Annotated in this window: 55 protein-coding genes and 4 pseudogenes; 30 read left to right on the forward strand and 29 right to left on the reverse strand. The window is 60.5% G+C overall.

The window, feature by feature from the left end:
* On the forward strand, positions 1–279 hold a 279-nt coding region (locus tag J6497_RS15350; protein ID WP_225705104.1), incomplete at its 5' end, for a transposase.
* 178 nt (positions 280–457) lie between these two features.
* The gene (locus J6497_RS15355) at positions 458–742 is read left to right on the forward strand and encodes an integrase core domain-containing protein (protein WP_225705105.1); all 285 of its coding nucleotides are present in this window, start codon (positions 458–460) and stop codon (positions 740–742) included.
* Between the two features lie 11 nt (positions 743–753).
* Here J6497_RS15355 and J6497_RS15360 read toward each other — a convergent pair whose 3' ends face one another.
* Both J6497_RS15360 and J6497_RS15365 read right to left on the reverse strand, forming a co-directional pair.
* Entirely contained in the window at positions 754–1,140 is a 387-nt protein-coding gene (locus J6497_RS15360) for an NAD(P)H-binding protein (protein ID WP_225705106.1), read from the reverse strand.
* A gap of 417 nt (positions 1,141–1,557) precedes the next feature.
* Complete coding sequence (locus J6497_RS15365) at positions 1,558–1,803, reverse strand: hypothetical protein (protein ID WP_225705107.1); 246 nt, start codon at positions 1,801–1,803, stop codon at positions 1,558–1,560.
* 312 nt (positions 1,804–2,115) lie between these two features.
* On the opposite strand from J6497_RS15365, the gene J6497_RS15370 reads away from it, so the two are divergent.
* Both J6497_RS15370 and J6497_RS41245 read left to right on the forward strand, forming a co-directional pair.
* The gene (locus tag J6497_RS15370; RefSeq protein WP_225705108.1) at positions 2,116–2,298 is read left to right on the forward strand and encodes a hypothetical protein; all 183 of its coding nucleotides are present in this window, start codon (positions 2,116–2,118) and stop codon (positions 2,296–2,298) included.
* Between the two features lie 117 nt (positions 2,299–2,415).
* A complete protein-coding gene (locus J6497_RS41245; protein ID WP_283844531.1) occupies positions 2,416–2,541 on the forward strand; it encodes a hypothetical protein in 126 nt (41 codons plus the stop codon).
* Positions 2,542–2,998: 457 nt separating this feature from the next.
* On the opposite strand, the gene J6497_RS15375 is transcribed toward J6497_RS41245, so the two are convergent.
* The 5 genes and pseudogenes from J6497_RS15375 to J6497_RS15400 all read right to left on the reverse strand — a co-directional run bounded on the left by J6497_RS15375 (position 2,999) and on the right by J6497_RS15400 (position 6,421).
* Complete coding sequence (locus J6497_RS15375) at positions 2,999–3,208, reverse strand: helix-turn-helix domain-containing protein (protein WP_225705237.1); 210 nt, start codon at positions 3,206–3,208, stop codon at positions 2,999–3,001.
* A 148-nt stretch (positions 3,209–3,356) separates the two neighbouring features.
* Positions 3,357–4,055 carry a DUF4336 domain-containing protein gene (locus J6497_RS15380; RefSeq protein WP_225705109.1) on the reverse strand — a complete coding sequence of 233 codons (699 nt, stop codon included), beginning with the start codon at positions 4,053–4,055 and terminating at the stop codon, positions 3,357–3,359.
* A gap of 360 nt (positions 4,056–4,415) precedes the next feature.
* Positions 4,416–5,675, reverse strand: a complete 1,260-nt coding sequence (locus J6497_RS15390) for a cation:proton antiporter (RefSeq protein WP_225705110.1) — start codon at positions 5,673–5,675, stop codon at positions 4,416–4,418.
* 144 nt (positions 5,676–5,819) lie between these two features.
* Positions 5,820–5,982, reverse strand: a pseudogene (locus tag J6497_RS15395) (transposase domain-containing protein); the annotation flags it as partial.
* A gap of 166 nt (positions 5,983–6,148) precedes the next feature.
* Positions 6,149–6,421, reverse strand: a complete 273-nt coding sequence (locus J6497_RS15400) for an MAPEG family protein (protein WP_225705111.1) — start codon at positions 6,419–6,421, stop codon at positions 6,149–6,151.
* 59 nt (positions 6,422–6,480) lie between these two features.
* On the opposite strand from J6497_RS15400, the gene J6497_RS15405 reads away from it, so the two are divergent.
* From J6497_RS15405 to J6497_RS15425, 5 genes are all read left to right on the forward strand, one after another.
* The gene (locus J6497_RS15405) at positions 6,481–6,885 is read left to right on the forward strand and encodes a methyltransferase family protein (protein WP_225705112.1); all 405 of its coding nucleotides are present in this window, start codon (positions 6,481–6,483) and stop codon (positions 6,883–6,885) included.
* Positions 6,886–6,960: 75 nt separating this feature from the next.
* Positions 6,961–7,239, forward strand: coding sequence for a hypothetical protein (locus tag J6497_RS15410; RefSeq protein ID WP_225705113.1), 279 nt, complete (start codon positions 6,961–6,963; stop codon positions 7,237–7,239).
* 77 nt (positions 7,240–7,316) lie between these two features.
* Positions 7,317–7,715, forward strand: coding sequence for a hypothetical protein (locus J6497_RS15415; protein ID WP_225705114.1), 399 nt, complete (start codon positions 7,317–7,319; stop codon positions 7,713–7,715).
* Between the two features lie 33 nt (positions 7,716–7,748).
* Positions 7,749–8,018 carry a methyltransferase family protein gene (locus tag J6497_RS15420; protein ID WP_225705115.1) on the forward strand — a complete coding sequence of 90 codons (270 nt, stop codon included), beginning with the start codon at positions 7,749–7,751 and terminating at the stop codon, positions 8,016–8,018.
* 208 nt (positions 8,019–8,226) lie between these two features.
* Positions 8,227–8,985 carry a MerR family transcriptional regulator gene (locus J6497_RS15425; RefSeq protein WP_225705116.1) on the forward strand — a complete coding sequence of 253 codons (759 nt, stop codon included), beginning with the start codon at positions 8,227–8,229 and terminating at the stop codon, positions 8,983–8,985.
* A 1,126-nt stretch (positions 8,986–10,111) separates the two neighbouring features.
* Here the strand turns inward: J6497_RS15425 and J6497_RS15430 are convergent.
* A complete protein-coding gene (locus J6497_RS15430; protein ID WP_225705117.1) occupies positions 10,112–11,206 on the reverse strand; it encodes an enolase C-terminal domain-like protein in 1,095 nt (364 codons plus the stop codon).
* Positions 11,207–11,300: 94 nt separating this feature from the next.
* Between J6497_RS15430 and J6497_RS15435 the strand changes: the two genes are divergently transcribed.
* Positions 11,301–11,912 carry a TetR/AcrR family transcriptional regulator gene (locus tag J6497_RS15435; protein ID WP_225705118.1) on the forward strand — a complete coding sequence of 204 codons (612 nt, stop codon included), beginning with the start codon at positions 11,301–11,303 and terminating at the stop codon, positions 11,910–11,912.
* 2,035 nt (positions 11,913–13,947) lie between these two features.
* Complete coding sequence (locus J6497_RS15440) at positions 13,948–14,481, forward strand: ParB N-terminal domain-containing protein (protein WP_225705119.1); 534 nt, start codon at positions 13,948–13,950, stop codon at positions 14,479–14,481.
* 636 nt (positions 14,482–15,117) lie between these two features.
* On the opposite strand, the gene J6497_RS15445 is transcribed toward J6497_RS15440, so the two are convergent.
* The 5 genes from J6497_RS15445 to J6497_RS15465 all read right to left on the reverse strand — a co-directional run bounded on the left by J6497_RS15445 (position 15,118) and on the right by J6497_RS15465 (position 20,321).
* Positions 15,118–16,698, reverse strand: coding sequence for an ABC transporter permease/substrate-binding protein (locus J6497_RS15445; RefSeq protein WP_225705120.1), 1,581 nt, complete (start codon positions 16,696–16,698; stop codon positions 15,118–15,120).
* 4 nt (positions 16,699–16,702) lie between these two features.
* Complete coding sequence (locus J6497_RS15450) at positions 16,703–17,524, reverse strand: ATP-binding cassette domain-containing protein (protein ID WP_225705121.1); 822 nt, start codon at positions 17,522–17,524, stop codon at positions 16,703–16,705.
* A gap of 123 nt (positions 17,525–17,647) precedes the next feature.
* Positions 17,648–18,586 carry a class I SAM-dependent methyltransferase gene (locus J6497_RS15455; protein WP_225705122.1) on the reverse strand — a complete coding sequence of 313 codons (939 nt, stop codon included), beginning with the start codon at positions 18,584–18,586 and terminating at the stop codon, positions 17,648–17,650.
* Positions 18,587–18,788: 202 nt separating this feature from the next.
* Positions 18,789–19,148 (reverse strand): hypothetical protein, encoded by a 360-nt coding sequence (locus tag J6497_RS15460; RefSeq protein ID WP_225705123.1) that lies wholly within the window; start codon positions 19,146–19,148, stop codon positions 18,789–18,791.
* Positions 19,149–19,454: 306 nt separating this feature from the next.
* On the reverse strand, positions 19,455–20,321 hold the full coding sequence (locus tag J6497_RS15465) for a phytanoyl-CoA dioxygenase family protein (protein ID WP_225705124.1): 867 nt from the start codon (positions 20,319–20,321) through the stop codon (positions 19,455–19,457).
* Between the two features lie 582 nt (positions 20,322–20,903).
* Here J6497_RS15465 and J6497_RS15470 point away from each other — a divergent pair.
* On the forward strand, positions 20,904–21,920 hold the full coding sequence (locus tag J6497_RS15470; protein ID WP_225705125.1) for an FkbM family methyltransferase: 1,017 nt from the start codon (positions 20,904–20,906) through the stop codon (positions 21,918–21,920).
* A 772-nt stretch (positions 21,921–22,692) separates the two neighbouring features.
* Here J6497_RS15470 and J6497_RS15475 read toward each other — a convergent pair.
* From J6497_RS15475 to J6497_RS15495, 6 genes and pseudogenes are all read right to left on the reverse strand, one after another.
* Positions 22,693–23,379: a glycosyltransferase family protein gene (locus J6497_RS15475; protein ID WP_225705126.1), complete on the reverse strand. Its 687-nt coding sequence runs from the start codon at positions 23,377–23,379 to the stop codon at positions 22,693–22,695.
* Between the two features lie 457 nt (positions 23,380–23,836).
* Positions 23,837–24,049 (reverse strand): DMT family transporter, encoded by a 213-nt coding sequence (locus J6497_RS15480; protein WP_225705238.1) that lies wholly within the window; start codon positions 24,047–24,049, stop codon positions 23,837–23,839.
* Between the two features lie 202 nt (positions 24,050–24,251).
* Positions 24,252–25,553 carry an amidase gene (locus J6497_RS15485; RefSeq protein ID WP_376708212.1) on the reverse strand — a complete coding sequence of 434 codons (1,302 nt, stop codon included), beginning with the start codon at positions 25,551–25,553 and terminating at the stop codon, positions 24,252–24,254.
* A pseudogene (locus J6497_RS41960) lies at positions 25,504–25,689 on the reverse strand (amidase); the annotation flags it as partial. The gene J6497_RS15485 and the pseudogene J6497_RS41960, both read right to left, overlap by 50 nt.
* Before the next feature lie 52 nt (positions 25,690–25,741).
* Positions 25,742–26,260, reverse strand: a complete 519-nt coding sequence (locus J6497_RS15490; RefSeq protein ID WP_225705127.1) for an aromatic-ring-hydroxylating dioxygenase subunit beta — start codon at positions 26,258–26,260, stop codon at positions 25,742–25,744.
* Positions 26,261–26,276: 16 nt separating this feature from the next.
* Positions 26,277–29,144, reverse strand: a complete 2,868-nt coding sequence (locus tag J6497_RS15495) for an FAD-dependent oxidoreductase (protein ID WP_225705128.1) — start codon at positions 29,142–29,144, stop codon at positions 26,277–26,279.
* 147 nt (positions 29,145–29,291) lie between these two features.
* On the opposite strand from J6497_RS15495, the gene J6497_RS15500 reads away from it, so the two are divergent.
* Both J6497_RS15500 and maiA read left to right on the forward strand, forming a co-directional pair.
* A complete protein-coding gene (locus tag J6497_RS15500) occupies positions 29,292–29,660 on the forward strand; it encodes an antibiotic biosynthesis monooxygenase family protein (RefSeq protein WP_225705129.1) in 369 nt (122 codons plus the stop codon).
* 6 nt (positions 29,661–29,666) lie between these two features.
* On the forward strand, positions 29,667–30,311 hold the full coding sequence (maiA, locus tag J6497_RS15505) for a maleylacetoacetate isomerase (RefSeq protein WP_225705130.1): 645 nt from the start codon (positions 29,667–29,669) through the stop codon (positions 30,309–30,311).
* Between the two features lie 3 nt (positions 30,312–30,314).
* Here the strand turns inward: maiA and J6497_RS15510 are convergent, their stop codons facing one another.
* On the reverse strand, positions 30,315–30,887 hold the full coding sequence (locus tag J6497_RS15510; protein ID WP_225705131.1) for a MarR family winged helix-turn-helix transcriptional regulator: 573 nt from the start codon (positions 30,885–30,887) through the stop codon (positions 30,315–30,317).
* 280 nt (positions 30,888–31,167) lie between these two features.
* Here J6497_RS15510 and J6497_RS15515 point away from each other — a divergent pair, with 280 nt between their 5' ends.
* The 7 genes and pseudogenes from J6497_RS15515 (at position 31,168) to J6497_RS15545 (ending at position 39,628) form a co-directional block, all read left to right on the forward strand.
* Positions 31,168–32,187: an ABC transporter substrate-binding protein gene (locus J6497_RS15515; protein ID WP_225705132.1), complete on the forward strand. Its 1,020-nt coding sequence runs from the start codon at positions 31,168–31,170 to the stop codon at positions 32,185–32,187.
* Between the two features lie 15 nt (positions 32,188–32,202).
* Positions 32,203–32,967, forward strand: coding sequence for an ABC transporter ATP-binding protein (locus J6497_RS15520; RefSeq protein ID WP_225705133.1), 765 nt, complete (start codon positions 32,203–32,205; stop codon positions 32,965–32,967).
* Positions 32,960–33,772, forward strand: a complete 813-nt coding sequence (locus tag J6497_RS15525) for an ABC transporter permease (protein ID WP_225705134.1) — start codon at positions 32,960–32,962, stop codon at positions 33,770–33,772. The genes J6497_RS15520 and J6497_RS15525 overlap by 8 nt, the downstream gene beginning before the upstream one ends.
* Before the next feature lie 394 nt (positions 33,773–34,166).
* A complete protein-coding gene (locus J6497_RS15530; RefSeq protein WP_225705135.1) occupies positions 34,167–35,252 on the forward strand; it encodes a TRAP transporter substrate-binding protein in 1,086 nt (361 codons plus the stop codon).
* A gap of 84 nt (positions 35,253–35,336) precedes the next feature.
* A pseudogene (locus J6497_RS15535) lies at positions 35,337–37,674 on the forward strand (xanthine dehydrogenase family protein molybdopterin-binding subunit).
* Positions 37,674–38,495 (forward strand): FAD binding domain-containing protein, encoded by an 822-nt coding sequence (locus J6497_RS15540; RefSeq protein WP_225705136.1) that lies wholly within the window; start codon positions 37,674–37,676, stop codon positions 38,493–38,495. Before J6497_RS15535 ends, J6497_RS15540 begins: the two are co-directional and overlap by 1 nt.
* Positions 38,492–39,628 (forward strand): xanthine dehydrogenase family Fe-S subunit, encoded by a 1,137-nt coding sequence (locus J6497_RS15545; protein WP_225705137.1) that lies wholly within the window; start codon positions 38,492–38,494, stop codon positions 39,626–39,628. The genes J6497_RS15540 and J6497_RS15545 overlap by 4 nt, the downstream gene beginning before the upstream one ends.
* A gap of 300 nt (positions 39,629–39,928) precedes the next feature.
* On the opposite strand, the gene J6497_RS15550 is transcribed toward J6497_RS15545, so the two are convergent.
* The 7 genes from J6497_RS15550 to J6497_RS15580 form a co-directional block, all read right to left on the reverse strand.
* Complete coding sequence (locus tag J6497_RS15550) at positions 39,929–40,111, reverse strand: hypothetical protein (protein ID WP_225705138.1); 183 nt, start codon at positions 40,109–40,111, stop codon at positions 39,929–39,931.
* A 21-nt stretch (positions 40,112–40,132) separates the two neighbouring features.
* Entirely contained in the window at positions 40,133–40,990 is an 858-nt protein-coding gene (locus tag J6497_RS15555) for an ABC transporter ATP-binding protein (protein ID WP_225705139.1), read from the reverse strand.
* Positions 40,990–41,736: an ABC transporter ATP-binding protein gene (locus J6497_RS15560; protein WP_225705140.1), complete on the reverse strand. Its 747-nt coding sequence runs from the start codon at positions 41,734–41,736 to the stop codon at positions 40,990–40,992. Before J6497_RS15560 ends, J6497_RS15555 begins: the two co-directional genes overlap by 1 nt.
* Entirely contained in the window at positions 41,733–42,815 is a 1,083-nt protein-coding gene (locus J6497_RS15565; protein WP_225705141.1) for a branched-chain amino acid ABC transporter permease, read from the reverse strand. The genes J6497_RS15560 and J6497_RS15565 overlap by 4 nt, the downstream gene beginning before the upstream one ends.
* The gene (locus tag J6497_RS15570; RefSeq protein ID WP_225705142.1) at positions 42,812–43,723 is read right to left on the reverse strand and encodes a branched-chain amino acid ABC transporter permease; all 912 of its coding nucleotides are present in this window, start codon (positions 43,721–43,723) and stop codon (positions 42,812–42,814) included. The genes J6497_RS15565 and J6497_RS15570 overlap by 4 nt, the downstream gene beginning before the upstream one ends.
* 175 nt (positions 43,724–43,898) lie before the next feature.
* Entirely contained in the window at positions 43,899–45,131 is a 1,233-nt protein-coding gene (locus tag J6497_RS15575; protein WP_225705143.1) for an amino acid ABC transporter substrate-binding protein, read from the reverse strand.
* A 696-nt stretch (positions 45,132–45,827) separates the two neighbouring features.
* On the reverse strand, positions 45,828–46,388 hold the full coding sequence (locus J6497_RS15580; RefSeq protein WP_225705144.1) for a MarR family winged helix-turn-helix transcriptional regulator: 561 nt from the start codon (positions 46,386–46,388) through the stop codon (positions 45,828–45,830).
* A 203-nt stretch (positions 46,389–46,591) separates the two neighbouring features.
* Between J6497_RS15580 and ectA the strand changes: the two genes are divergently transcribed.
* The 8 genes from ectA to J6497_RS15615 are packed head-to-tail and all read left to right on the forward strand — an operon-like array spanning position 46,592 to position 53,830.
* Entirely contained in the window at positions 46,592–47,167 is a 576-nt protein-coding gene (gene ectA / locus J6497_RS15585; protein ID WP_225705145.1) for a diaminobutyrate acetyltransferase, read from the forward strand.
* Positions 47,109–48,434, forward strand: a complete 1,326-nt coding sequence (ectB, locus tag J6497_RS15590) for a diaminobutyrate--2-oxoglutarate transaminase (protein ID WP_225705146.1) — start codon at positions 47,109–47,111, stop codon at positions 48,432–48,434. Before ectA ends, ectB begins: the two co-directional genes overlap by 59 nt.
* Positions 48,435–48,449: 15 nt before the next feature.
* Positions 48,450–48,863 carry an ectoine synthase gene (locus J6497_RS15595; RefSeq protein WP_225705147.1) on the forward strand — a complete coding sequence of 138 codons (414 nt, stop codon included), beginning with the start codon at positions 48,450–48,452 and terminating at the stop codon, positions 48,861–48,863.
* Positions 48,864–48,886: 23 nt separating this feature from the next.
* On the forward strand, positions 48,887–49,807 hold the full coding sequence (thpD, locus tag J6497_RS15600; RefSeq protein WP_225705148.1) for an ectoine hydroxylase: 921 nt from the start codon (positions 48,887–48,889) through the stop codon (positions 49,805–49,807).
* Positions 49,804–51,090 carry an aspartate kinase gene (locus J6497_RS15605; protein ID WP_225705149.1) on the forward strand — a complete coding sequence of 429 codons (1,287 nt, stop codon included), beginning with the start codon at positions 49,804–49,806 and terminating at the stop codon, positions 51,088–51,090. The genes thpD and J6497_RS15605 overlap by 4 nt, the downstream gene beginning before the upstream one ends.
* Before the next feature lie 22 nt (positions 51,091–51,112).
* A complete protein-coding gene (locus J6497_RS41250; protein WP_283844544.1) occupies positions 51,113–51,247 on the forward strand; it encodes a hypothetical protein in 135 nt (44 codons plus the stop codon).
* 20 nt (positions 51,248–51,267) lie between these two features.
* The gene (locus J6497_RS15610) at positions 51,268–52,497 is read left to right on the forward strand and encodes an MFS transporter (protein ID WP_225705150.1); all 1,230 of its coding nucleotides are present in this window, start codon (positions 51,268–51,270) and stop codon (positions 52,495–52,497) included.
* Positions 52,469–53,830 (forward strand): MFS transporter, encoded by a 1,362-nt coding sequence (locus J6497_RS15615; RefSeq protein WP_225705151.1) that lies wholly within the window; start codon positions 52,469–52,471, stop codon positions 53,828–53,830. The genes J6497_RS15610 and J6497_RS15615 overlap by 29 nt, the downstream gene beginning before the upstream one ends.
* An 882-nt stretch (positions 53,831–54,712) precedes the next feature.
* Here the strand turns inward: J6497_RS15615 and J6497_RS15620 are convergent.
* The gene (locus tag J6497_RS15620) at positions 54,713–54,919 is read right to left on the reverse strand and encodes a hypothetical protein (protein WP_225705152.1); all 207 of its coding nucleotides are present in this window, start codon (positions 54,917–54,919) and stop codon (positions 54,713–54,715) included.
* Between the two features lie 64 nt (positions 54,920–54,983).
* On the opposite strand from J6497_RS15620, the pseudogene J6497_RS41965 reads away from it, so the two are divergent.
* Positions 54,984–55,109: pseudogene (locus J6497_RS41965) on the forward strand (DUF1353 domain-containing protein); the annotation flags it as partial.
* 213 nt (positions 55,110–55,322) lie between these two features.
* On the opposite strand, the gene J6497_RS15630 reads toward J6497_RS41965, so the two are convergent.
* The gene (locus tag J6497_RS15630; protein WP_249793582.1) at positions 55,323–56,495 is read right to left on the reverse strand and encodes a tyrosine-type recombinase/integrase; all 1,173 of its coding nucleotides are present in this window, start codon (positions 56,493–56,495) and stop codon (positions 55,323–55,325) included.
* Positions 56,496–56,992 lie beyond the last annotated feature (497 nt).

Consider the following 56,992-nt stretch of genomic DNA (forward strand, 5'->3'; position numbering starts at 1 on the left):
GGATTGGCCTTCGACGCGCTGATCGCCGACAAGGCGTTCGACAGCAACGCCATCATCGCCGAACTCGATGCGCGCGGCGCCAAGGTCGTCATCTCCCAGCATCCGCGCCGCGCCAAGCCTCTCACCATCGACGAGGAGATGTACAAATGGCGGCATCTCATCGAGAACTTCTTCGGCAAGCTCAAGGAGTTCAAACGCATCGCCATGCGCGCCGAAAAGACCGATCAAAGCTTCGCCTCCATGATCCATCTGGTCGCGGCCGTGATAAACTCCCGATGAATCCCAACAGACCCTAGACCGCAGAAACCTGGCCTGGATCAACGTCACAAAGAATCCGACCGCCGAATGGGTGGCACATCAAATCACGCAAGCCTTTCCTTGGGATCAGGCCCCAAAATACCTCATTCGCGATCGTGACCGTATCTATGGCACCATCGTCACGCGGCGATTGCGCGCCATGGGCATCCGCGACAAGCCTACTGCACCAGCCTCGCCGTGGCAGAACAGCTTTGCCGAACGGTTGATCGGATCGATCCGCCGCAAGTGCTTGGATCATTTCGTCGTCTTGGGCGAGGCGCATCTGCGCCGAATCCTGCGAGATTATGCTCGCTACTACAACGATATCCGAACGCACCGCTCGTTGGACAAAGACGCGCCGGTTGCCCGCCGGGTTCAGCGGACCGGAAGCATCAAATCGGCCCCCATCCTCGGCGGACTCCACCACCACTACGTCCGGGTTTAGGTTTTCGGTACCTACAGGGAAGGTGAAGCGGCATCTGAGCCGATTCCCGAAACGTGGACGAGCCGTTTGACGCGAGTTCGATGTGCCTGAGTTGCCAATCGCTGGGCAGATTCCACATGCACGGAGTGAAAAGTCTCCTGTCCGTGTTCGACATACAGACTGACCGCATTCACCGCACCGTACGCGCCATCAAGTGCATCGGCTATCGAACCGTCGTCGCGAAGATTGACTTCCACCAATTGGAGGCGCGGATCGCTATCGTCAAGCAGCTGCCTGCCTCGTTCAGGATGCCTTGATGCAATCCGAACGGAAAACTCGCGCGCCCGGAGAAGGTGTCGAACAACGCGGCGGCCAAGAAACCCGGTTCCACCGAACACCGTGACAAGGCGACTAGTCACGGCCGCTGTTGTCGCCTCTGGAGCGTTTGGGATGGGTCATACGGGCTTCCCATTTGGGCGCTTCATAAGTTCAAATGAGGGAACATGGGTATTTTCCGACCACGACTCCAGCACGGCACCGCAGACCGCACAGGTCGCCTCACCGGTGTGCGGTACCAAGAACTTTTCTTCAGTGCGTTTATATTCCGCGCCGCAACTGCAACGGACATTTGTCTCCATGCCGCGAATATGCGCTCAGCACCGACCTTTTCCAGTACCCCGCCTGGGCGTCAGGCTCGTAATCGCCACCGAGGCGCCCGCCTTCTTGCGCATCTCGTCAATGAGCTTGGACGCCTCCGCCTTGTCGCACTCTGCGGCTGGCCTTGCACAGGAACCTAACACCGCCAGCCAGATTAGCTCTACATGACGGAGCGAGTTCTATACGAAAGCAGCAACGGCGATTCCTGGTCTCTGGTCCGCGACCCGGCTTCCAATATGCCTGTCGTGAAGCATCAGCCGAACCTTGGCTCTGGTGGACAGATATCCTACACGGCCGTAGGTAAATTCCTCCGGGATGGAGCCAATGGTCCAGAACACCAAGCGCTCCTGAACCTTGTCGGTACCCTGATCGACGGCTGATGACTGACAGGCGGAGACCTGGCTCGGCATCAACGAAACGATCAAGCTGCTTCTCCGCGTCGTGCTTCATCGTCGGCAAGGCGTTTGGCTACGTCGGCAGCGACAGCCGGACCCTTCGGCGTTTGCGATGGGCGCGCCATCCTGCATTAACAAATGGGGCCATTGGATCGATCAGGGGCGCCAAGACAGATTGGAACCGACGGGTTCGTCAGGCGTCGAATCCGTCCCTCTGGCACACACACCCAGAGCGCAAGCCGGAGGAAAAACCTGGTTGGCGGTCCTTGTGCGCTCTCTGCTGAGCGATGGGACCATTGAGCCCAGGAGAGTAAAATGAGCAATCACATATCCGAGCGGAGGATGCCCAGCGCGGCCGAACGTGAAGCACGAAAGGCCTTTAAGGAAGCGGTCGCCAAAGTCGCGATGTCCGAATATGAGCGCGCCCAACAGGCGTTCCATGCGAACCGCGAGCGACTGAAGGCAGAGCGATTGGCTCGCGAGGCAAAGTTGGATCACGAAGCGGGACGGAAGCCTAAAACCTGACAGATGATTGCGAGGGAAGGAATTCTACGGAGCGGTCGGTCCGATGAATGTTTACGCTCCGCGTCTACATTTCGTCCGATGCAGCATGACTACGATCCCAGAGCGAGGAAAGCGGCCATGAGACAGGCCGTCGTAGCCGAAGGCCTGGAGCCGCAGCGGTTGATCCGCGTCGCCCAAGCCTGGCACGAAACCGCCCGCGCGCGCTCCTCGTTCGATAGCAGCGACAGAACCGAACCGACCTAGCTCCATACTGCGGGCATTCGGATCACGAAAAGATAAGGTATTCTTGCGCGGCCGCGATCAGCCGTTGCACAGCGCCGCCATTGTATTTCGCGATGTCGCGGGTTCAGGTGCAGGTCATCGCGGTCGCGGGATCAGCAGTGACCAAACGTGCACGTGGGGTATCGAGTGGGATCTTTGTGGATCAAGCGGCGAGATGGAAAAAGTGTATTATATTTCAGCAACTTATATTTCTCGCCGAGCGAGGTGGTGCCGGTAACTGGTATCTGTAACTTACGACGTTCCATGCCAATCCCGACGTAACCTGCACGCTCCCGCGAGCGCTCACAATCACATGGTCATGCACGAATTCCGCTCCGGTCAAGCCTCATCGCAGTGAGCATAGATCGGAACAAGCGCTGACTTTGACCGATGATGTGCAAACCGCATCTGTCATGCAATCGAGGCCAGCCTTGTCGATTCAATCCGCTTGACCCTCGATGCCATCTGCGCAGAAGGGTGCAATTGATATGCGCCGACAAGAAATCAGATTTGAACGATCCCATCGGTCTAACTCCTCAATCGGATATAAGACGGCTTTGCCGATTTTGATGAATGGGGGGCCGATCCTCTTGGATCGCCAGTTGCGCAGCGTACCATAGAGTACTGCGGCGTAGTTCACTCCTTCGATTGATTCCGATTGATCTCAAACGCTGGACAATCATGTCGCTGCCCGCGAGCGGCTACGCTCGCGGACTCCGACGCTACCGTGCTGGCAACAGGCTGGCGTCTGCTCAAAACCAATCTATCATCGAAGTGCGGACGTAACGGCCATCCGATCAAGCGCCGAGCCAGCGAAATGACTTCTCAAGAAGTTTGTGCCCGCCGGCGCGCACCCACTCACCGTGAGCCACGATGACGCGCTGACAATCCCAGTTGAGCACCTTCGCTCGCGCCCGCCGCGCCGGCGCGCGGTTGATGAAAGATAGTCGCCATTCGAGTGGCGCGCAGGCCTGGTCCTGGGTGAGACCGTCGAGGCGCGCCAGGAAGCGCCACCAACCCCAATGCTCCCGCAGAAAACGATCGCTGAAGATCTGGATCAGATCGGCCACGATGGCCGTTCCGGATGGCCGGTGAAGGAATACGATCTCGTCCATCGCGAACGAGCCGTGGAACCACGCCTGGTCGATATCGGGAAGCCATTCGGGCGGTGGGCTGTCTTTCAGCGCTTCGCGGAAGACGAGGTCGCGGCGCTTCTTGATAGTTGATTGTGGCCCCCACAATGCCGCCTCGGGATAGGCTACCTTCCACTCCTGCAGGTAGAGGTGGTGGAGCTTGTTGGGGCTTACGAGATGGCGGACCGCGCCCAGATGGTCCACTCCCGCGCGCAGGTCGGGAGTCAGCTTGATTGGCGACCATATCCACAGATCACCATTTTCCAGTCGGGCGATGACCGAGCGCGTCGGATAGGGAGCGCCATAGAAGCTGACGTTCTCGCCATCGGCGATCCACAGCGCGTCATGCACTTGCTCAAGCATTCAACCGACTCGACTCGCTGTGAACTACCGTTGGACACCGATGGTAGCAAAAAGGATCTATTCGAAGCAGCGATTTCCGGGCGATGCCCGACGCCTAAAGCCCAAATGGATACGTGTCAGGCAGGCCGGGCTTTACGTGTGCTGGCGCAATCGGCGTGACGGCAGCCGTCTCGTCGAACCAAAGGAAGGCGTCGAACTGCTGGGTAGAGGGACGCTTTGGCGTAGTGGCTCTGCAATTCAGTGGCGGGCCGTGACGACGAGATGAAAGGAAATCTATCACTGTTGAGTTGCTCGCCGCGTGACCTGCTTCCCAACTTTCCTTCGTTGATAAAGGAGGGTCTGTTTCAGTCCTGCTTAGGGCTAGCCCTGGTGTTGTGACGGTACAACGGCGCGAACCAGCCAAGCCAAAGTGAGTCCTTGGATCACGACCGAAAAGACGACGACGGCGTAAGTGGCAGCCAAGATGATTGATCGCTGCTCAAAGTCTGGCATCGACAAGACGAGCGCGATGGAAATTCCGCCCCGCACGCCGCCCCAGGTGAGCACCGGGATAGTTCCCTTCATAAATGGCATCTTGAGCTGTAGCGCCGTGATTGGCACTGCGACCGATATCCATCGTGCGGTGAGCACGATCAGAACGGCCAACAATGCTACAGATGTCAATCCACGATCCGGTCGAAGAACCAGTACCTCGAGACCAATCAGGAGGAATAAAACAATATTCAGAATGGCATCAATGAGTGACCAAAAGCCGAAAAGGTAACGTTGTGTGGTTTCGCTCATCGCGTCAGTGGGGCCACGCTCTCCAACTAGGAGACCGGCGCACACGACCGCAATGGGACCGCTGAGATGGAATTTGCCAGCGAGTGAATACGTGCCCATCACTGCAGCTAACGAGATCAGAACCTCGATCCGATAATCGTCAATTAGGCGCATCAACCTATAGGCGATGTAGCCGGTGACTAGCCCGAAAATCGCCCCGCCCAGCGCCTCGACGAAAAAGAGTCGACCGACGTCGAGAGGATCGAACGCACCTGCCTGCTGTCCGACCGCCGTCGCCAGCAGGATCGTAAAGACAACGACACCGACGCCATCGTTCAGAAGCGCCTCGCCGCTCATCTCGACTTCCAGGTCCTCCGGTACATGAACTGACTTCAAGGTGCTGAGAACTGCGACGGGGTCGGTTGGACTGATGAGTGCGCCAAAGACCAACGCCCAGATCAATGGAATCGGCGTGCCCAGCCATCCGGCTGCCAGCCAGAATGCGACGCCCACGATCGCCGTCGAAATCAGCACGCCCACAGTAGCCAGGAGCGCAACGCTAGCAGCTCTGCGTTTAAGCTTATTCCAGTCGACATGAAGCGCTCCGGCAAATAGCATGAAGGCGAGCATTCCGTTCATCAGCGACGCCTGAAAATCGATCTGTCGCACCACCTCAGTAAGTTCTCGGGTTATCTGCGTCTGCGCTGTCACGAGTTCCAAGCCGATTAGGAACAAGGACGCGGCAAGTCCCATAACGAGGACGCCGATCTCCGTTGGCAGGCGCAGCAGCTTTGCATTCAGAAACGCAAACGCAGCACTGATTGTGAGTAGCAGTGCGGCGAGATCAAAGATTGTCATGAGTGCTCGGTCCCCTTAAGCTGAGCAGTAGAGGCGACTTAAAGATGATACGGCTCGCCTGGTCAGGAGCCAGCCGCGTTCCGTCGGGATATTTATCTTCAAGACGCCTGATCGTAAGCGTCCGCTCAACGCGTTGCGATGGGGCTATGCGGCGAGCCCCCTCTGGTCAAGCCTGAGGCAGATACTCCCCTCGAGGTTCCAAGGCAGAAGCTCTGCGATGCGGTTGTCCGGGATGATCGGCGATGCGGTGGATGACGTGCTGCAGATAGGCCTCGGGATCGAGGCCGTCCGCCTTGGCGGTTTCGATCGGTGACGATTTTGCGCGGCGCGCTCGACGCCGCGGGTTGATAAACCGAAGCCGATTGTTCCGCTCGGGAGAGGGCGGTGGGCGTAGCTGGCGTAGAAGTCGGCGGGTTCACGCTCTCATGTGCGGAGTTGAAGTCGCAGTCCATTGTGGTACGCGTCAACTCGCTTCAGTGAGGCACGAAAGGCGCCGCCAGAACGGCGAGCATGCCAAAGGCGGCGACATTCCAGAACAGCGAGCGGATGAGCGGTATTGCGGATATATAAAGCGCGGTGTAAGCGATGCGCCCTCCGACATAGGCGATCGATCCCCAATGTGTCAGCTCATTGTGAACGCCTGCGACCTGAGCAGTGAGGATCGCGGCGGCAAAGAACGGAAACGTCTCCATGTAATTGCGGAAATTGCGGTTGATGCGCCCGGGGATAGGCTTGAGCGGCGGCATCTCAAGGTCGCGCGGGCGACCGCTGGGTCCTCTTCGCGTTCCTGGTCATCGCGCTCTCGATGGCCTACCTCTCGGCGTGCACCGACCGCATTGGTTTCTGGACCATCGACGGAGACGCCGTACGTTGGTTCGGCGTCGCTGTCTGCGTCGCCGGCAGCGCGCTCAGGCTCATTCCGGTCTTCGTGCTGAAGAACCGTTTCAGCGGGTTGGTGGCTATCCAGGCCGAACACAAGCTTGAAACGCGGGGCATCTACGGGCTCGTTCGCAATCCAAGCTATTTGGGCATGCTCATCTCAGCTGTTGGCTGGGCGCTCGCCTTTCGCTCGGCCGTGGGTGTGCTGCTTTCTCTGCTCCTCTTGATTCCTCTCGTCCCGCGGATCCACTCGGAGGAACGATTGCTGCACGAGCATTTCGGGAAGGAATATGACGACTACTTCGTGCGCACCTGGCGCCTCGTGCCGTAGATTTGTTGATGCGGGCAGATCTGCCCCGGCAGAAATGCAAAGGGGCGGCGCCGGCACCAAGCCCGTAGGAGACCCATGCTTCCCTATCTCGTGGCCGCCATCATCGTCATAGGGTTGCCGACGCTCTACGTTGCGGTGCGATATCGCGAGTACCGCAAATTCCTCGCCGGTGCGTTCTTCGTCAGCAGCGGGATGCAATTCTATTTTTACTTGGCGAAGATTCCGATCCCGCTGATGTGGACCAGTGTCGTCCAGCCGCCAGAGCTCAGCGCCGTGCGCGGCACGATCCACTTCGTGCTCTTCCTTGTCTGTCTGTATTTCGGGTGGTTCTTCCGCAAGCGACCGGCGCCTTAAACGGTTGCCGGCATCTGCGAAGCTGCCAACGGTTCCATGTTCTGCGTAGCGAGCGAGAATTTAGAAGGCCGCAGTCGATGACTTCCGCTGTCGAACCAAAACCAATGTCGGGCACCAAGGCGATCCTCTACGCGATAGGCTCGCCACTGGCGCTTGTGGCGTTGGTCTTCCTGCCGGTAGGCAGAATCGACGGGGCTCCTGGCTGGATCTTCGTCGCGGTACTTGTCGCGATCTTCGGCCTATCTGCGCTGCTGCTGGCGCGCCTGAATCCAATGATCTACCGCGTCCGCAGCCGCTTCCAACCGGGCACCAAGAAATGGGACCTGATCCTGCTTGCGGTGCTGTTCCCGGCCATGATCGCTGAAATCCCTCTCGCTACGCTCGACGCCGGCCGGATGGGATGGTCGGATGTGCCGCTATGGGCCGTCCTGATTGGCTATGTTCTCCTCATCGGCGGCATCGCGGTCACGACCTAGGCTCAGGCGGTCAATCCATTCTTCGAGCCGGGCGTGCGCATCCAGAAGGAGCGCGCCCAGCAGGTGATCACGTCCGGGCCATACAGGTTCGTTCGCCATCCCGGCTATGCTGCGGCGATAGGAATGTTCGTCGGAATTCCGCTCGCTCTCGCCTCCTGGTGGGGCTTGCTGCCGGCTGCACTGGCGATCGCGCTGCTGGTGGTTCGGACGGGCTTGGAGGATCGCCTGCTCCAGGCGGAGCTATCCGGCTATTCCGACTACACGCGCCGCACGCGCCACAGACTCGTGCCGGGCATCTGGTGACGGTTGGTAGGCGTTGACGGTATTTTTGACGCTGACGCGCGAAGCGCGCTGTGTGGTCGGATGAAACAAAAAATCGACCGATCATTGTCGATAGTCGCTGAAACCGGGCAGATTCTGAATCTACTTCGCCGGCCATATTAGCCCATTCAACGCTTGACCCGGACCTTAGGGCCGCCCCCATAGAGCGGGTGTCCGCGGAAAGAAGCCCATGACCGTGCCGCCGCTTTTTCGAACTGCTGGCGAGACAGCCCGCCTCCTCGGTCTCACCGTTAAGGCGCTCCGGGTCTTTGAGCATCATGGATTGGTGCAGGCACAGAGAACGGCTGTAGGCTGGCGGGTTTACGGCCCAAATGAGTTGCTTCGTCTGCATCAAATTATTTTGCTGAAACGTCTTGGCCTTAAGCTCACTCAAATCGGCGCCATCTTGCATGATCAAACCGTCGATCTCGATAGGCTTTTGGCTTTGCAGGAAGAAGTCCTACTCGACCGTAAGCACTCCATCGATCAAGCGCTACGCCTGGTTAGAAAAGCTCGGGCCAAGCTGACGCTTGGCGAATCCCTGTCCGCGGACGAGTTGATCGCTCTCACAAAGGAGACTGCCATGACAAGAGAAGTCCCGGACTGGGTCAAAAAGATTTCGCCATCTGTCGACAGCCATTTGTCCGAAGCCGACAAGGAAGAGCTTAAGACGCGTTTCGATGGCGCCGCTTGGCGACGCCTCATTGCAGAGACAAAGTCTCTATTGGGAACCGACCCAGCGGCACCCGCCGCACTTGCGCTTGCCGGCAGATGGAAAAAGCTGACCGCAGCCCTCACTGGCGGCAATCAGGACGTGAAGGAGAAACTCGGGAATATACAGCAGGATGCCTGGGCAGATCCGAAAACGGCGCAAACATTCCCTGTCACCCCTGATGTCTTCGAGTTCGTCAGAGCGGCCGTCGCAAAACTCGACGAGCAAAAGAACTGAGCGATATTTGTAGCGTCTGATCGATCCAGAAAAACCGGTGCGAGCCGGCGTTTCTGGATCGACGTACCAACGAGAATGGACAGCGCGAGGCCTCGCCCCTGCGCGCCAGACGGCGATCGACGAAGACGCGGGTCAGCTGGCCGCCGATCGCGCCGAAGGTTCGGTAGTGGTGCCCATCGTGTCATTTCGGGGCACCGCAGCAATTCGCGCGCTATTGGTGCATAGGTCTCGCAGGAGGAAGGGGCGAGTCCCTGACCGGGCTGCGACGATGGAAATAGTGTTGAATCACTGACCAGGAATGATCGTACGTGATTGAGCATGGAGACGAGTGCCGAGAAGGATACACGCCCACTACGCAGAATTAGTGGCTCCGACATCGCGCACGAAGGTTTGCATAGCCCTGAAGGAGCAGCGTTATGTGCCATGCTGAATACATCTATGCGTGCCTGGTGATGGAAGAACTTCGCGAGCCGATGGCGCAAACGGCCAACGTGCAAGCCCCCGGATCCGACGCTCGGCGTTCTCCGCCGCTTGATCCGATGCAGGAGTTTGCCAAGGCGGTGGTGACCTCCATCGCGAACGTCGCTCGCCGCCTTTTGGCCCCCGGCTCCGGAGCGCAGGACAAGTCCTGCAGGACGGCTCTCGATTGGATCCGCCCGCATCGGGACGACCGACTTTGCGAAGTAAAGAATACGGAACGGTTGATCGTCATTACATCAGCACGGATGCGATCGCGCGATACCACCAGCGGCCCAAGCAATGATGGTACAAGCGCTCGACGAAACGAAGCTCGGTCAGGCTACTTCGGTACATCACATCTCCGGAAGCCATTCTCCGTTCTTCGCCAAGCCGGCTGAATTGTCGGAGATCCTCTGCAAAATCGCGGGCAAGTCTGCCGCTCCGTCCACAGCGGCGGAGCCGGCTTGATCTAGGTACCTCTTCGGCTTACTGACCTCCTCAGACGTTCGATAGGACTCCGCGCGCCGCCCGCGGGTTGAATTGGAGACAATTCAGCAATGGCGGCAATGCCCTGTTGGGCGTTTCCTCCCGGACTAACCGGAATCCCATAACTGGCATTCCGGTCTTTTTTAAATGAGTGTCCTATCTCCAAGCTCGCGAACGTTAGCTAGACAAGATAGCGTTTGACGGCGTCCTCATCCCATTCGAGTCCAACGCCTGGGACATCGGGAATATGCAATTGTCCATCCTGGATTTTGTAGGGCTGCTTCAGAATTGGGTCTGCCCAATCCTGCCACTCAAGCCAATGGGCCGTCTCCGTGACGCGCATTACCTGAGCCGCGATCTCTGGATAAAGGTGAGTTGACACCGGTATCCCAGCTGCGCCGGCGATGGCCGCTGCTCGCATCCAACCGGTCACGCCGCCAATTCGCATGAAATCTGGCATTACGAGGTCGGACGCGTTCTTCTGCACAGCCTTGTGCATCTCACGTGGACCGTAGAAGTTCTCGCCGATCTGGAGAGGCGTACGGAGTTCGGTTGCGAGCTTCGCGTAACCATCAAGGTTGTCGTAGACGATCGGCTCTTCGATCCAGGCGAGGCCGTGATCATCGATCATATGACAGCGTTTCAGGGCCTCTGCGAGATCCAGACCCTGATTGAAATCTGCCATTAGATGCATCGTATCTCCGACTGCTTTGCGAATGGTCTCGAGCGCCGAAAGATCATCGGACGGGTCGTCGCGACCCAATCGTAGTTTCAGGCCAGTGAAGCCGCCCTCGTCCCTCAATTCGAGCGCTTGATCGGCGAGCGTCGCTGGCTCGCTCAACCAAAGGCCGTTGCTATTGTACGATTTCACGGGACCGAGCGACCCGCCAAGAAGCACGCAAAGCGGCAAGTTGGTTGCCTTTGCCAAGGCGTCCCAAGCTGCCATATCGAGACCCGATGCAGCGATCATTGACTGACCTTCATAGCCGACGAAGTGGAGAGATTTTCTGGCTGCATCGAAGAGCTCGACCGGCGAAACAGGGCGCCCCTTCAGCAAAGAGCCGAGGTCATTGAGGGCGGGAACGAGATAGTGCATCGATTTGGCAACGTAGGGCTCCAGATAGCTGCGGCCGACAATGCCTTCCTCTGTCAACAAATCGATGAGAACGATTGGCCAGTCGGCAATCGTCGCGATCCTTGCAACGACCGGCCGTTTGAGCCTGAGCACCACCGGACGTGCCGAGATCCCTCTGACGGTCAAAGAAGCGTACGGCATTTTTCCTAACCTTAATGAGATTTCCGAGACATCATTTCACGCCGGCCCGTATCGATGGTAAATGCACTAATGAGTATACTTTTTGGAGCGGACGATGCCACGCTCGAACGAGCAGACAAGGAAACGCATCCTCGATAGCGCTTACCGGCTATTTCGTCGGCGTGGCTATAGTCGGATCACCATGGACGATATTGCAACCGAGGCCAAATTCACCAAGCGTACCCTGTACCTGCACTTTAGGAGTAAGGACGAGCTGCTTGCCAATGTCCTTACCGCTCAGCATGAGCTGGCGCTGCAGGCATTCAAAACGTTTGGTGACAAACTTTCGGGCTCGCCGGAAGCGATCGTGGAGGGGTTGTTTCGCGATCTTGCAGTCTGGGCCGATCGACCCCGCTGGGCGGGGTCGGGATTTACACGTCTGGTCATCGAGCTCGCCGACCTTCCAGGTCACCCGGCCCGCCTTATCGCGCGACGACACAAGGCCCGTCTGGAGCGATGCTTCGGGGATCTTCTAGAACGATCAGGTGTCCGCCGTGCCGACGAACTCGCACGTGCCATTTGGTTACTCTCGGAGGGGGCAATTTCGTTGATGCTGGTTCACGGCGACCAACGTTATTCGGCCGCGGCGTCAAGTGCTGCGGCTACACTGGTTCGCTCACACATGGAGAAGCATTGCGATACGAGCCGTCGATCCGGCGGACGCTAGTATGCAGCGGCTGAACCACATTCTGTGCTGCCCCGAGAATCCTCTGATGTCAGTCGTCGAAACAAGTCGCCTAATGAAATTCAGCGTCTCGACAATGTAAGCAGTTGTCATTCTGCACCAAAAGCATTCGGTTAGCGCGGGCCGTGTGCTCCTTTTTCCGGCTTTCTGCAACGCCAGCGAGTTCATGCCGCGGCGCATATCCGTGAGGCCGGTCGCAATCCACACCCGCACGGTCGGCGGAATGTGGATCGAGGGTAATCCGCATGAGCAAATTGAAAATACGGGTCATCGAGGATGATGAGCCCGACAATGACCCGTCAAAATTGCCTGATGCGGTTCACCGCGACTAATCGCCTATGCCGCAGTATTAAAACTTAACGGGCCAGGCGATTGATCCAACGCGCCGGTCTGGCGAGCGAAGGCCTAGATCCTGGAACACCGCCCCTCCGGCTCGTTTTCTCGATGACTTCAAATGCGAGATGCCGTCATGCGGCGGCATGTAATTTTGCTTGATGTTTCCTATGGATATCGAGCAAATCTCCTATTTCCAGGCTGTCGCGGACAGGTGGGAGCGCGGTGTTTCGAAAGCCTTGAGACTATTCGCAATGAGCTCGATGTAACGATGGCTCTATCTGAGGTTACTTCCATTTCGGAAATTTGCCCGCATGTCTTCGCCGTTTCGTTCGGCCGTTAGAGGGGCTTCGCGGATGCGCCGGTCGGGCAATATTGTTGCATCGATCAGAGGTAGCGAACATCCTTTTCCCTTAGGAAGTTGAAGATTGCCTCCGTGGGCTTCCTCGGCTTTCGTTGCATCCTTACCACCAAGGTACGAGATACCGAGAAATCCGAGATCGGTACGCGCGCAACACCGACCCCGGAAAACAGAGCCGGCATTAAGGCAACCCCAATCCTCGCCGCGACAAGATTGAATGCGCGGTCGTCTTGTGCGGTTCGTGCGCTTATCCGCACCGCGCGGCGTGATCGACCTCGATCCAACTCTGTCGCCGCTCTTCGTGAGCGTGTCGCAAAGCAGACCCATTACCCATTCGTAGTCTCATTCGTCGAACTGCCCGTTGAGAGTCTTTGCCTTCTCGCAGGCAAGCGCGAAATCAGACTCTAGAGGTTCGCTCGGAACGGGGCACTTCATGTTCCGGTACTTGGTCGAAATCTCGTAGTAAAACGACGTCACGCCCGATTTCAGTCTCCTAATCCGGACGTGGCGGGGAAGCTGCAACGTCACAAATCCTCTGCGATGTCGCCTGGCACCATGATCGGCGCTATCGCCGCGTCCAAATCGTCCCTCAACCATAGCCGTCTGTGTCCGTCTGACACACGTGGATGAGGATAATCCTTCCCGACCCGCTTAAGGAAGTCGTCTACGGTCCTCTCTCCGCAATATCCTGCGGCCAGTTCGCACGCAACGGGACGCTTATCGAGCAACGTGTCCATCTTGGTCGCAAAGTGTGTGCGGGCACGGCTTGCCGGCCCAGAAAAGCTCCTGTGGTTCCATCCCGATATCCAACAGGTGGAAGTATCAAACTGCGAAAACCAGCAACGAGGAAGTCCGCGGTTCTTGAGGTGGCATTTGGCGCCTCTAGCGAAGAACTGGAACGATTGCTGAGCCCGAGAAATATCTCCCGGTTCTCACGCCAAAGTTCTGAAGGCGCGTATAGATCTCTATAAGCGTCTTGTCGATAATCCCTTCTTCATGTCGATCGATCCCAAAGCCGCGCCTCTGGCCGCTCTGCGACGCAGTCTGCCAGTCCGTGACAAGGAAACGGCAACGCACACGGGCCATTCGCCCTTTAAGTGCTTCGCCTCGAACGATGTGCGTGAATGGAGATCGCGCCGATAACAGGGCTTTTTGCGTTAGTCCCACCGAGTTGATGGCACGATCGATTAGCGGAGGGAGTATATAATGACCGTCCTGGTCGGCTCGAAGAGATTGCCTTGGCGCTAGAGCGCTTCATCCCTAGAATCCTGTGACCGGCGCGGAGCGGTTTGGATGGGGCTCAGTCACTACGGAGTACAAGCTATGCCCAAACCGGAAAGCTTCCCAATCGAGAAGATTTACGTTCCCGTGAAGAGAAAAAAAGCTCTCAAGCCTGAGCTCGTTCAAGAAATCGCGGAGAGTATTCTGGAAATCGGGCAACAAGCTCCCATTGTCGTTCGACCGGACGAACACCGCTTCGTTCTCGTCGAGGGACTGCACCGGTTGGAAGCCTGCAAGGCTCTTGGCGAAAAAACAATCATCGGGTTGGTCTCGGCCGAGGTTGCTCACCAAAAGACGCTTTTACCCCACAGCGCTGGAGCAGAAGCAGAGCGCGATAAGATGGCGCGCTTGAAAAAACTGCGTCTCGAAAAGGAGGCTGCCGAGAAACTAGCCCTTGCTTCAAAGGCAGTCGTGGAGACGGGCTCCGCGGAACTCCTGCGAAAAAGCCCAGAGAAAGGTAACCGGAACAATGTCAAAGCAGTGCCGAGCCAATCAAATCGCAGGACTTCAGCATCAACACCAAAGACCTTATCGGAATGGCTCACGCAACAGAAGCGCGATGGTGGTCGTTACTGATTGCCGACTCGGCCACGGCCTCTTCCTCTAGAGGATGACCAAGTTTACAGCCTTCTGCAGGCGTCGTTCCGCAATTAGTCCATTCGGCTGAAGAGCACAGATCTCGCCTGCGCCCTCCCGAGCGGGCTCCTCGAGCGAACCTAGGGTTCGAAACCTAATGATAGCACGATGGGATTACTCCGTATGCCTGCGGAGTGCCGACGGTAGGACGAGCAGCCGCTACGCCATAGGCCCACTTCTTCTATAACAACTCGATACGCGAATGCTGCCCGTCAAAAATGCTTGGCGGCTAGAAGACCGTAGGTATCACCAAAACCCTCACGGATTATCTGGGAGCCGGGGAACCTGCAAGGCTGAATGGAAGGCTCAGAATTTCGGCAGGCTCTTGACTGCGGTGTGCTCGGTTATCACACCGAGCGCTTGGCCCAAGAAGGTCTAGTTGGCCTCGCTTCGCCAACCAAGGTTTATACTTAGTTCACCATGACAACAAAGCTCTATCCCGAACCGGACGGCGGACTCGAAATTGGGAAATGACAAGGATCGTCATTTTCCTATTCTGTCACCACCATCTGCCATCATAACCATTGATGAGTTGCGCCAACGGGGGAAAATCCGGGTTGTGTGACCGCTTGGTACCTAACGTGATCGCAAATGCACGGCCTTTGCCAAAACACGCGCTGCCTCTTTCGGAGAAGCCTTGTCCGTATCGCGATCCACCGTGAGGTTAGCGGCACGCATAGCCTCAACCGGAATTGCACCGATGAGCGGAACAAGCGCCCGCTTCAACCGTGCATCGGCGGCACGATTTGGCGCGATAAGAATCAACGCGTCGTAGGATGGTATCGCATGCTTCGAGTCAGCGAGTACAAGAAGGTCGAGCGCCGCGATCCGCCCGTCGCTGGAGAAAGCGGAGACAACGTCGACCTCACCAGCGTCGACGGCGTGATACATCATCGTTGGGTTGAACGAGCGTCGCGTTTTGAAGGACAGACCATAGACGCTCTTAAGTGAGGCCCAGTCTGGCCGCCCCAAGAATTCAAGATCATCGCCGATGGTGAGTTGAGGTGCAACCCGGGCGAGATCGGCGATCGAGGTGATGCTTAGCGCCTGCGCTCGTTCTCGTTTCATTGCGAGCACGTAAGCATTTTCAAAGCCAAGCGCGCCAAGTACCGTGACACCATGCTCTGCTTTCATCCAGCGGACGATCTCCGCCTGCATGGCTTCGCGCGATGGCGTATTGGTACGGCCCATGACATTGCGCCAAAGCGTGCCGGAATAATCGACGTAAACATCAATATCATTGTGAGCCAGCGCACGGAAGGCGATGGCCGAACCGAGCCCGTCCTTCCGCGTCACGCCGAATCCCTCGGCCTTCAGTTGATCACCCATCAGATCCGCCAGGATGAACTGCTCCGAGAAGCTCTTCGCGCCGATGGTATAGGTTGCCGCCTCGTTTGAGAGGAGCGGCGCGAGGCCAGCAAACGTGCCGAGAGCAAGCCCGGCGATGCCGAGCATCATGCGCTTGCTGTTACGCTCAGACGCCCCTGTCTCTATAAGGTTGAGGAAAAAGTCGGCGACCAGAGCAAGCGCGGCGGCGGCAATGCAACCGAACAACACCGAAATCCAGTTCTCTGTCTGCAATCCTGTAAAAATGTAGTTGCCGAGGCTGGTCTGACCGACAGGCGTGGAGAGGGTCGCAGCTCCAATCGTCCATACAGTTGCGGTCCGCACCCCGGCCATGATGACAGGCGTGGCAAGCGGCGCCTTGATGCGCATTAGAATCTGGCGCGGCGTCATGCCAACGCCCTCCGCCGCCTCGACGACGGCAGGATTGATGCTGTTCAGACCAACCACGCCATTGCGCAGAATCGGAAGCATGGCATAGAGCGTCAATGCAATCAGCGTCGGCAGGAATCCGAGCGCGGGGATGCCGAACCCGAAGAGCCGCATGGTCAGCGCCGAAAGCGCAAGGAGCAACGGATAGAACAGTGCGAGCAACGCGAGGCCCGGTATCGTCTGGATCAGGCTCGCAATGGCAAGCACTGGCCAGCGCAGCCGGGGTCGGTCCGCAGCAAGGACGGCCAGGGGTAGGCTGATGAGAAGTCCGAGCGCCAGCGCCGCGGCGCAAAGTACGATGTGGGGAGTGAGATAGGTAGGGAGCAAGCTCCAGGCGTCGGACAGTGCATCTGACCGGGCACCGGAAAGCAGTTCTGCCATAGCATCAGGCATGAACGGGCCTATTCTCGGTCATGAGCGCGGCAATACGCTCCGCCTGACGCCGCGGCACCTCCATTAAGGCGGCGACATCTGGATCGTCAGAGCCCGTCATCAGAGTGTGCGGCGTTTCGTCCGCGAGTACGTGGCCGTCCTTCATGACAACGATCCGATCAGCCATCAGTGCGGCTTCCTGGATGTCATGGGTCACCATCAGGGTCGTCATACCGAACCTGTCGTGCAGCGCGCGGTAGGAGGAACCCAGGCCGTCGCGAGTAACCGGATCGAGCGCGCCGAATGGCTCGTCCATCAGAACGATGCGCGGTCGCGCGGCAATTGCACGCGCCACACCGACCCGCTGGCGTTGACCTCCGGAGAGCGTGTGTGGGAAACGCCTGGCGTAATCTTGTGGCAGATCGACCATATCGAGCATCTCGGTCACACGCGTTTCGATCTCGTGCACCGGCCAACCAAGCAACCCAAGCGTCACGGCAATGTTCTCTGCAACCCGCATGTGCGGAAACAGACCGATCCCCTGAAAGACATAGCCGATGCCACGCCGTAGCGTCGGCGGTTCAGCCTCGCTCACAGGCACCCCATCGATCCGGACTTCGCCAGCGTCAGGATCGACGAGACGATTGATGGTCTTCAACAGCGTCGTCTTGCCCGACCCGGAGCCCCCTACGACCGCGACCAGCGAGCCTTGCTTCACGTCAAGCGACACGTTGGAGACGGCGAAACTCCGTCCTCCATCGAAGGATTTTGACACAGCATCGATCTCGATACACGGCACGGAAACAGATGAGTTCGAAATCGGTAGAGCTGTCATGGGTATGGCTTCTCCGTAGACCACCGACGCGACGGAACGTAACCATGCAGGGAATGTAGGTGTGATCTACTTAGGTGCGTAGTTCTGGGGGCGCACGCGCGGCTATCTTAAAACACGAACGTCTCACGGCTCCAATGCGATCTGCAAGCCCCCGTTGCCTCCAACGTGAACGTAACGCGGCCCGATCGGCCGACCTCGACCGCTGGCGACAGTGACAATGTCTTCCAAGGGAGCGGCGCGCGCATCCGATTCAGGGCGGGACAAAATCAGATCGGCGTGGAACAGACCTTCCGATTCAAGTCCGGTCGCATCGACGCCAAGCGCTGCCAACGCAGCCAAAGTACTTTCAAATTCTTCAGCATCGCGAAAGCGACGCTGAATAAATGTCGCGCCGGTAAGACGTTCCGTCACAAGGCCACGCTTCGCGAACGTCGCAGCCAAGGAGTCAAATGGGAACATCCGCAGTACGAAAGAGATGATCCATGGAGACTTCTCTGTCGCATCGAGAATTTTACTGAACGTCTTTTCGGTGACGTAGCCGATGCAGCCCGTCGACATGACGACATCAGTGGAGCGGATAATACGCGCGCTTTCCGTCGATAGCGGCTCCTTTTCAAGGTCAGCGACAATGCCCTGCTCAAGGAGACTAACGCCCGTTGCATAGCTGATTGCCGGTGCTGATACATCGAGACCGATAAACCGCGCCAGGCCAACATCAGGCCAAGCCGCATAGAAATAGCGATCGAGACGCACCAGTGTCTCGGAACTGATCGCTCTCATCTCGCGTCGGGCATAGCGGTGACGCAAGCCGCCGAAGGTCAGTGGAAACCGATGCACCGCCGCGTTGATGCCGTATGAACAGCCGACATCAAGCACGAGCGGCTTAACGCTGGTTGCCGAAGCTTTCGCTGCCAGAATTTGACGCACGACCGGCTCAGCCACGTCGGGGATCATATAGTCCAAGTCTCCTAAGACAGAGAAATACGCTCTTGGATCATCCAAAGCATAAATGTCATCGAAGACAGCTTTAGCTCGATTGATACGCGAAAAATCTGTTCGCAACCTAACGTCTCCACATTTCAATTTGTACGCAAGCCTAAGGCTCTTGCCTCGACCTATGCTCGGCTTATCGCAGATGTTGGCCGATATACAAACCCCACAGTACCTTTGCGGTCTCGCCTAACCCCAATTCCTTGATAGATGAGCCAGTCATTCTCCCTCCGTGAGACCTGCAGTTTGTCTCATTGATGCTGATGCTGGACATTCAGGCGGGGCGAAGACGTAGAGCGACGGCCAAATCCGCGGCGACAAGCGTGCGCAGAAGTACGCTTTTCGAGCCCATGATGCGAATCTCTTTCGCGTCGACTTCGACGCGTTGAGCAAGGGTGCCGGAGATAGTTGCAGCGATAGCCGCCGCTTGGTTCGCATCTGTCTGCGGGCCTGCCTGGCGAATATTTTTGGCGCCTGTGGTGGGCCCGACCCATTCAATCGCTTCCTCGGCCCGCTCCGCGTCGGCGCGCGCCTTTCGGCGATCGAGTACGGCTGACAGGATTCGCTCGAGGCGAGCAGACTGTAGAAGGCGCCGCTCGATGTGATCCGCGACGAGGGTATCGAGCTTCTCCATCGGGACGGTACGGCCGAGGCAGCCCGTCTTGCCCTGGCGCGCCTTAGTCGAGCAGGTGTGCCGGTAGCGTTCTTCCCGGTCCTCAGCGTGATCGCTTTGCCGCGGCCCGCGGTTCTGATTGGCTGTGCGATGTCGTCGCGGTGATCGCCGCAATGGGGAATTACGGGGATAGCCCGGACGCACGCCGAGCGAGCGCATCGAGTCGGAATTGTGAGCTGCAGAAATGGGTAAGGCCTGCCGTAATCCCACCGCACGGAGTTTGCGGCGGCTATTCCTCGGCGGGTGCTCGCGCTTCCGCTGCGCAGCTCACCGTGCGCATCCGCCGTCACGGTCGGCGCGTAGGTGAGGGCGCATGAGGTCAGCGGTTCCCTTGTAGGCGTACGGATCCTCGCCGGCGATAAGGACGATGTCCCGGTGGTCAAGCAGGCCCATGGGCTGGCCTTCGCCGGGTGGGAACCACGGCAGCACGGACTCCGCGCTCATGTAGTGGTTGACCAGCGCTCTGCGCATCCCGTGACGGCCGGTATTGGGCAGGGAGCGGTGCAGCAGGTAGCCATGGAACAGCACGGCGGCTCCGGCGGGCAGTTCGACCGGGATGGCGTCCTCGTCCCGATATGGGAACGAGTAAGCCTCCTGGGTGCAGTCGAACCGGTCGTCGTGTTGGTCCCGCACCGGGTAGAGTACACCCGGGCGATGCGAACCGGGAATGACCCAGAGGCAGCCGTTCTCCACCGTGGCGTTGTCCAGCGCGATCCAGATCCCGGCCAGCGACCGGTCACGGGTCGGAATGTGGGCTTCGTCCTGGTGCCACGCCTGCCCCGGTTTGCCTTCGGATTTGATGAACAGCATGGACTGCATCATTTTGATGTTCGGTCCGATGACGGCGGTGAGCGCGGCGACGGCTGCCGGCCGCCGGGCGGCCTCGAGCAGGCGAGCCGAGATCTTGTGCGGGAAGTGGATGCACAGGTAGTGCCGCAGGACGTCTGCGTCGTCCTCATGCTCGCCCGCCGGCCGGGCGCCTTCGATCGCACCACGCTGGCCCCGGCACAGGGCCGTCGCTTCGGCGCGCGCGATTTCGAGTGCGGCCGGGTCAAGGTAGTCGGGGATGATCAGGTACCCGCGGCTGTCGTATTCCGATGCGAGTACTTCCCGGAGCGGGAAGCCGGCGGTCATGGGGAGTTCTCCGTTGTTATTCCGTTGTTGTCCAGGCGACTTCGTCTGCGGACCCTGTACTAGCAAAGTGCGCGAAAGGCTCCAGTGTCCAATTGTGTTAATGTCGAGGCGAGCGGACGCACCTGCGTGCGCCAGCCGGAACAACGGAACGGAGCGGTGATAACCGTGTTATCGGCCGTGGTAGGCTCCGCCGTTTCTAGCAGGCTCCAAGACTTGAAGGAGGAGAAATTGGCTTGCAGCAGGAATGCGTTCGCACGCCACTTGCATCAAGCTGCGCCGGCGCATCACCCACCGCCGGCACCCGGCCAGATCATCGTCGTTGCTGCAACCTCCAACGCAAGCTGTATGAGCACGCCACAGCCTTCACGTCACGCAACCTCACGAAGCGCAGTTTCTCGACCTTGGCGTCGTCCTCGGCCAGATGGCCGCCGCAATAATCTCGTGAATCCCGTGGCAGCCTCAATCCGTGGCCGCCGCAGCGACACCGCAATCTTCATTCAAACTGACGGATGTGGCCGGCCGAAGTGACGGACGATTGTCAGGCATAAGTGCTGCGTAACACACGAAGGAGCAGGAGAAAGAATGTATTGCATCGGAAGTGCGTTCGCCCGCAATGGGGGCAAGATTACGACGACAACCGATACTCCCGCCAAACAGGGCCTGTCTGAAATACCGCCTGCTCCCGTGTACGAAAGCCAAATCTATCATGGCTATGATCCCGAGGAACTCGCGATTTTCGATCGGTTTTGCCCGGACCCGACGGCGGCGGGGGAAGGTTTCGTCGCTGACTTTCTCAACGTCCGCACACGCGTTTCCGTCTTCCGGGATGAACTTGAACGGCTTGACGGCAAGTGTCTGGGCCCACCGATCCCTGGCGATTTCCGCGCCGAGACGATCGAGTGGCTCGGTCTGCTGCGCTCCGCTGCGGAGGCGCGCGGCACATATGTGGCGATGGAACTGGGCGCAGGCTACGCGCCGTGGCTCGTCGCCGGCGCCGCCGCGGCGCGCCATCTCGACATTGAATCTGTGAGGCTTTACGCGGTCGAGGCGGATTGCGATCACTTTGCCTTCATGCGTCAGCACTTTCTCGATAATGGGCTCGACCCGGACGAACACACGCTGCTCAATGTCGCAGTCGGAGCGGAGTCAGGTACGGCGCGATGGCCCAGAAAGAAAAACACGCCCTTCGAGTGGGCCGCGCGCCCCGCGCGCGAGCAGAGTGTCTTGGATACGAGATATAATGGCGACCGCCTTGAGCGCTCCGTTGAGGTACCGGTCTTCGCCATCACCGAACTCATCGAGCGTGAGCCCCGGTGGGATCTCGTGCACATTGACCTTCAAGGCTGGGAAGGCGAGGTCTGCGCCGCAGCCGCGGAGGCAATGGATCAACGGGTCCATCGGATGGTGGTGGGCCTTCACTCACGCAAATTGGAGGGGGAGATCCTGGCGCTGTTCCATTCCCTTGGCTGGGTGCTGGAGAATGAGAAGCCCACCAGATTTGTCTATCGGGCTTCCGCGCCGACGGTGGAAAACATGGCGATCCTCGACGGCGTGCAGGTGTGGCGAAATCCACGCCTGGGGGGGATGGGTCCGGATTGAATCAATGAGGATTCCCAAGTCAGATCAACGACTACCGGGATATCCAGGCCTTGAGGTCGATCTTCTCGAAGAGGCCGACATCATTCACCTCCGCGCGCGGTCTGTAGCCGATCCTTTATCCCGGCACCGGCGAAGATGGTATCGAGTCCTGCCAACGTCTCAATTGCGGATCGAATAACGCCATCGATCTCCTCGCGAGAGACGTCACGTGAAGTCCGTGCACCGCGTAAGACTTCGAGGACAATCGTGCGACCTGGCGATCGAGGGATTCCTCATTTTGATCTATGATTGCGAGGGCCGCACCATTCTCCGCAAATCACTCCGCGATCGCAGTCCAATTCCGCTGACGACGCGGAGTGAGCCTCGGAACCGACGCTGTTAAGCGGCGCTAACCTTGTGTGCGACAAAATGAACGCGGCCCGTAAGAATCCTGCGTGGACGAGTTCTGTCGATCTGAGCCGAACGCTGATTTTGTGCCACTTGTGGCTACAGGGCACGAGACGATCTGCTCCTATCGTTGTCGCAACGGGAAAGCCATCGTAAGCCGCAAGAATTAGACTCTCGACAAACCCGGCTTTGCAAAAAAGATCTGGGCCGCGCTTCCCGATCGCTAGAAGGTACCCGCGCTACCTTTCGGCTGGGCGGAGGAGCCAAGACGATGCTCAATGCGTAGCGCATGCAACCTAAGCGAGTTACAACGCCTCGCAGTGGTATGAGACAGGTCGTGGGCTTTCCGGACGTCAACAGCGAACGTGGGCTGCAGATCAACGACTCAGCGGCTGCCTACCAAGCGGCGATCAACTGAAGCGGTGTTGCTTTGGGCGCTCGAAAGCGCGTTCCCAACATGGCGCACATAGCTGCAAGCCGCAGCAGGATCGTGCCAGTCGATTTTGAGCCCCAGCTTCTCAGCTTGCGGAACGGCAACCGCTAGCAGTGGAGGAAAGATGGTTCCGGCAACTTCCTGGAGCGAGTGGACATTTCTCTCTCGTGCTGCCGAAGTATCTAACGGCCAATCGAAGAAGCTTGGAGGCGTCATGCCCGATGAATCAATATCCAAGCCAGTCCAGATATGAACGTAAGGGATGCCCATACTCATCGGAACAAGCTCGATGAAGAAATGCACAGCATCGATGACGAGCAGATCAAAATTCTCTCCAACTAACTTCTCAGGTAGCTGGTCCAGCGTAGCTTTGATGAATGGCGGCAAGACCACTTGGCATGCGCACTTGACGACGTCGAGCCCGTGCAGTTTGCGGGTGGGTGCGTAGAGGTCCGAGTCTAGCGGATACTCGCTCTCACAATAGCAGATGAAGTTTAGTCCGGCGGCTTTAACGGTTGCCGCAGCATCCGGAACTCCAATAAAAGAAATCGCGTGCCCCCGCGTTTGTAGTGTCCGCGCAAGCGCAACCATAGGATCAAGATGTCCATACACGAGCAGGCCAACAAAGCCGATCTTCATCTCTAACTCCCAAGACAGGATGAACGACTACATCGTCGAGGCACGTCCTGGCGGCAAACCAATCCCGAACGCTGTAGGCCACCGGGCTGGGCTGCTATGGCGTTGACTAAGCCGCGGCTTCGATCTCATCATCTTAACCCTTAAGGAGAATCAGAGGGCGACAGGCCGCTAAGTTGGCCCGCAAGGAGACCGTCGTTTCTGAAACTATCGAGCGAGTGTCCGCTTAGGGTCAAACCGCGATCTCGAGGAGAGGCTGCTTTTGGCGCAAAGCGGACACTTGCCATGAGCTAAAAGTCGGCGAAGAGCCAGCAGCCATCGGTTGCGGACATGTCTGACTCCGGTGGTTGCTCCGAAGCAATGCGATGCTGTCGGCATCGAGGTTGTCGCGCGGAGGTCATCGGCCCCGCCTGGAAAGAAACCGACCCTCTCACGGCGTTCGCGAATACGATAGCGCAAGTCACAGACGGACCATCGCGGCGCCAGCAATCAGCGATACTGCACCGAGCAATCGAACGAGCGTTATCTGATGCTGCGGCATACCAAGCAGACCGCAGTGATCGAATAAAAGCGAACTGAGTAACTGACCGACGAGAATCAAAGTTAGGACGGTCGCAACACCGAGGCGCGGGATCATGAAGACGCTTGTCGCGATAAACATCGCGCCGAAGATACCGCCTGTCTGTGAATGCTAATCGAATAGTAACCCCATTGGCGTCGTCGGGACCCTTCAAGCCATTGATTTCCCTAAATTGCGCCGATCATGGTCGAGACCCCACGCGAAACACACTTCACCTTGTTTGGGGCTTTGTCGGCGCTTTTCGACCAGGAACGGTATCTGTTGGCGCGGCACCTCGGCCAACTCTTGATCTGCATTAGCGGGCAGGGGCATGAGGGGCGATCCTGCCGGCCCACGGTTGCGCCATTTCAAAAGCAGCTGCGGCCATGAGCACTTTGGCATCGGCGTACCAGGGGCCGACGATCTGCAGTCCGATCGGCAGGCCCTCTTTGTTCCAGCCACAGGGCACGCTGATGGCGGGGTGACCCGTGAGATCGAACATATTGAGATAAGGCACCCAGGACTGACGCATGTCGCCGGCATCCTTGCCGCCGATCGTGATCGGATCGAGTGCCTTGTGATCGACGGACAGCGGCGGCCGGCTCATGGTCGGCGTCAGCACCAGATCGTATTTCGCGAACCAGCCCTGCACCATGCGGAAGTGCTGCGTGCGCTTGTACGTCGCCTGCAGGAGCTGCTGGCCGCTATAGCCGCCGCCGGCGCGAATGCCCTCGACGAAGCTTTCATCGAGCTGCGGCGCAACCTCGTCGACGCGCGCATAGAAGCGCGCGGCCCAGTTCGACTGTTGCAGGATACGCCAGGCAGGCTCGGCATTCTCGACGGCCTCGTCGATGACATCGACCGTGCAGCCAACCGAACGGAATGTCTCGAGGCTCGCCTCGCAGGCCTTGCGCACCTCGTCATCGAGCAATGTATTGCCGACCAGGGGCCGCCAGGCGATGCGCAGGCCTTTGACAATGCCATTGATGCCCGCCACCGCGCCGACCGGCGCCACGCCGATCGAATGCGGATCGGCTTGATGCGGTCCGCCGACGACGTCCAGCATCAACGCCGCGTCGCGTACGGTGCGTGCCATCACGCCGAGGTGGATGAAATTGTTGAAGCCATCGGGCACCTGGTTGTGCGGAATGACGCCGAGCGTCGGCTTCATGCCGACAGTGGCGGTGCAGGCAGCGGGCAGGCGCGTGCTCGCGCCAGCGTCGGTAGCGAGTGACAGCGGCCCAAGGCCCGCCGCGACCGCCACCGCCGAGCCGCCGCTCGAGCCGCCGGGCGTGAAGTCGAGCCCCCACGGATTGCGCGTTGCCCCAAACAAGGGTGCGTCGGTCAACAGCTTGTGCGCGAACTCCGACGTCATCGTCTTGCCGATGATGATCGCGCCGGCATCCTTCAGGCGCTTGACGGCGACGGCATCCGCGTCCGGCACGTTGTTGGCCATCGTGCGCGAGCCCCACGTCGTGCGGATGCCGGCGGTGTTGATGATGTCCTTCCGACACCGGCACGCCATGCAGCGGACCCAGCGTGTCGCCGCGTGCCACCGCGGCGTCTGCTGCGCGGGCGGTGGCGATTGCTTCATCCTTGCAGATCGTGATGAAGGCATTGAGCGTCGGCTGGCTTGCTTCGGCGCGGCGGATGATCTCTTCGGTGACGTCGGCCGACGAGATTTCGCGCTCGCGGATGCGCTTGGCCAACTCAATGGCCGTCATATAGGCGAACGGCGAGGCCGCTGCGGACATGCGGTAACTCCGGAATTGTATTGAGGTAGGCGGACCGGGCAGGAGTGCCCGATCACACCGGCAGACAGAGTGCGTTGGCGACCAAGAGGTTGTCGTAGACGCAACGGCGCTCGGCGAGCTTGAGCGTGCCGTTCACGCGCCTGAACTTATCGTGATACGTGCCAACCTGATGGATGGTCGCGTCGGGCCGATCGTAGAGCACCTGGAACACTACATAGTTCGCCCGCGCGCTGATCGTGCCGTCCGCTGCTTCTTCGCCGACGGTGAGGTTGGAGACCATGTGGCGCAGATAGCGCGGCGCGAACATCGCGGTCTCCTTAAGGGCGAAGGCGCGGTCGCGAATCATGCCCTTGTTCTCGCAATAGATGAGACCAACCGGCAGATCGCGGTCGAAGTTCTCGCGCGACAGGATCACATAGAAGCCGTCGTCGGTGAACATCTCGGCCCAGTCCATCAGCCGCTGGTCGTCGAGCGCGGCCGCATAGACATTGTTGAAAGTCGTGATCTCGTGCTGGAGCAGCAGCGTCTCCAGCCGGATATCGGCCACGGCGGCGGGCGAGGGGCGGGTCATCACAGCACCTTGCATGTCAAAGCCCCATTTCCTGGCGCCAGTGCTTGTACATGGCGCGGATCGCCGCTTCCGAGATCAAGCTTTCGGCGGTGCCGGCCTCGATCTCTGGATCGAGCTTCACCAGATGTTCGCCGTTCGGCACGTGCTGCATGCCGTCCTGCACGAATTTGATCGCCTCGTTGTCCTCTAGGCCGAGGAAGCCGGCGGGACCCATGAGGTTGCCCTGACGCAGCCGATGGCGCGTCATCTCCTCGCTGTCGCCTTCGAAGCCGAACATTGTCCACTTCATGATGAACTCGTTCGGGCTGGTCGGCACGATGTGGCGCACGCCGAGCGTGTTCATCTCGCGCTGGATGATCAGGTTCGGCCAGATCGTCGCCATGGTGACCGACCATGGACTGTCGAACTCGTCGATGAAGTCCATGAAGCGCGGCTCTTCCAGCGTCATGCCTTCGCGATAGGCGCGCATCTCCTTCTTGGTGTCGCTGGCGACCGCCTTGCCGTCCGACTTTGCCGACGCCATTACGCCGTGCCGTCCGGTCGGATCGGCCAACATCAGCGAGCGGTTGCCGGCGACCAGCAGGCCGAAGGTCACCAGGAACGTGTGTAGGAGGGTAGCGTGATAAGGATCCTTGAGGTTCTCGTGATAGAGCTTCCAGTTGCCCGGCAGCGTGTGGCGATAATGGCCGAGTAGCACCGGTTTGCGGCCGTCGAAGGTCGCCTCGAACTCGCGCAGCACTTCGGGGCCGAGATAGTCCGGGAAGGATTCCATGTCGTTGCAATAGGACGCGAAGACGACGCCGCGGTGCGCGGTCACGTTCAGCTTGCGCAGGCCATGGTCGGCGTTCTTGAAATCGGCCGGCATGCCGCCCTTGCCGTTGACGCCGCGGCGGAACGGCACGCCGGCGAGACTACCCTTCAGGTCGTAAGACCACTGGTGATAGGGGCAGACGAACTCCTTGGCGTTGCCGGAGAGCTCGCGGCAGAACTCGGCGGCGCGGTGCGCACAGCGGTTTTCGAACACGTTGATCGATCCGTCCTCCGCACGCGAGACGACCACCGGCGTCGGCCCGACATTGGAGCGGATGTAGTCGCCAGGATTGGGGATTTCGCATTCGAGCGCGACGTAGTTCCAGGTGCGGCCATGAAAGATCTTCTCGATCTCGCGCTGGTAGATGGTCTCGTCGGTGTAGACCCAGTCTGGAATGCGCGTGAGGCCTTCCTCCGGCCACAGATAGCGCTTGGTCAATGCCAGCGAAGGATGGGCATTCATGGCGGCCTCCAACGATGCGTCGGTTGATTCAGTTTCGTCGTCGGCGAGCACGACGGCGGTGGAAGTGTCGAGATCGAAAGGCGTTGTGGCCTGCAGGTCCGTGCGGGCTTGGCGGATCGCCTCGGGTAAGGAAAAAGCGACGACGCCGGTGAGCTTGCCGCTGTCGCGGTCGATGGTGCGATAGATCGTGCCGGCCACGGCGTCGGCCCCGCCTTCGCGCGCGACGATATCTTTCGGGCCGATGCTGCCGATCATCTGAATGTTCAGGCCAAACTGATCGGTCCAGAACCACGGCTTCTTGGCCGGCCCCTCGGGCGCAGCGCCGGCGATCGAGCGCCCAGCGGCGGCGCCTTGCTCCTCGGCATTGTGCCAGCTCTCCAACCGCACGCGGCGTCCGCTGTTGGCGATGGGATGGAGCGCACAGTCGCCAGCCGCCCAGATACCGGGAACGCTGGTGTGGCCTTCGGCATCCACATCGATGCCGCCTAAGACCTTGCAGCCGGCAGCCGCGGCGAGATCGACGTGCGGCTCGAGCCCGATGCCGACGAGCACGGCATCGACCTCGATCGTGTCGCGTTCGGTGACGATGCCGAGCCTGGCGCCGCGCTGCGTGATCTCGCGCACCTCGGCATTGCGGCGCACATCGACACCATGAGTCTCGGCGAGGCGGCGGAAGGCGCAGCCGAGCGGCGCCGGCAACAGGCGCATCATGATCTCGGGTTCGCGCTCGAGCACGGTGGCGGCAACGCCGCGCTTGATCGCAGCGGAGGCAAGCTCAAGCCCGATGAAGCCGCCGCCGACCACGGCGACATGCGTCGCCGCGGCAAGCGCCTTCTCGATCGCTGCGGCGTCTTCGACCGTACGCAGGTGCAGGACACCGGCGCGCTCCGAACCGGGAATGGCGAGGTGGCGGGCACGGCCGCCGGTCGCGATCAGCAGCGCGCCGTAGGGCAGGCCGGTGCCGTTGCCGAGCGTGACCTGTTTCTCTGTGGGATCGACGGCGATTGCCTGCTGGCCGAGGTGCAGGCGCACACCGAGGGATTCGACATCCGCCTGGCTCAGCCGCGTGCACGCCGCCAGATCGCCGCTGCCAAACAGCATGTCCTTCGACAGCGGCGGCCGCTCATAGGGGAGGTGAGGCTCATCGCCAACAAGATCGATGGTGCCATTGAAGCCGGCATTGCGCATCGCACGGATAGCAGCGGCGGCCGCCTGTCCCGCGCCGACGATGACCGCCGCTGTCGCGGCGCAAGCGTCTGTCGGCCTCTTGTCAGCGGCGGAATCCGCCGGCCGCGCGCCGGATTGATCGAGATCGACGAAGATGTCGTCGCCCTCAAGCTTCACTGCGTACGTGCGCAGGTCCTGCGTCAGGGGCGCGCACAGCGCCTTTCCAGTGCGGATGTCGAACCGGCCCTGATGCAGCGGGCATTCGATCTTGCCGTCCTCGACCCAGCCTTCCGACAACAGCGCGAGCGCATGTGTGCAAATGCCGTGCGTGGCATAGATCGCGCCGCCGAGATTGTAGAGCGCGACCGGCGTTCCACCGACATCGCCGCCGATCGCGCCGCCGTCGCGTATCGAACTCAAGGATGCCGCACGTTGCCAGGTCATGGGTCGTCCCGCGCTTATTCGTCAGTGTACATCGCTGTTTCTGGTCGGCAATGGCGCCGCCCCGTGTTCCACCAAGGAATTTATTGCCCTTGTAGTTTAGTCAGTGTACCATCATAAAATAGGATACCGCAATCGAGGAGCGCCGTCATGGCTCAGGAACCGCTCGCGACCAAAGGCAACTACCTGCACATCTACGACTTCCGGGTGCAGAAGGGCCACGAGGAAGAGTTCATCCGGCTGTTCGAGGAATTTGACTATTCGGAGGGCAATCCGATGCACAAGTCGTCGGCGCAGGTGAGCGACGGCGTGCTGTGCCGCGATATCGACGATCCGCAGCGCTTCTTCCTGATTGCCGAGTGGTCGGACATTGAGGAGCACGCGAAAATTCGCAAGATTCTCGCCAACGAGATCAAGCCGGAATTCATCAAGTACATCGAGGGCGGCAAGTTCATCCCGAAATATGTCGAGGTCGTTTCCTCGACGCCGGACGAGATCCTGCAGAAGGCCGCCGGGTAAGCGGCCGTGGCGCGGCATCTCTATACGTTCTTCCGGTCGTCGACCTCCTACCGCATGCGCATCATGCTGGCGTACAAGCGGCTCGATTACCAGCCACATTACGTCAGCTTGCCGAAGATGGAGCACCGCGAGTCGGGCTACCGCGATCTCAATCCGCAGGGGCTGGTGCCGCTGCTGATCGAGGACGGGCGCGGCTATATCCAGACTTTGGCGGTCATTGAGTATCTCGACGAAATCTATCCCGAGCCGCCGCTGATGCCGAAGACGCCGCAGGAGCGCGCCTATGTGCGCGCTTTCTCGCAGATCATCAGCTGCGACATTCATCCGCTCAATAATGTACGGGTGCTCAAGCGGCTCAAGAGCCAGTTCGGCGCCGACGAGGCGGCGACCAATGAATGGTACGCCCATTGGATCGCGGAGGGCCTAAGTTCGCTTGAGGAATATGTCGCGCGAGAAGGCCGATCGGGGCGTTTTGCCCTCGGAGACAGCGTCACCATGGCCGACACCTGCCTGGTGCCGCAGATCTTCAATGCGCAACGCTTTGGCTGTCCGGTCGATGTCTATCCCAAGCTGATGGCCGTCTTCGACAACTGCATGAAGCTGCCGGCCTTCACCGAAACGCAGCCGAGCACGCAGCCCGACGCGTTCTGACGATCAGGCCTTGCTCGGGCTGAAGATGGTGCGGCCGAGATGGTTGTTGCCGTCGATCAGCCGGATCAAGGTGGTGATGAAGGCGTGGCGTTCGGCGGGCAGCAGCGGCTCGAGCAGGCGCTCCTGCGCACGCTGCATCGCGGCGTACATCTCCTTGGTGACGCGCTTTCCTTCCGGCGTCAGGCGCGCGAGCATTGTGCGTTTGTCGGCCTTGCCGCGTCTTCGTTCTATCAGCCCGCGCCGGCTGAGCCTGTTGAGCACATCAGCGACATTGGTGCGGTCGATGCCGAGTTCCCGCGCGATCGAGTTCTGGTCGAGGTCAGGATTGGTCGCCAGCGTCGTCAACAGCCCGTATTGCACCGGCGTAATGTCGAACTGCGCGCATTCCTCGAAGAACAGCGCGTAATGGATCTGGTGCAGGCGCCGCAGAAGGTAACCCGGACGCGCCCATAGCGGCATTTCCGACATCAGGGCGCCGGCAACCGAGTAATTCCGCGGCTCGCCCTTGCGCGTGAGCAGCTTGGTGGGAACGCTGACCGGAGCCGGCTTAACGCGGGTTTTTGCTCTTGTTGCCATGAGGTTTCCTGTGGCGGTCGGTCGATGCGAGAGTGGCGACGCGTCTGAGTCGCACCAATTGGACGTCGCCGGCGCGCCCTTTGCAACTATTTCGAGAAGGCTGTGGGCATTTGGTCGGTCGGTAGAATTCACGCCTGTGATGAAGGCCCGCTCTTGATAGCGCAGTTCGCGGCGAAAGCAAATTCGTCAGTATCACATCATACCTTGTCGAGTTCGAAATTGTCGTGTTACCGTGCCCGTGCCGGTGAATGCCAATGTGCTTATCGAGTGGGGGATGATGATGTCCGCACGTCGTTGGATTGGTCTTGCATTCGCAACGCTCGCCGGATGGTCGCTCGGTTTTCCGGCCAATGCCGCCGACACTCTGAAAGTCAGGCTCGACTGGACGCCGTGGGGCGATCATGCGCCGCTGCACTTCGCCGCGCAGAAGGGGTTGTTCAAGAAATACGGTCTCGATGTCGTGATCGACGACGGCAATGGTTCGGTCGCCACTGTCCAGATCGTCGGCAACGGCGAATACGATATCGGCCACGCGTCACTGGCGCCGATGGCGATCGCGCGCTCGAAGGGCTTGCAGGTCAAGGCTTTCGCCGGCTTCGTGCAGAAGAACGACATCGGTCTGCTCGTGCCCGCTGACAGCGGCATCAAGACACCCGCCGATCTCAGGGGCAAGAAGATTGCCTTCACTGCCGGTTCGCTCGAAGCGCCGTTCATCGACCGCTTTCTGGCCGCCGGCAAGCTGACGCGCAGCGACGTCGAATTGCTCAATGTCAGCGCCGCGGCGAAAGCCGGTACTTACATGTCGGGTGGCGCCGACGGCGCCTTCTCCTCGGTGCCATTCTTCCTGCCGGTCGTTTCCGCCAAGCGGGCCTCGACCAGCGTGAACTTCGTCGACTACGGCCTGCAATTCCCGAGCTTCGGCCTGCTCGCCACCGACAAGACCATCGAGAGCAAGAAGGACGCGCTGCGCCGTTTCGCCAGCGTTGTCTCCGGTTGCTGGGCCTACATCCTCGACGGCCACATCGAGGATGGCGTGCAGGCGATCATCGCCGCGCGTCCGCAGGCCAAGCTCGATCCGGACGTGCTGCGCAAGCAGATCGAGAGCATCAAGGCCTTCGCCAAGACCGAGGCGACCGAAGGCCAGCCCTTCGGCATCATGGACGCCGCGGACTGGAAGACGGCGCTCGAAACCCTCGCCGAAGGCGGCCTGTTGGATCAGAAACTCGCGCCCGACGCGGTCTTCACCAACGATCTGATCGACAAGAAGATCGTCGCCGATCTTTCCGCAGGCAAATTCTAGAGCTGCGCTGCCCGGATGATTCGAGCATCTCAGGTCGTCAAGCGTTTCGGGAGCAGCGACAAGAGCGTCACCGCGCTCGACGGAATCTCGATCGACATCGAGGAGGGCGAGTTCGTCAGCCTGCTCGGCCCCAGCGGCTGTGGCAAGAGCACGTTCCTGCGTTGCCTCGCCGGAATCGAAACCGCGACGACCGGATCCCTGCTCATCGACGGTAAGCCCATCGACGGCCCGCCGGACCGCTTGGGCATGGCGTTTCAACGCGATGCGCTGCTCGACTGGTTCGACGTGCTGGAGAACGTGTTGCTGCCGGCGGACTTTGGCGGCAAGCGCAAGCGCGACTATGAGCCGCGCGCGCGTGAGCTCTTGGCCATGGTTGGTCTCAAAGGATTTGTGAACGCTTATCCGCGCGCGCTGTCCGGCGGCATGCGCCAGCGTGTGGCGATGTGCCGCTCGCTCTTACTCGATCCGCGCCTCATCTTGATGGATGAGCCGTTCGGGGCGCTCGATGCGCTGACCCGCGACCAGCTCAATGTCGATCTGCATCATCTCACGCAGCAGCGGAGGATGACGGCCGTCTTCGTCACCCACAGCATTTCCGAAGCGGTGTTCCTGTCTACCCGCGTGATTGTTTTCAGCCCGAGACCCGGCCGCGTCGTCGCGGATATCCGCATCGGCCTGCCGCGCGAGCGGCGCCTTGCCGTGCGCGAGAGCAAGGAGTTCGGCGATTACACCCGCCACATCCGCGGCCTGTTCGAGAAGATGGGGCTGATCCATGATTGAGATACCCGCGGCGCTGTGGTCGAGCTTCCGCCGTTCTTCCATCCCGCTCCTCGGCGCGCTGGCTTTCCTTGTCATCTGGGAGATTGCCTGCCGGCTGTTTTCCATCCGTCCAATTCTGCTGCCGAGCCCGCTGATGGTTTTGCATGAACTGGCGGCTTCGCCCGCCTGGTTCGCCGAACAGACCATCTATACGGTCGGCATCACGCTCGCCGGCTTTGCGGCGGCGGTCGTCTTCGGTGTTTTGTTTGCGATCCTGATCGTGGAATGGAAGCTGCTCGAACGCCTGCTGTTTCCGCTCTTTGTCGGCCTGAACAGCGTGCCCAAGGTGGCGCTCGCGCCTTTGTTCATCATCTGGTTCGGCGTCGGCGATACGCCGAAGGTGGCCATTGCCTTTCTCATCGCAGTGTTCGCGGTGGTGATCGACACGGCATTGGGCCTGCGCTCGGTGCCGCCGGACACGATCGACCTGGCGCGCACGCTACGCGGTTCTCGGTTGAAGGTTCTGTTGCGGGTGAAACTGTTCTGCGCAATGCCGCATCTGTTTGCCGGGCTGAAGGTCGCGATGTCGCTCGCTTTGGTCGGTGCGATCGTCGGCGAGTTCGTCTCGTCGCAGCGCGGCTTGGGTTACGTCATCCTCAGCGCACAGGGCATGTTCGATACGCCGCGTGTGTTCGCGGCGATAGCGATCCTGGCGGTTGTCGGTGTCGCGCTGATCGCGGCCGTTACCGTTATCGAGCGGCTGGCCATGCCTTGGCATCACAGCACGGAACGTCATGAACACTGGCGCATCACGGGGCCGAAATAAAGGCGGTGTAGCCCCTAAATTTGGGGCCGGATCAAGCTATTTGCCCGCCGGCTGGGCAGACGGCTGCTCAAAAATCGTTACCTAGGCGCATTTTCTGGCGCTGCACACTATTTGACAGCGTGTCGAAATATAATCAGTATAACTACATAATTTGGTCCGGCCGTTGCCGCGGCAGGTGGTGAGGGAGTCATGAATTGTTTCGCGTTCGATGTTCCGTCGCGGTTGCTGGTGCGCGGTGCGCAGCCTTCCGCTCTGGTCCGGCGGAACGAGAATTCAAGACTCAAGACAATGCAGCGGTTGTATCCGCGCGCGCTTGCTGCGCGTGACCCCGCAAACGGACAGCGTGCGTGCTCGCGTCGGTCCTGAACGAACTCAAATAGGGGGAGAACTCCACATGCAGCGACGGACATTCTTGAAAAAGGCGGCAGTTGGCCTGGCGGCGACTACGGTCGCCGCGCCGGCAGTGGCGCAATCGCCAGGACAAGTTCGGTGGCGCATGGCGACGAGCTGGCCGAAGAGTCTTGATACGATGTACGGCTCTGCCGACGAGATGTGCAAACGCATCGGCCAACTTACGGACGGCAAATTCACCATCCAGTGCTTTGCCGCCGGTGAGGTCGTCGGCGGTCTGCAGGTATTCGACGCCGTATCGAACAAGACTATCGAATGCGGTCACACACTGACGTCCTTCTATTTCGGCAAGGACCCGGTCTACGCTTTCGATGCGGGCGTGGCCTTCGGAACCAACTCGCGCCAGCAAGCGGCTTGGATGTACTACGGCGGCGGCCTCGATATTTTGCGCGAAGTCTTCCTCAAGCAGAAGCTGCTCAACTTCCCCTGCGGCAACGTCGGCGTGCAGATGGGCGGCTGGTATCGCAAGGAGATCAATACGCCCGAGGACCTCAAGGGTCTTCGCATGCGCATCGGCGGATTGGGTGGCGTCGTGCTGCAGCGCCTCGGCGCCATCCCGACGCAGATTGCGGCGGGCGATATCTATCCCTCGCTCGAGCGCGGCACGATCGACGCGGCCGAATGGATTGGCCCGTATGACGACGAGAAGCTCGGCTTCCACAAGGTCGCGCCTTACTACTATACGCCGGGCTGGTGGGAAGGCAGCGCCATGATCACCAGTCTGGTGAACACGGACGCCTGGCACGACTTGCCGCAGGCCTACAAGAATGCTTTCGAGGCCGCGGCGAACGAGCAAAACCTGCTGATGCTCGCCAAGTACGACTTCAAGAATCCGGCCGCGCTCAAACGCCTAATCGCTAGCGGCACCAAGCTGCGCGCCTTTCCGCAGCCGGTCCTCGAGGCTTGCTATAAAGCCACGGGTGAGACCTTCAACGAGCTTTCAGGCAAGAGCGCAGACTTCAAGCGCGTCTATGAGCACTGGAAGGAATTCATCAACACGTCGAACCAGTGGTTCCAGATGGCGGAATATCGCCTCGACGCATTCCGCTACTCGTCGACGAAGTGGTAAGAAGAACGCATGGATCGCACGGGTGCCGCCCGACCGGTGCGCGCGGGCGATTGCTCTGCGCGATCTACGCTCAAGGAGCATTGAATGGCTTCAGAGGGAATCGGCGCGCGCGTGCGCCGCAAGGAAGATGAGCGCCATCTGCACGGCCGCGGCCGTTTCGTCGGCGATATCGCGATGCCTGGCCTGCAGGACGTCGCTTTTCTGCGCAGTCCGGTGGCGCATGCCCGGATCGGCACGATTACCAAGCCGCCGCAGGGCGATGTGCTTGTCGCTGCCGATTTCACCGGCATGTTGCCGATCGTCACGCGCTCGGCGATTCCCGGTTACAAGGCTTCCGCCTATCCGTCGGTGGCCGACGGTAAGGTGCGCTTCGTCGGCGACATTCTCGCGGTCGCAGTGGCGCGGACACGCGCGGAGGCCGAAGATCTCTGCGAGTTGATCGTTCCCGAGCTCGAAGAACTGCCGCCGATCGTCGACGTCCATCGCGGGCGCGCCAAGGACGCCGCGCTGTTGCACCAGGAGTGGGGTGACAATCTCTTCCTCGAAACGTTCTTCGACAGCGGCCTCAGCGAGGCTGTGCTCAACGCGCCGATCAAGGTGACGCGCGAATACAAGACCGCGCGGCAGTGCATGCACCCGATGGAAGGCAAGGGGGTGCTGGCCTATTGGGACTTCCAGGCCGACCAGCTCGTGCTCGTAACCTCGACGCAAGTGCCGCATCTCATCCGCACCGGCATCGCCGAATGCCTGCAACTCGACCAGGAGCGTGTGCGCATCGTGACGCCGGATGTCGGCGGCGGCTTCGGCTACAAATGTCTGTTGCAGCCGGAGGAGATCATTCTCGGCTGGCTGGCCTTAAACCGGCGGGCGCCGTTCCGCTGGATCGAGGACCGGCGCGAGCATCTTACCGCCGGCGCCAATGCGCGCGAGCATCACTACAAGCTCACGGCTTACGCCGACCGGCGCGGCCGCTTGCTGGGCTTAGACGCGGAAGTGATGGTGGACACGGGAGCCTATTCGGTCTGGCCGTTCACCGCGTGTCTCGAAGCCGCGCAGGCCGGCGGCAACCTGCCGGGTCCTTACGACTTCCGCAGCTACCGCTGCCGGACCTATTCAGTCGCGACCAACAAGCCGCCTTTCGCGCCCTATCGCGGCGTGGCGCGTCCCGGCGTCTGCTTCGCGATGGAATTGACCATCGACGCGATTGCGCGCGCGGCCGGCCGCGAGGCGGTCGACGTGCGCGCCGAGAATCTCGTGCCGGCGAGCGCCATGCCGTACACCAATGTCACCAACAAGCACTACGACAGCGGGCGATTACGTCGCATCGCTGCGCACGGCCCAGCAGATGATCGCGCTCGACAAGATCCGCGCGCGGCAGAAGACGCCGGAGCCGGACGGCACATTGATCGGCGTCGGCTTCGCCACCTACACCGAGCAATCGGCGCACGGCACCAAAGTGTTCGCCGCCTGGGGTCTGCCGCTGGTGCCCGGCTTCGAGCAGGCGAGTTTGAAGCTGACGCCCGACGGCGGCCTCGAAGTGCGCGCCGGCATCGTCACTATCGGCCAGGGGCTGGAGACAACGCTGGCGCAGGTGGCGAACGAGATTCTGACGATCCCTGTATCGCGCATCAAGGTGAAGCTCGGCGACACCGCGACCACGCCTTACTCCACCGGCGCTTACGCCTCGCGCGGCATCGTCATGGCCGGTGGCGCGGTGTCGCGCTCGGCGGAGAAGCTTGCCGAGCGCATCAAACACATCGCCGCGCACCTGATGCAGAAGCGGCCCGACGAAGTCAAGTTCAAGGACGGACGCATCGAGGCGGGTGGCGCGAGGCTCGACTTTGCAGAGGTCGGGCGCGCCTGGTATCTGCGCCCGGAAACATTGCCGGAGAATGTGGACACCGGCGGTCTGGAAGTGACGGAAGGCTATAAGCCGCTCGTCGACGGCGGCGTGTTCTCTTACGCTACGCATGCCGCGGTGGTGACCGTCGATCCGCGCACTGGCCTCGTCAAGATATTGGATTACGTCGTGGTCGAGGACTGCGGCCGCGTGGTCAACCCGATGATCGTAGAAGGCCAGACCTTCGGCGGCGTGGCGCAGGGCATCGGCACGGCGCTGTTCGAAGAGAGCACCTATGACGGCCAGGGCCAACCGTTGGCATCGACATTGATGGACTATTTGTTGCCCGGCCCGACCGAACTGCCGTCGATCCGCATGGCGCACACCGAAACGCCGTCGCCTTATTCGGCGCACGGCATCAAGGGCGTGGGCGAGGGCGGCGCCATCGCGCCCGGCGCGACTGTGGTGAACGCGATCAACGACGCCTTGCGCTCGCTCGGCGCGGAGGTGTGCGAGATTCCGGCGACGCCGCGGCGCGTGCTCGAGGCGATCGCCGCGGCGCAGAAACAGGCGGCCGCCTGATGAAGCCGGTCGCTTTCGATTATCACAAGGCGCGCGACGTCGGCGACGCGCTCACGGCGCTCGGCGCGCATGACGGCGACGCCAAGCCGGTGGCCGGCGGCTGCTCGCTGGGGCCGATGCTGAACCTGCGTCTGGCGCGCCCGGCAAAGCTCATCGATCTGCGCGCGGTCGGCGAACTGCGTCAGCTCGTGCGCGCGCCGGATCACTTAATGATCGGGGCCTGCTGGACGCACGCCGAGATCGAGGACGGCATCGTGCCGGACGTTACGCGCGGCCTCATGCGCCAGGTGGCAGGCGGCATCGCCTATCGCCCGGTGCGCAACCGCGGCACCATCGGCGGCAGCCTGGCGCATTCAGATCCGGCCGCCGATTGGGTCACGACCATGGCCGTGCTGGACGCCGGCATTCTGATCAGCGGCAGAAGCGGCACGCGTCGCGAGAGCGCGCTGTCGTTCATGATCGGCGCTTACGCCACCACGCTGCAAGCGGACGAGCTGGTGACCGCGGTCGAGGTGCCCGTGCTCTCGGCAGGCGCGCGCTGGGCCTATCACAAGATTGCGCGCAAGACCGGGGAGTTCGCGCTGGCCATCGGCGCGGCGGTGCACGATCCCGCGCGCGATTACGCGCGTGTGGTGTGCGGTGCCGTGGAGGCGCCGCCGCTCTTACTGCCGCGCACGTCGGAAGCTCTCCGGGAGAGCCCATCGGCGGCGATGAAAGCCGCGGAAGCCGAGATCGATACGTTGCTGTCGGCACACGACGGCATCTTCAAGCAACATCATAATGTCGCGATCGAACGCGCTCTTGCGGAGCTTGGCCGGTGAACAGAGAAATCGCTCTGACCGTCAACAAGAATGCGGTGACCACATCGGTCGAACCGCGTCTGCATCTCGCCGACTTCCTGCGCGGCGAGCTCGGCCTCACCGGCACGCATCTCGGCTGCGAGCAAGGCGTATGCGGTGCCTGCACGGTGATCGTCGACGGCAAGCCGATGCGCTCCTGCATCATGCCGGCGGTTGCCTGCGACGGCGCCGACGTCGTCACCATCGAGGGTCTCGACAACGACGAGGTGGCGGGCAGCCTGCGTGAAGCGTTCTCGGCGCACCATGGCCTGCAATGCGGCTTCTGCACGCCGGGGATGCTGATCGCCTCGCGCGATCTCATCCTGCGCCAAGGGGACTGCGAAGAGGCGCGAATTCGCGAGGAGCTGAGCGGCAATCTCTGTCGCTGCACCGGCTATATGGGTATCGTTGCCGCTGTGAAGGCGGCTTCGGCGGGACGCAAACCGCAGGCCGCGTCGCAGGAAGCGGGGGCGCAGCAGGTCGCGACGGCTTCCGCCGCGGCCGCGATGGCGGCGCCTTCGAAAGCGGCTGTCGCGACGGCGCAAACCGTGTCAGGCACCGATGGCTGGACGGAGCTGACGCAGCGCGTGAAGGTGGCTGCCGACGCCGAGACGACGTGGCGGTTCCTGCACGACATACCGCGCGTCGCCCGCTGTTTGCCGGGCGCCGAGATGACCTCGTTCGATGGCGGCAGCATCACGGGCCGCATGGTGGTGAAGTTCGGGCCGATCAAGGCAAGCTTCGGCGGCGAGGGCACGCTCGTTTTCGATGAGGCCAAGCGCTCCAGCATCTTGCGCGGGGCCGGGCGCGATACCGGCTCCGGCTCGCAGGCAAGCGGCGAGGTGATCTACACGCTTCTGCCGGACGCAGCCGGCGCATGCGAGATCGACATTAGGCTGCGCTATCGCATCACCGGCATGCTGGCGCAGTTCTCGCGCGGCGCGCTGATACGCGATCTGGTCGGCCGGCTAACCGAGGCCTTTGCGCAGAACCTCGCGGCCGCAGTCACCGGCCATGAGAGCGCCTCAGCGCCGCGCGAGATCAGTGCCGGTGAGCTGCTTTGGGCTGTTCTGATCCGACGAATTCGCGCTCTGTTCGGCCGACCTTGCACCTGATCAGGCGCTAGCTAGTTCGGCAAGCCCCTATCGACCGTGATGACGTTGAAGCGGGCTGTGGCGCTCGATTCAGCTGAGCTACGGGTCCTCATGCTTCGCCTGCTCTCCGATCGACCAACGATGATCGATGAAATCTGCGTCCCGGCGAGGCTCAGCTCTGTTCGAACGACACGCAGCCTACGCGCGCCTTGTCGCAACTACGCTGTCAAATGCTTACGCGGAGCGAAACAGCCGCATCCGAAAAAGACGTCTAAGTGTCTGAAACTAATGGCGCGCCGTTCAGGATAAAACCACGAACTCTTATGTAATTGAAATTGCGATATAATTCTTGGCCGCGCGGCAGACTGCTCGAGGCCGCAGCGGTGAGCCTGCGGAGAGCTGAGTCCCGAGATAGGGCGACGTGTCGAACCTGCCTGCTTCAATGAGGCGCAGCAGCGATGCGGCGGAGAACCAGGCACCAGCAATGGAGAGCATCTCGTCCATCGCCGCCGCTCCCGCAGCCGGTCAGCCGCCGAGGAATAGCCGCCCGACGTCTGGATCGGCGAGCAGGTCCCGGGCCTTGCCGGCAAGCGCGAGCTTACCGGAGACCAGCACATAGCCGATGTCCGCGAATTCGAGGCCCTTCTTCGCGTTCTGCTCGACCATGACAATGGACTTGCCTTCCTTGTGCTGCAGATCGCCCAGGATTTCGAACACGGCGTCGATAAAGCGCGGCTCAAGCCCGATCGACGGCTCGTCGACAAGTAGCACCTGCGGGTCCATGACCAGTGCCCGGCTGATTTCGAGCAACCGACGCTCGCCGCCCGACAGCACCTTTGCCGGATGTTTGCGGCGCGCGGCGAGCCGCGGGTATTTGTCGAACACCCGTTCGGCGGCGCGCCTGGCCTCCGCCGCACGATCCATCAGATAGGCCCCCATCCACAGGTTCTCTTCCACGGTCATGCCGGGGAATACCGATTTGTCCTGCAGAATGTAGGCGATGCCGGCCGAGCGAAGCTTTTCGCTCGACAACAGGCGGGTGACATTGACGGCGCGGCCGTCCCGCTCTGTCGAGATGGTTCCGGAGTAGATCCGGGTAAAGCCAAAGATCGAATGCAGCACGGTCGATTTGCCGGCGCCGTTCGGACCGATCAGGCACAGCGACTGGCCGCTGCCGACCCGGAGGTTGAAGCCGTGCAGGATTTCCATCTGTCCGTAACCGGCGTGCAATCCTTCGATGGCAAGGCGCGGCTTCGTGCCGGCGAGCGCGTCGAGCTGATCGATGCTGACCTCGCGGGCGATCGCCCTGGCTTGCCGGGCCACCTCGTCGACGGAGATGACGCTGTCGACACCGCCGAACCGGGCTTCGCCGGACATGCTCATCAGTGCGCTCCCAGGTAGGCGTCGATGACGCGCTGGTCGCGCTGGATTGCACCGGGCTCGCCGGAGGTCAGCAGTTCGCCATGCGCGAGGCAATAGATCACGTCGGCCATATTCATGATCACGCGCATGTTGTGCTCGATGATGAACAGCGTAATGCCGAACTCCGTGTTGGCGCGCTTCAGCCGCTCGATCAGGCCGTTGATCAGCGTCGGGTTGATGCCGGCAGTCGGCTCGTCGAGCAGCAGAACGGTCGGCTCGTTCATCAACGCCATGGCGAATTCCAGAAGCTTCTGCTGGCCGAAGGACAGCGAGCCGGCGCGCAGGAAACGCTTGTCGTAGAGTCCGACGAAGGCCAGGAGATGCTCGGCTCGCTCCACGACCTCGCCGCGCTCGCTGGCGAACATGTCGAAAAAGCCCGCCTTGCGGTGAGGGATAGAGATCAGCATGTTCTGCACGCAATTCATCTTGCCGTAAATGCGCGTCGCCTGGAACGTGCGCAACAGGCCAAGCCGCGCGATCTCCTGCACGCGCAGCTTGGAAATCTCCCGGCCTTCGAGACGGATCGAGCCGGAGTCGATCGGGTGGTAGCCGACGATCGAATTGAACAGCGTGGTCTTGCCCGAACCGTTCGGCCCGATGAGCCCGGTGATGCCGCCTCGCGGCACACTGAGCGAGACACTGCGGTTGGCGATCACGCCGCCAAACGACTTGCTGACATTCTCGACCTCGATGATCGGGACGCTCATTCCGCACCTCCGGGTTGCGTCGCCAGTCCTGCAGTGCGCGGTATTTCTTCCGGTTCCTTTGGCGCGATCTGGATGCCGAACCGCTCCGGATATTTCTCCATCACCCAGCCGACGATACCCTGTTGGAAATACACCACGATAATCACGATCAGTAGGCCCAGGGTGACGTACTGCCAGCCGAGGAAGTAGGTCCACGTCACCTCCTTGATGACGTGGAACACCACCGCTCCGACCACCGGACCCCATAGCGTGCCCTTGCCGCCGAGCAGCACCATCAGCACCATGAAGATGTTGAAGGTGGTGGTCGGAAACGCGATGTCGCGCGGCTCGATGAAACCGGTCATGTTTCCGAAGATCGCGCCGGACAGTCCGAGGAAGAAGGCCGCGATGACCAGCGCGGTGCGCTTGTAGCCGCGGGTGTGCAGCCCCATCCCCTCCGCCTTCTCCTCGTCGTCACGGATGGCGTTGATGGCGAGTCCGAAATTCGTGGAATAGAGCCAGCGCAGGAACAGAAGCAGGATGAACGACAGGGCAAACAGCAGAAAATAGAAGAACAGCTTCTGCGTCTCGGGTCCGCCGGGGAATACCGGCAGCGAGATGCCGCTGGCTGCTCCGACCCATTCCCAGGATGAGACCAATTCGGCGGCCGCGACCGCGATGCCCAGCGTGCCGATGGCGAAGTAGGGTCCGCGTAGCCCGAAAACGAAGGAGCCGACGCCGATCGCCAGCACCGCAGACACGAGGCCGCCCGTCACGGTCCCGAGCGCGAACCCCGTGAAGTATTGCGAGTAGCTGAACGCGATATGCGTGGTGCGCGCCGCCGAGGTGTACATGCCAACGTCGTAATACAGCCCGATCTGGGTCACGGCGGACACGTACATGCCGGCGCCGAAGAAGAAGATGTTGCCAAGCGAATTGTAGCCCATCTGGCCGCCGAGGATGTCCCAGGTCAGCGCAAACACGATCATCAGCCAGAGCACGGCGATCTGGTTGGTATAGTCTGGAAACAACATCGGCGCCGCGACGCCAATGAGCAGCAGCAGCCAATAGGTAAGTGGTTGTAGCCTCGCGGAGTTCATTGCACTGCCTGGCGCAGGTGAAGGTTCTGCAACTGGCGGACGGCAAGCACAATCAGTAGCAGCATGACGATGAGTGCCTGCTGGTATTGGGCGCCCAGGATGAAGCCGCCGAATTGCTCGAAGACGCCCATCCCGAACCCCGCGGCGATGACCCCAGGCAGGTTGCCGAATCCAGCGGCCGTCACCACCACGAAGAGGCGGATCGAATACGTGGTCCCCATGAATGGCTGTACGTTCCAGACCACCGCGACCAGCGCGCCGGCCGCCCCGCAGATCGCCGCGTTAAGGCAGAAGGTGAAGGAATAGACTTTCTCGGTGTCGATGCCGAGAACGCGCGCGGCGCGCGCATCCTGGGCGGTGGCGCGAATGGCTTGCCCCATGCGGCTCCGCTTCATAAAGACAATCACCGCGACCGCCAGCAGGGCGGCGAAAACGAAACCGATGGCTCGCGTGGCGGGGATGGTAATCATGCCGCCGGCGAGCTCCCAGGTCGGCAGATCGGCCTGCGCGGATTGCGTGTCCGGTCCGAATGCGAGATTAAGCCCCTGCTGAATCACGATTGCGATGCCGAAGGTGGCGAGCAGCGAGGTGAACAGGTCGCGTGTGATGACCTTGCTCACGACCACCCGGTACAAAAGCCACCCGATGCACCACAGCACCACGCAGGCGACGGGCAATCCGAGCAGCGGATGAAGGCCGTGATTGCCGAGAAACCAGGTGATGTAGCCGCCCGTCATGATGAAGTCGCCCTGGGCGAGATTCTTCACATTCATGACGCCCCAGACCAGTGCGAGGCCGTAGGCCGCGAGTGCGAAGATCGCCCCGATCAGCAGTCCGTCGATCAGCAAACCGAGGTTCAGGATCGGGGCCGCCTCGAGGACGGTGATGTTGCCGATGATCTGTTGCATCGCTCAGCCTCGGTTCCATGCGATCGGAAGGTCGCCCGCAGGCGTCGTGTTGATCGCGGTTCCCAACATCGGCGCCTCCCCGGCGCGATGCCGGGGCAGGCCCATTTTCGGATCAGCTCTTTAACCCTTGGCGCCGCAAGGATTCGCGGCAGCCAGGTGTCAGCGTCCCCTGCGATCAGTAGTTCACGGCGCGCGGATAGACGACCGGTCCGGCGGCCACCGCGGGCGGCGCCACCACGACGAATTTGCCGTCCTGGATCTGACGCATCACGATCGTCTTGCCTGGATTACTTCCATCCTCGGCGAACTTGACGTGGCCGTAGAAGGTCGGCATGTCGGTCTTGATCAGCGCCTGGCGGACCTTCTCCTGGTCGAGCGAGCCGGCTCGCTCGAAAGCGTCCTTCCAGACATAGATCGCCACGCTTGCCTGTGCGGTCTGGTACGGCACGGCCTTGTACTCGGGATGCACGGCCTTGATCTGGTTGTTGTAGTCCATCGCTGTCCCGAACAGTGGATCGCTCGCCTTCATGGTCTCATCCCACTGCGTCGGGCAGACGAAACCTTCGGCGATCTTCGGGAAGTCCTGCGCCACCTTGGCCGATTCGCAATGCGTGACGCCGATCAGCGGCACGTCGGTATGGTGTTCGCCCATCTGGCGAGCTGCGGTCGCGGCGCCCTTTTCGTGCCCCGAGATCAACAGCACGTCCGGCTTCACCGCCTTCACCTTGGTGAAGAACGCGGTAAGGTCGTTGAGGTCCTTCGGCATGCGATCATCGATGATCGCATGCATGTTGTACTTCTTCATCAGGTCGGCAACGCCCTGCCGAACGTCGAGCGAAAATGAATCGTCTTGAAAGATCATCGCGACCTTGACGCTTGACGGATCCTTGCCCGCCTTCTTGGCCTGTTCGGCCGCCATGTCGATTACAGGCGTGAGATATTTCTCCGAGGTCGCCACGATACCAAAGTGATACTTGTAGCCCTGCGTGAACAGCGAGCGCGAAGCCGCCTCCGCCTGCACCACCGGGGTCTTGTACTTTTCGGTGACCGGCAGGATCGCCTTGGTCATCGGCGAGCTGTAGGGGCCGAGCACAAACTTGATATCGTCCTGGCCGATCAGCCGCTCGACCAACTGCGCGGCTCGCGCCGGCGTCGACTCGTCGTCGTAATAGGTGATCTTGAAATCATAGCACTTGTCGCCGATCTTTACGCCGCCGGCGTCGTTGATCTTCTTGACCGCGAACTCGTAGCCCTTCTTGGTGTTATTGCCGTTCGAAGCGTAGATGCCGGTGGCCGAAAGCGCGGCGCCGAGATTGATAGTCCCACAATCCGCCGCCTGAGCTCCCCCGGCGCTGCAGGACAATCCGAGCGCCGCCAATACGGCAGTAATCCTGACGTTGCTGGTCATCGTCGGTCCTCCCTTGGAATCGCGCCGCCCGGTTGGGTCCAAAGCTGACGATTGCAACCCTAGCGCCGCCGAGGAATCCGGGATAGCGGACAGAAAGTAGCAAGACGCAACAAGCGGCGTCCCCGGCGGGCCGGCCGGGATGGCGCAACGGGGCGGGCCCCGGCGGCCAAGGATCTTCACGGGATATTGCGGCGAGCGGGATGCAAGTCGGCGATATCGCCGCCCGGACTCATTTTTTTGATGTGCCGATTGGATGACCGTGGTGCAGCAGCCAAGGCCGTCGTCAAGGCAAGAGTATGCATCTCATCGCAAAACAACGTGAGGCCCGGGCGGCTGATTGCGGACCGCGTCGCTCAGCGCCTCGGCCGGGCGCTTGCCGTTCACTTCCGTATCGAGGCGGTGATGTGGGAGCGCGAACCGCTGGTCGCCTCGCATCATTTACGAGTTTGCGGCGAACTCGTATATCATTGAAATTTCGCTGTAATTTTCCTTACGCTAATTACAACGCGCGGCCGCGTCGATGACGCGACCGAGTACTACCGCACGCCCTCCCCGGGGGATTCGAGATGGAAAAAACAATTTCGCGCGGAGAAGATCATATTCCTGCTGCGGAATTGGCGCCAATCCATCAGGACGACGCCAAAAACCTTCCGATCCAAGCCTCAACCTGACGACCACTACTCAGAGGACATTGATCTATTTGGGTTGGGATCGATCAATAACACCGCTGTCCAGCAATGGCGCAGCATCGATATTCTGCGCATCCATGAGCATGGCCAACCGCTCGACCGCGGCAAGGATCATGGCCTGCTCCCATTGCGGTAATTGAATAAAGCGATCCGTGAATGTCAGATGGAGCAGGTCAGGCGCGTTAGCAACGGTCTCCCTGCCAATTGACGTCGCGGTCAGGAGAAACTGGCGCTTGTCGTTTGCGTTACGCTGGCGCTGGACCAAACCGAGCGTCACAAGCCGGTCCACAATTGTCGTGATCGTTGCCTGACTGAACTGAAGCGCCTGGGCAATGACGCCCGGCGTCGTCTTCTCGCGGGCGTCAACCTCGCGCAGCACGAGCCATTGCGACGTCGTGAGGCCGGTCGCAATAGCCAATTGACGACTGCCGATCTCGGTGGCCCGCAGCACCCGTCGCAGGGCACGCAGCGTCAGTGAGGCGATCTCTGATGTCATGCGCCTTTTCTTAGCGCTGCGGCTGCGCCGAAGCGAATCGTCGCCCAATCCTTCAATTTCTTTAATTTTCATTTGGAAAACGAAATAATTACATCGACTTGCAATGCAGGGATGTGACTATAAATCGCATCGTTGCTATCTAATCCATGGGGAGGTAGACTTTATATCATTCGGAGATCGAAGCAATTAATTCGGAAAACGAAGAAAATATCGGTCATGCGGCTGTCACTTCCGATGGGTTCCCTCAGCGATTTTCGAACGCTGCCCCCAACGGAGTGTTCCGGTTGAGAAAGCCGACCGCCATGGATGGCCCCGCAGTCACACGTCTGATTGCGGCCTGCGCCCCGCTGGACTCGAATTCCGCGTATTGCAACCTCCTCCAGTGTACGCACTTCGCGGACTCCTGCATCGTTGCGGAGCGTGGCGGGCAGATATTGGGGTGGGTTTCCGGTTATCGTCCGCCGTCGGAACCGGACAGCTTCTTTGTCTGGCAGGTCGCGGTCGCGAAGACTGCACGCGGCAACGGTCTCGCCCAGCGCATGATCAACGCGCTCTTGGACCGGCCATTCGCTGAGGGTGTCACGCACCTCATTACCACGGTGACGGACGACAACGCACCGTCATGGGCCCTGTTCAACGGACTGGCCCGCGCGTGGGGCGCTTCGCTGAAAAGAAGCGCGGTGTTCGAGCGCGATACGCATTTCGCTGGTGCGCATACCACTGAATGGCTGGCCCGCATCGGCCCGCTACCAAGCCGACACTCCCGGAATCAAGATCAGGAGACCGGACGACATGACCACACCCACGCTTGTTCGCCAGACGCGACCAAAACCGACCAGCCGCATTCCTGACCGTTCCATCTATGAACGCCGCGAATCCGTCGTGCGGAGCTACGCGCGCGCGATACCCCGTCAGTTCAGCCGGTCCGACAATGTCTGGATGTATGACAACCAAGGCGGACGCTATCTCGACTTCCTGTCCGGATGCTCGACACTCAATTATGGACACAATCATCCTGCGCTGAAGCAAGCGCTGATCAACTACATCTCGGCGGACGGCATCACGCACGGGCTCGACCTGCACACCGACGCCAAGGCGGAATTCCTCGAAGCATTTGAGTCACTGATCCTGAAGCCGCGCGGGCTGGACTACCGCGCGATGTTCACCGGACCAACCGGCACCAACGCGGTCGAGGCGGCGATCAAGCTGGCGCGCAAGGTGACCGGCCGTGAAATGGTGATTGCGTTCACGAACGGCTTCCATGGCATGACGCTCGGCGCGCTGGCCTGCACCGGCAATGCCGCCAAGCGCACCGGCGCCGGCGTGCCGCTCAACCACGTCAGCCACGAGCCCTATGATGGTTATCACGGCCCGGATGTCGACACTGCTGCGCTCTTGGAACGTCGGCTGTCCGATCCGTCCAGCGGGCTCGATGCGCCGGCTGCGATCCTCGTCGAAACGGTTCAGGGCGAAGGCGGGCTCAACACCGCGTCGCCGGAATGGCTCCGCGCAATCGCCGAGATCGCAAAACGCCACGGCGCGCTCCTGATCGTCGACGATATTCAGGCCGGATGCGGGCGCACCGGCAAGTTCTTCAGCTTCGAGGGCATGGGCTTTATGCCCGACATCGTCACCATGGCGAAATCGCTGTCCGGCATGGGGCTTCCTTTCGCGTTGACCCTGTTCCGGCCTGAACTGGATCAATGGTCGCCGGGCGAACATAACGGCACATTCCGCGGCAACAATCACGCCTTTGTCACGGCAACCGCGGCTCTGCGGAAGTTCTGGAAGGATGATGCCTTCGAGCAAGATGTCCAGCGCAAGGGGCAACTGCTCGCGCAGCGCCTGGATGCCATCGCCGCCGAATTCGGGCTTTCGACGCGTGGCCGCGGCATGATGCGTGGCATCGATGTCGGGTCCGGCGAAACCGCCGCAGCCATCACCAGTGCCTGTTTCGCCGCCGGGCTCATCATCGAGACCAGCGGCGCACACGACGAAATCCTCAAGGTGCTCGCGCCTCTCATCATCGATGACGCCGCTCTCTCGGCCGGCCTCGACATTCTCGAGGAAACCGTCCGCACGGTGCTAACCGGGAGCTACGGCGTAGCTGCCGAATAACGAAAGGAAAGAACAATGATCGTTCGTCAACTTCGCGACATTCGCAAGACCGACCGTCTCGTCAAATCGAAAGGCTGGGACAGCGCGCGCCTTCTTCTCAAGGGCGACGGCATGGGGTTTTCCTTTCACATCACGACGATGTATGCGGGCGAAGAACTCAAGATGCACTACCAAAATCATCTCGAGGCGGTTTTCGTGCTGAAGGGGACCGGCACCATCGAGGATCTCGGCACCGGTGAAACGCACAAGCTCGCGCCGGGCGTCATGTACGCGCTCAACAAGAACGACAAGCATATCGTTCGCCCCGAGACCGATATCTTGACGGCCTGCGTGTTCAATCCGCCGGTGACCGGCCAGGAAGTGCACGACGAGACCGGCGCTTACCCGGCCGATGTCGGCGTGGCGCAAAAAGCGGCGGTCAATTCCTGAAACCACTGAAGGAGGGAAACGCTGTGACAAATGTCTATCCGTCCCGGCTCACCTCGGAAGCGCAGATGCTTCCACGCCTCGATCCCGTCGTTCATGGCGACTGGAGCGAGCGCTCGCCACTGACCCGGCAGCAGGCAGAGCAGTTCGACCGCGATGGCTTCCTCATGCTCGAGGATGTCTTCTCGCCTGAGGAAGTCGCCTATCCGCAGAAGCAAGCCACAGCGCTGCTATCGAGTCCCAAAGGTCTCAACCCGGAGACGATTATTACCGAGCCGGGCAGCGACGAAATCCGCTCGATCTTCGAAATCCATGCCCAGAGCAGCGTTATCGAGCGCCTTGCCGCCGATGCTCGGCTGGCCGGCGTGGCACAGTTCCTGCTGAACGACAGGGTCTATATCCATCAGTCACGCCTCAACTACAAACCCGGCTTCGAGGGCAAGGAGTTCTATTGGCACTCCGACTTCGAAACCTGGCATGTGGAAGACGGCATGCCGCGCATGCGGGCGCTCTCCATGTCGGTGCTGCTGGCTGAGAACACGCCGGACAACGGCCCCTTGATGCTGATGCCGGGATCGCACCGCGTCTTCCTGACCTGCATCGGCAAGACGCCGGAGGATCACTATCGCACGTCGCTCAAAAAGCAGGAATATGGCGTGCCCGACAGGCATAGCCTGACCGAATTGGCGCAGCGGCATGGAATCGTGGCGCCAACCGGCAAGCCGGGCACGGTGGTGATCTTCGATTGCAACACCATGCATGGATCGAACGGCAACATCACGCCGTTCCCTCGGGCCAATGCGTTCTTCGTCTACAACGCCGTGAGCAACCGGTTGCAGGCGCCGTTCGGCGCGGAAAAGCCGCGACTAAGCTTCGTCGCCGCGCGCGGCGAGCCCAAGCCGTTGGAGCCGCGGCCCGGCCAACTGATGGAAGACGCTCTCGTATGAGCGGCTGTCATAGCGTCGAGAAGATCGGCGGCACATCCATGGTCGCGACCGGCACGTTGTTCGACAACGTCCTGATCGCGGGGCGCAACGGGGCGGACCTCTACAATCGTGCCTTCGTCGTCTCGGCTTATGCCGGGATGACGGACCTGCTGCTGGCGCACAAGAGGACCGGCAAGCCCGGTGTCTACGCGCGCTTTGTTGCCGACGACGGTGCGGAAGGATGGCGCCAGGCAATGGCCGAGGTGCGCACCGCCATGCATGCTCACAATGCCACGATGTTCACCCGGCCTGATAGCCAGGCGAAAGCCGACAGTTTTGTCGACAATCGAATCGACTCCATAGCTGCCCGTCTCGACGATCTTGCGCGGTTGCGCGGCCATGGCCGCTTCTGCGTCAAGGAACAACTCATCACGATCCGCGAGCTACTGGCCGGCCTCGGTGGGGCGCACAGTGCGCACAGCACGGCACTGTTGCTGCGCGACCGCGGCATTAACGCGCGTTTTGTCGACCTGACGTTATGGGACGAGCATGCCAAGCTCAGCCTCGACGATCGTATTCGCGAAGCAGGCACCTCGGCCGGGATCGACATCACGATGCCGATCGTCACTGGTTATGTGGGGTGCGACGTCAGCATGGTCCGCCGCTATTCCCGCGGCTATTCAGAGATGACGTTTTCGAGGATCGCCGTCCTCACCGGCGCGCGCGAGGCGATCATTCACAAGGAGTTTCACCTTTCGAGCGCCGATCCCAAGCTGGTCGGGACCGACAAGACGCGCAAGATCGGCCGCACCAACTACGACGTGGCCGATCAGCTCGCCAACCTGGGGATGGAGGCAATTCAACCTGGCGCCGGACGTGGACTGCGCCAGACCAATATTCCCCTCCGCGCGCGCAATACATTTGACTGCGAGGACGAAGGGACGCTCATCAGCAGCGCCTACGTCTCCGACGCCCCACGCGTCGAAATCGTCACCGGCATCCGGAGGATGCAGGCGCTACAATTCTTCGAACAGGATATGGTCGGCGTAAAAGGATATGGCGCCGCGATGCTTGAGGTGCCGACGCGCCACAACGCGTGGATCGTCAGCAAATCGTCCAATGCGAACACCATCACACACTATCTGTCCACCGGTTCGGCAACGATAACGCGCATCCTCCCCGATCTTCAGCATCGTTATCTCGATGCATCGATTTCCACCCAAGGTGTCGCGATGGTCTCGATCATCGGAAGCGACCTCGCAAAGCCCGGATTGGTATTCGATGCGCTCCGGGCGCATCAATGATGCACGTGTCGATGTAATCGCGATGCAGCACCAGATCCGTAGCGTCGATGTTCAATTCGTTGTGGACGTCGCCCACTTCGATACCGCCGTCCAGGCTCTGCACCGCGCGTTGGCAGAGGTCGACGACGAGGAAACGGAAGGCCGGCGCGCAGCCTGAGGGCGCGCGTTGCATTCGCCATGTTTGCGGCGATTACCCCGGTTCGCAGTCTGCTTCTGGCGATCTTCATGCTGATGGCGGGCAGCGGCTTCATGGCGACGCTTCTCAGTTTGCGCCTCGAGCGGGCGGGACAAAGCACGATTGTCATCGGTGCGGTGGCGACCGCCTATTTTGTCGGGCTCGTGATCGGAGCCTTGCGAGCAGGACGTGTTGTCCGGCGTGTCGGCCATATCCGCGCCTTCGCAGCGTTTGTCGCCCTTCTGTCCGCGAGCACGCTTGGCTATGTGCCGTTCACCTACCCGTTGTTCTGGTCTGCACTACGACTGATCGACGGCTTTTGCGTCGCCGGCGTCTTCGTCTGTCTCGAAAGCTGGCTGAACGAGCGCGCCGAGGCGAGATCGCGCGGCAGCATTCTGGCGGCCTACATGGTTGCACTCTATTGCGGGCAGGCCGTTGGACAGTTGTTGCTGGGCGCCGGCGGCGACCTGCCCGCCGTTCCATTTCAGTGGGCCTCGATGCTGATTTCACTCGCGATCATTCCGCTTTGCCTGACACGCAACTCGGCCCCGCCACCCGCCGAAGCCACCGCATTCGGAATCCGGACGCTGTTTGCCAGTTCACCGCTCGGCACTGTCGGCGCAGTAACGACCGGCTTAATGTTGGGCGCATTCTACGGGCTGGCCGCGGTGCAGGTGCGCCGGCTCGGATTGAACCTGCCGCAAACCGCCAGCTTCATGATGATCGTGATTCTCGGCGGCGTGGCCCTGCAATGGCCGCTGGGACATCTCTCTGACCGCTACGATCGCCGCCAGGTGATCGTGCTCAGTTTTGCGGCGACCTTATGCGTGAGCCTGGCGATCTCGCTCCTCTCGTCGACCGGCCCGTTGCTGCTGATTCTGGGAGCGATGTTCGGTGGCCTCAGCTTTGCGCTCTATCCGCTATGCGTCGCACACTGCAACGACCGCCTGCATGCGGCACAGCGTATCGCCGCAAGCGGGCGGCTGGTGTTGCTATATTCAATTGGAGCCGCGCTTGGGCCGATCGGTGGCGCCATACTGATGACTGGCTGGAGCCGCGGCGGGCTTTTCCTTTTCATCGCCCTTTGCGCCGGCGGCACCGCGGCCTTCGGAATGTGGCGACAGACGGCGACCGCTCCTGTTCCCACGCCCGAACAGCAGGACTTTCAGATTGTCCCACGCACCACGCCGATGGCTTCCTTGCTTGACCCCAATACGCCCGGCGCCCGCTAATTGGAGAACAGAAATCGTGAAGACGTCTGCTTCCGTGTCTGATCAAACTGTCGACCAAGCCACGCTGCGCCGCGCAATTGCCGCCTCTGCCATGGGCAATGCGACGGAATGGTTCGACTATGGCATCTATGCTTACGGCGTAACCTACATTTCCGCCGCGTTGTTTCCCGGCGACGCCGGAGAAGCAGTGCTTTTCGCGCTGGCCACGTTCGCGATTTCGTTCCTCGTGCGGCCCCTGGGCGGGATATTCTGGGGATCGCTGGGAGACCGGCTCGGCCGCAAATCCGTGCTGGCGCTGACGATCCTGCTGATGTCGGGCGCAACGCTATGCGTCGGCCTCATTCCTTCCTACGATAGCACCGGCTTCTGGGCTCCCCTGTTGCTTGTTCTTCTCCGCATCGTGCAGGGGTTTTCTACCGGCGGCGAATATGGCGGCGCCGCGACATTCATGGCCGAGTACGCCCCCGATGACCGGCGTGGCTTCTATGGCAGCTTTCTCGAGTTTGGCACGCTGGCGGGTTTCTCGCTAGGCGCATTCCTGATGTTGGCGTTCTCGCTTCTTCTAGGTGATCAGGCGATGCACGACTGGGGATGGCGCATTCCGTTTCTGGTCGCCGCACCCATGGGCCTTATCGGCATGTATCTGCGCGCGAGGATGGAGGACACTCCCGTGTTCCGGGCGCACGAATCCGCGACCGAAGCAAGGCCTTCACTAGGCCTGATTGCGCTGATGCGAGGTCACTGGCGTCCTATGCTCGTTGTTGGCGGCCTGGTCGTTGCGCTCAACGTTGTCAATTATACGCTGCTTAGCTATATGCCGACCTATCTTCAGCGCCGCATCGGTTTGTCGCCCGACGAAGCGCTTGCGGTGCCGCTTCTCGGCATGCTGTTCATGATGCTGTTCCTGCCAATTGCAGGCCGGCTCTCGGACCGGATTGGCCGACGTCCGATGTGGCGCTTCTCACTGATCGGACTGCTGCTGCTGGTGACCCCTTTGTACATGCTGATGGGCACAGGCCTTACCGGCGCCTGCATCGGCTTCATTTTGCTCGGGCTGCTCTACGTGCCGCAGCTCGCAACCATTTCGGCAACCTTTCCGGCGATGTTCCCCACCCATGTGCGCTTCGCCGGCTTTGCCAGCGCGTATAACATCTCGACATCCGTCTTTGGCGGCACGGCACCGGCAATCAATAGCGGACTCATCTCAATCACCGGGATTGAACTGATGCCGGCCTATTACATGATGGTGACGTGCCTTGTTGGACTGGTCGCGCTCCGCTTCATGCCTGAAACGGTAGGGCGCACCCTTTATGAAGATCCTTTCGCGCAATAGGTGCTGACGACCTCTCGTGATCAATCTACTTCTCAGCTGCGTCCATCTATCAAGGCGACTTTCTTGCCCTTGAGATCGGCAACGGATTTGAGCGGGCTATCCGGATCCTCGGCAGCAAGGATATCCGCTAAGCCGCCATTGCTGCGGGCAAACAGATCGAGAAGGGAAATGTTCGTGGTTTTGCACCGAAATGGCGCGCCCGGCGCGATTCGAACGTGTGACCTTTGCCTTCGGAGGGCAGTGGCCATCGCATTTGACTAGAGGCATTCTTGAGCGTCCCTTTGGGCATTCAAATCGCGACTTAAGCGAATGTCGGTGGTTGCGCCTCCCCCGCAATCAACGGAAATTTCGTCGGCCGAAATCAATGCAGTCTCAGGAAGGCCAACCCCGGAATAACCCCGGCTACGCCAGAAACGAACGGGGATAATCGTCGGCGAATAGAACCAAAAATCTCGTTTTTTCAATGCTGTACGCAGCAATAACCGGGTTCGGGACGCAGGGGTCGCAGGTTCAAACCCTGCCACTCCGACCATCTTTTTAAGTACTTATAGTTTCGATGCCTTCGTGCGCAATGATTTGAATCACGGCGCCTATGCCTGCTGATCTCAAGGCCACACGCGAGGAACGTCGAGGGCCAGATAACGCAAATCCGCGACGATCTTGCGCCTCTTGGATCATCCGATGAGCCAGCGCCCCTTATGGATATTGAACTTCACCAAGCCGTCCTCTCGCATTTTCAACAGGAGGGATTGGCAAGTTTCCTCATTCGCGACATTGGCGCGTTTCATGACTTCGTAGACTTTAAGCGGCTTCTCGCGGAGCGCGTTCAGGATATTTTCTCGATCATTCAGCACAACGAGAGTCCTACAGTCACTAACGGAATCATTGAGGATACGAAAGCTGATCTTCCGTAACTACTCGCTCAATATTCTCTGATTTACTCTTGATGCGGTATCTAAGCCGCCCGTCTGCCTCAACCGGCATACGCCGAACGATGGTGTAAATCATCGACTGATCAGTTGCGGCACGACCTTGTGGTCCTTGCGACTGGTGGTGAACGTCTTCATTCGGCTTGTAGGCATGCGGCATCTATGTCTTCTCCTACGAGTTGGCGCTGCTCTAGCGTAGACCTCACTGTGACGCAACCGATGAAGCTAGCATACCCCCTATTTTTTGGCCGCTTATTGGTTCGCCGTTTACCGGGCCTTTCGTGAAAGCCGCCATCGTACACGATGCGTACTGCTTCTTGAAAAGTCGGGAGTGGCAAAAGGTTCGACGCCTAGTGCGCAGATCAATTGATAGTGGCCCCTTTATTCCATACCGCAGATTTCGCTTTCCGTCTGGCAGACCTCGCGACCTTGACATCGCCTCAAGTGCGACCGGCGACATTGTCGAGATCAGGAGCGCGCTCGTGGAGATCCGCGGCAAATCGATCCGCTTCCAGCACGAGATGCACAAGCGTCGACGACCATCACACGAGCTTGTAGCTGACTCAGGCCGGCGTGCCGCGCTTGATCGGCATCACCTTCTTGGGATCGAGCCAGTGGTCGATCCGATCAGCCCAATGCTGCATCAGATTCGTGCGCGAGCCGATCAGTGCGAGCGGTCCGTGCTTCTTGTAGAGACCTTCCACAGTAGAGTTGTCGAGATGCGCGAGCTGCAGCTCGACGACATCGCCATCCCATGCCTTGGCGTCCTTGATCTCTTCGTGGTGAGACAGGGTCGAGAAGGTGGTCCGGAATCCGTGGGCACAATAATCGGTCTTGGTGTCAATGCCCAGCAGCCGCAAGCGCTTGTTGAGCGTGTTGTTTGATAGCGGCGCGTCCTTCGAGCAGGAAAACGCATACCGGCGATGGCCGGTCAGCTTCTGAACGCTGCGCAGGATTGCAAGTGCCTGCCGTGACAAAGGCACGACATGGTCCCAACCGGTCTTCATTTTGGCGGCTGGAATAGTCCAGCGTTCGGCATCCCAATCGACCTCGCTCCACTCCATTTCATTGACCATGCCGGGGCGGGGAATGGTCAGCGCATCGAAGCGCAAGGCAAGGCCAACGACGTCACTAAACCTCGCTCTCGTCCACGGTGCGCTGATGAGCTTGAAGACGCGCGTCACGTCGCGTGGTTCGGTGACGCCGGGACGCGGCGTCGAAATGTTGGCAATCATCTGCCCATTCAGGTTGCGGAATGGATTGTAGCCGTCGCCTTCGACGTCGGCATAGTCGCAGATTTGCTCACCGATGCTGCGCACGCGGTCGCGGGGTTCCAGCTTTCCTTCGGCTTCGTATGAACGCATGAAAGCGAGCACGTCCGGACGCCTGATGTCCTGCCTGCACAGCTTGCCGAAACGATCCTTGACGTAGCCGACACGCAGCTCAAGCACCTCGATGGTCTTGGGGTCGCGCACCGCAACGATCCTGCCGCGTTTGACTTTCTCCACCTTCTTCTTCGCGAGCCACTCGTCGGCCCATTGCTCGAAAGGCCGGGCGGCGGCCTGCCTGTGCTTGGCGAGCTGCTTCTCGGTGCTCGGGTCTTTACCTTCCTTGAACAGGTCTTTGGCCTTGTCGCGCTCGCGCCGCGCGTCGGCGAGCGAGAACGTGCCATCCCTGCCGGTGCCGTAAGGGCCGATAGAGTAGGTTTTCTGACGGTTGTGGAAGCGGTAGCCCATCCGCCAGAGCTTGGAGGCAGCGTTGCCGGGCCTGCTCTTGTCCGAAGAGATAGAGGCCGCCGCCGGTCACGTCGGAAATCTTGGCCGGGCTCCACGCGCCGTTGTCGAATTTCGGTCGGGCGGCCCGGCAGTCGACGTCGGTCCGGATCTGCTTGGGGTTGGCGCACGCGCCATCGTTCTTGCGGGCCATCTGCTCAATTCCTTCGTTCGGAATAGCGAAAGTCGCCGTGAACGTTTGTTCTCCCGATACCAACACGGTACCAACAAAAATACCAACAAATCGGACGGCTGGGAGCGGATGAGAACAAACGATGACGAACACCGATGTACGCGCAAGGGCCTATGTTTCAAGGGTTTCCGAGCACGGCGCGGACCGTTGCGAACGCTTTGGAACGGGCTTGAACAGCCTAGTTGGTGCCCCTGGCCGGCATTGAACTTATACGTCGATATCAGTTATGAAAAATCTCCGTTGCTTTTCATAGCCTAGACTTCTCCGA

The sequence above is a fragment of the Bradyrhizobium cenepequi genome, from assembly GCF_020329485.1.
Classification (GTDB): domain Bacteria; phylum Pseudomonadota; class Alphaproteobacteria; order Rhizobiales; family Xanthobacteraceae; genus Bradyrhizobium; species Bradyrhizobium cenepequi.

Coding starts and splice junctions, on each gene's coding strand:
- J6497_RS15450 (WP_225705121.1), bottom strand. CDS start 17,524: ATGACAGCTCTACCGATTTCGAACTCATCTGTTTCCGTGCCGTGTATC.
- J6497_RS15610 (WP_225705150.1), top strand. CDS start 51,268: ATGTTTGCGGCGATTACCCCGGTTCGCAGTCTGCTTCTGGCGATCTTC.
- J6497_RS15530 (WP_225705135.1), top strand. CDS start 34,167: ATGCAGCGACGGACATTCTTGAAAAAGGCGGCAGTTGGCCTGGCGGCG.
- J6497_RS15490 (WP_225705127.1), bottom strand. CDS start 26,260: ATGACCCGCCCCTCGCCCGCCGCCGTGGCCGATATCCGGCTGGAGACG.
- J6497_RS15355 (WP_225705105.1), top strand. CDS start 458: ATGGGCATCCGCGACAAGCCTACTGCACCAGCCTCGCCGTGGCAGAAC.
- J6497_RS15575 (WP_225705143.1), bottom strand. CDS start 45,131: ATGACCAGCAACGTCAGGATTACTGCCGTATTGGCGGCGCTCGGATTG.
- J6497_RS15445 (WP_225705120.1), bottom strand. CDS start 16,698: ATGGCAGAACTGCTTTCCGGTGCCCGGTCAGATGCACTGTCCGACGCC.
- J6497_RS15475 (WP_225705126.1), bottom strand. CDS start 23,379: ATGAAGATCGGCTTTGTTGGCCTGCTCGTGTATGGACATCTTGATCCT.
- J6497_RS15470 (WP_225705125.1), top strand. CDS start 20,904: ATGTATTGCATCGGAAGTGCGTTCGCCCGCAATGGGGGCAAGATTACG.
- J6497_RS15465 (WP_225705124.1), bottom strand. CDS start 20,321: ATGACCGCCGGCTTCCCGCTCCGGGAAGTACTCGCATCGGAATACGAC.
- J6497_RS15415 (WP_225705114.1), top strand. CDS start 7,317: ATGACTTCCGCTGTCGAACCAAAACCAATGTCGGGCACCAAGGCGATC.
- J6497_RS15405 (WP_225705112.1), top strand. CDS start 6,481: ATGGCCTACCTCTCGGCGTGCACCGACCGCATTGGTTTCTGGACCATC.
- J6497_RS15440 (WP_225705119.1), top strand. CDS start 13,948: ATGCCCAAACCGGAAAGCTTCCCAATCGAGAAGATTTACGTTCCCGTG.
- J6497_RS15500 (WP_225705129.1), top strand. CDS start 29,292: ATGGCTCAGGAACCGCTCGCGACCAAAGGCAACTACCTGCACATCTAC.
- J6497_RS15410 (WP_225705113.1), top strand. CDS start 6,961: ATGCTTCCCTATCTCGTGGCCGCCATCATCGTCATAGGGTTGCCGACG.
- J6497_RS15540 (WP_225705136.1), top strand. CDS start 37,674: ATGAAGCCGGTCGCTTTCGATTATCACAAGGCGCGCGACGTCGGCGAC.
- J6497_RS15555 (WP_225705139.1), bottom strand. CDS start 40,990: ATGAGCATGTCCGGCGAAGCCCGGTTCGGCGGTGTCGACAGCGTCATC.
- J6497_RS15605 (WP_225705149.1), top strand. CDS start 49,804: ATGAGCGGCTGTCATAGCGTCGAGAAGATCGGCGGCACATCCATGGTC.
- J6497_RS15460 (WP_225705123.1), bottom strand. CDS start 19,148: ATGGAGAAGCTCGATACCCTCGTCGCGGATCACATCGAGCGGCGCCTT.
- J6497_RS15515 (WP_225705132.1), top strand. CDS start 31,168: ATGTCCGCACGTCGTTGGATTGGTCTTGCATTCGCAACGCTCGCCGGA.
- J6497_RS15595 (WP_225705147.1), top strand. CDS start 48,450: ATGATCGTTCGTCAACTTCGCGACATTCGCAAGACCGACCGTCTCGTC.
- J6497_RS15570 (WP_225705142.1), bottom strand. CDS start 43,723: ATGCAACAGATCATCGGCAACATCACCGTCCTCGAGGCGGCCCCGATC.
- J6497_RS15550 (WP_225705138.1), bottom strand. CDS start 40,111: ATGGACGAGATGCTCTCCATTGCTGGTGCCTGGTTCTCCGCCGCATCG.
- J6497_RS41245 (WP_283844531.1), top strand. CDS start 2,416: ATGAGACAGGCCGTCGTAGCCGAAGGCCTGGAGCCGCAGCGGTTGATC.
- J6497_RS15430 (WP_225705117.1), bottom strand. CDS start 11,206: ATGCCGTACGCTTCTTTGACCGTCAGAGGGATCTCGGCACGTCCGGTG.
- J6497_RS15560 (WP_225705140.1), bottom strand. CDS start 41,736: ATGAGCGTCCCGATCATCGAGGTCGAGAATGTCAGCAAGTCGTTTGGC.
- J6497_RS15630 (WP_249793582.1), bottom strand. CDS start 56,495: ATGGGCTACCGCTTCCACAACCGTCAGAAAACCTACTCTATCGGCCCT.
- J6497_RS15580 (WP_225705144.1), bottom strand. CDS start 46,388: ATGAAAATTAAAGAAATTGAAGGATTGGGCGACGATTCGCTTCGGCGC.
- J6497_RS15495 (WP_225705128.1), bottom strand. CDS start 29,144: ATGACCTGGCAACGTGCGGCATCCTTGAGTTCGATACGCGACGGCGGC.
- J6497_RS41250 (WP_283844544.1), top strand. CDS start 51,113: ATGCAGCACCAGATCCGTAGCGTCGATGTTCAATTCGTTGTGGACGTC.
- J6497_RS15400 (WP_225705111.1), bottom strand. CDS start 6,421: ATGCCGCCGCTCAAGCCTATCCCCGGGCGCATCAACCGCAATTTCCGC.
- J6497_RS15425 (WP_225705116.1), top strand. CDS start 8,227: ATGACCGTGCCGCCGCTTTTTCGAACTGCTGGCGAGACAGCCCGCCTC.
- J6497_RS15520 (WP_225705133.1), top strand. CDS start 32,203: ATGATTCGAGCATCTCAGGTCGTCAAGCGTTTCGGGAGCAGCGACAAG.
- J6497_RS15620 (WP_225705152.1), bottom strand. CDS start 54,919: ATGCCGCATGCCTACAAGCCGAATGAAGACGTTCACCACCAGTCGCAA.
- J6497_RS15435 (WP_225705118.1), top strand. CDS start 11,301: ATGCCACGCTCGAACGAGCAGACAAGGAAACGCATCCTCGATAGCGCT.
- J6497_RS15370 (WP_225705108.1), top strand. CDS start 2,116: ATGCCCAGCGCGGCCGAACGTGAAGCACGAAAGGCCTTTAAGGAAGCG.
- J6497_RS15380 (WP_225705109.1), bottom strand. CDS start 4,055: ATGCTTGAGCAAGTGCATGACGCGCTGTGGATCGCCGATGGCGAGAAC.
- J6497_RS15390 (WP_225705110.1), bottom strand. CDS start 5,675: ATGACAATCTTTGATCTCGCCGCACTGCTACTCACAATCAGTGCTGCG.
- J6497_RS15485 (WP_376708212.1), bottom strand. CDS start 25,553: ATGCCTTCATCACGATCTGCAAGGATGAAGCAATCGCCACCGCCCGCG.
- ectB (WP_225705146.1), top strand. CDS start 47,109: ATGACCACACCCACGCTTGTTCGCCAGACGCGACCAAAACCGACCAGC.
- J6497_RS15510 (WP_225705131.1), bottom strand. CDS start 30,887: ATGGCAACAAGAGCAAAAACCCGCGTTAAGCCGGCTCCGGTCAGCGTT.
- J6497_RS15525 (WP_225705134.1), top strand. CDS start 32,960: ATGATTGAGATACCCGCGGCGCTGTGGTCGAGCTTCCGCCGTTCTTCC.
- J6497_RS15565 (WP_225705141.1), bottom strand. CDS start 42,815: ATGAACTCCGCGAGGCTACAACCACTTACCTATTGGCTGCTGCTGCTC.